Annotated in this window: 42 protein-coding genes, 1 tRNA gene and 1 pseudogene (1 of these 44 cut by a window edge); 19 read left to right on the top strand and 25 right to left on the bottom strand. The window is 57.1% G+C overall.

Annotated features, from left to right (window positions below):
- Positions 1 to 378 precede the first annotated feature (378 nt).
- The 3 genes from rpsT to mutM form a co-directional block, all read right to left on the bottom strand.
- Complete coding sequence (gene rpsT, locus AC2ISB_RS13700; protein WP_339108793.1) at positions 379 to 645, bottom strand: 30S ribosomal protein S20; 267 nt, start codon at positions 643 to 645, stop codon at positions 379 to 381.
- Between the two features lie 196 nt (positions 646 to 841).
- Positions 842 to 1,618: an enoyl-CoA hydratase gene (locus tag AC2ISB_RS13695; RefSeq protein ID WP_339108792.1), complete on the bottom strand. Its 777-nt coding sequence runs from the start codon at positions 1,616 to 1,618 to the stop codon at positions 842 to 844.
- 85 nt (positions 1,619 to 1,703) lie between these two features.
- Complete coding sequence (gene mutM, locus AC2ISB_RS13690) at positions 1,704 to 2,549, bottom strand: bifunctional DNA-formamidopyrimidine glycosylase/DNA-(apurinic or apyrimidinic site) lyase (RefSeq protein WP_339108791.1); 846 nt, start codon at positions 2,547 to 2,549, stop codon at positions 1,704 to 1,706.
- Between the two features lie 86 nt (positions 2,550 to 2,635).
- On the opposite strand from mutM, the gene ubiE reads away from it, so the two are divergent.
- Both ubiE and ubiB read left to right on the top strand, forming a co-directional pair.
- The gene (ubiE, locus tag AC2ISB_RS13685; RefSeq protein ID WP_339108790.1) at positions 2,636 to 3,388 is read left to right on the top strand and encodes a bifunctional demethylmenaquinone methyltransferase/2-methoxy-6-polyprenyl-1,4-benzoquinol methylase UbiE; all 753 of its coding nucleotides are present in this window, start codon (positions 2,636 to 2,638) and stop codon (positions 3,386 to 3,388) included.
- 1 nt (position 3,389) lies between these two features.
- On the top strand, positions 3,390 to 4,919 hold the full coding sequence (gene ubiB / locus AC2ISB_RS13680) for a 2-polyprenylphenol 6-hydroxylase (RefSeq protein WP_406735734.1): 1,530 nt from the start codon (positions 3,390 to 3,392) through the stop codon (positions 4,917 to 4,919).
- On the opposite strand, the gene AC2ISB_RS13675 is transcribed toward ubiB, so the two are convergent.
- Together AC2ISB_RS13675 and AC2ISB_RS13670 are read right to left on the bottom strand one after the other, a co-directional pair.
- On the bottom strand, positions 4,920 to 5,588 hold the full coding sequence (locus AC2ISB_RS13675; RefSeq protein ID WP_339108788.1) for a flagellar hook capping FlgD N-terminal domain-containing protein: 669 nt from the start codon (positions 5,586 to 5,588) through the stop codon (positions 4,920 to 4,922).
- Between the two features lie 13 nt (positions 5,589 to 5,601).
- The gene (locus AC2ISB_RS13670) at positions 5,602 to 7,629 is read right to left on the bottom strand and encodes a flagellar hook-length control protein FliK (protein ID WP_486575471.1); all 2,028 of its coding nucleotides are present in this window, start codon (positions 7,627 to 7,629) and stop codon (positions 5,602 to 5,604) included.
- A 110-nt stretch (positions 7,630 to 7,739) separates the two neighbouring features.
- On the opposite strand from AC2ISB_RS13670, the gene AC2ISB_RS13665 reads away from it, so the two are divergent.
- The 9 genes and pseudogenes from AC2ISB_RS13665 to AC2ISB_RS13625 all read left to right on the top strand — a co-directional run bounded on the left by AC2ISB_RS13665 (position 7,740) and on the right by AC2ISB_RS13625 (position 14,692).
- Positions 7,740 to 8,045, top strand: a complete 306-nt coding sequence (locus AC2ISB_RS13665; RefSeq protein WP_406720154.1) for a rod-binding protein — start codon at positions 7,740 to 7,742, stop codon at positions 8,043 to 8,045.
- Entirely contained in the window at positions 8,038 to 8,382 is a 345-nt protein-coding gene (locus AC2ISB_RS13660) for a hypothetical protein (protein WP_339108785.1), read from the top strand. Before AC2ISB_RS13665 ends, AC2ISB_RS13660 begins: the two co-directional genes overlap by 8 nt.
- Before the next feature lie 225 nt (positions 8,383 to 8,607).
- Entirely contained in the window at positions 8,608 to 9,468 is an 861-nt protein-coding gene (locus AC2ISB_RS13655) for a flagellin (RefSeq protein WP_486575470.1), read from the top strand.
- Positions 9,469 to 9,491: 23 nt separating this feature from the next.
- The gene (gene flaF, locus AC2ISB_RS13650; RefSeq protein ID WP_339108783.1) at positions 9,492 to 9,935 is read left to right on the top strand and encodes a flagellar biosynthesis regulator FlaF; all 444 of its coding nucleotides are present in this window, start codon (positions 9,492 to 9,494) and stop codon (positions 9,933 to 9,935) included.
- A complete protein-coding gene (gene flbT, locus AC2ISB_RS13645) occupies positions 9,932 to 10,336 on the top strand; it encodes a flagellar biosynthesis repressor FlbT (RefSeq protein WP_339108782.1) in 405 nt (134 codons plus the stop codon). The genes flaF and flbT overlap by 4 nt, the downstream gene beginning before the upstream one ends.
- Positions 10,333 to 11,145: a DUF1217 domain-containing protein gene (locus AC2ISB_RS13640; RefSeq protein ID WP_339108781.1), complete on the top strand. Its 813-nt coding sequence runs from the start codon at positions 10,333 to 10,335 to the stop codon at positions 11,143 to 11,145. The genes flbT and AC2ISB_RS13640 overlap by 4 nt, the downstream gene beginning before the upstream one ends.
- Before the next feature lie 422 nt (positions 11,146 to 11,567).
- Positions 11,568 to 11,643: transfer RNA gene (locus AC2ISB_RS13635), tRNA-Ala, on the top strand.
- Positions 11,644 to 11,813: 170 nt separating this feature from the next.
- Positions 11,814 to 12,341, top strand: a pseudogene (locus AC2ISB_RS13630) (AAA family ATPase).
- A 335-nt stretch (positions 12,342 to 12,676) separates the two neighbouring features.
- Positions 12,677 to 14,692: an ATP-binding protein gene (locus AC2ISB_RS13625; protein ID WP_486575468.1), complete on the top strand. Its 2,016-nt coding sequence runs from the start codon at positions 12,677 to 12,679 to the stop codon at positions 14,690 to 14,692.
- 254 nt (positions 14,693 to 14,946) lie between these two features.
- On the opposite strand, the gene AC2ISB_RS13620 is transcribed toward AC2ISB_RS13625, so the two are convergent.
- The 3 genes from AC2ISB_RS13620 to AC2ISB_RS13610 form a co-directional block, all read right to left on the bottom strand.
- Positions 14,947 to 15,639, bottom strand: a complete 693-nt coding sequence (locus tag AC2ISB_RS13620) for a nucleotidyltransferase domain-containing protein (protein ID WP_486575466.1) — start codon at positions 15,637 to 15,639, stop codon at positions 14,947 to 14,949.
- 1 nt (position 15,640) lies between these two features.
- Complete coding sequence (halA, locus tag AC2ISB_RS13615) at positions 15,641 to 16,720, bottom strand: anti-phage Hailong system effector protein HalA (protein ID WP_486575464.1); 1,080 nt, start codon at positions 16,718 to 16,720, stop codon at positions 15,641 to 15,643.
- Positions 16,721 to 17,191: 471 nt separating this feature from the next.
- A complete protein-coding gene (locus tag AC2ISB_RS13610) occupies positions 17,192 to 17,773 on the bottom strand; it encodes a recombinase family protein (protein ID WP_486575462.1) in 582 nt (193 codons plus the stop codon).
- Between the two features lie 340 nt (positions 17,774 to 18,113).
- Between AC2ISB_RS13610 and AC2ISB_RS13605 the strand changes: the two genes are divergently transcribed.
- Both AC2ISB_RS13605 and AC2ISB_RS13600 read left to right on the top strand, forming a co-directional pair.
- Positions 18,114 to 18,449: a hypothetical protein gene (locus AC2ISB_RS13605; protein ID WP_486575460.1), complete on the top strand. Its 336-nt coding sequence runs from the start codon at positions 18,114 to 18,116 to the stop codon at positions 18,447 to 18,449.
- Between the two features lie 489 nt (positions 18,450 to 18,938).
- Positions 18,939 to 19,244, top strand: a complete 306-nt coding sequence (locus AC2ISB_RS13600) for a LysR family transcriptional regulator (protein WP_486575458.1) — start codon at positions 18,939 to 18,941, stop codon at positions 19,242 to 19,244.
- A gap of 648 nt (positions 19,245 to 19,892) precedes the next feature.
- Here the strand turns inward: AC2ISB_RS13600 and AC2ISB_RS13595 are convergent.
- The 5 genes from AC2ISB_RS13595 to AC2ISB_RS13575 form a co-directional block, all read right to left on the bottom strand.
- Positions 19,893 to 20,990 carry a flagellar basal body P-ring protein FlgI gene (locus AC2ISB_RS13595; protein WP_339108760.1) on the bottom strand — a complete coding sequence of 366 codons (1,098 nt, stop codon included), beginning with the start codon at positions 20,988 to 20,990 and terminating at the stop codon, positions 19,893 to 19,895.
- Positions 20,990 to 22,003, bottom strand: a complete 1,014-nt coding sequence (locus AC2ISB_RS13590) for a flagellin (RefSeq protein ID WP_486575456.1) — start codon at positions 22,001 to 22,003, stop codon at positions 20,990 to 20,992. Before AC2ISB_RS13590 ends, AC2ISB_RS13595 begins: the two co-directional genes overlap by 1 nt.
- Before the next feature lies 1 nt (position 22,004).
- Positions 22,005 to 23,459: a flagellar hook-associated protein FlgK gene (gene flgK / locus AC2ISB_RS13585; RefSeq protein ID WP_486575454.1), complete on the bottom strand. Its 1,455-nt coding sequence runs from the start codon at positions 23,457 to 23,459 to the stop codon at positions 22,005 to 22,007.
- Between the two features lie 33 nt (positions 23,460 to 23,492).
- Positions 23,493 to 24,824 (bottom strand): flagellar hook protein FlgE, encoded by a 1,332-nt coding sequence (locus tag AC2ISB_RS13580; protein ID WP_406720145.1) that lies wholly within the window; start codon positions 24,822 to 24,824, stop codon positions 23,493 to 23,495.
- 127 nt (positions 24,825 to 24,951) lie between these two features.
- Complete coding sequence (locus AC2ISB_RS13575; protein WP_339108756.1) at positions 24,952 to 25,794, bottom strand: flagellar motor protein MotB; 843 nt, start codon at positions 25,792 to 25,794, stop codon at positions 24,952 to 24,954.
- Between the two features lie 144 nt (positions 25,795 to 25,938).
- Between AC2ISB_RS13575 and AC2ISB_RS13570 the strand changes: the two genes are divergently transcribed.
- Genes AC2ISB_RS13570 through AC2ISB_RS13555 form a run of 4 tightly spaced genes read left to right on the top strand, consistent with a single transcriptional unit; the run spans position 25,939 to position 29,787 of the window.
- Positions 25,939 to 26,553, top strand: coding sequence for a paraquat-inducible protein A (locus AC2ISB_RS13570; protein ID WP_486575452.1), 615 nt, complete (start codon positions 25,939 to 25,941; stop codon positions 26,551 to 26,553).
- Entirely contained in the window at positions 26,550 to 27,167 is a 618-nt protein-coding gene (locus tag AC2ISB_RS13565) for a paraquat-inducible protein A (RefSeq protein ID WP_339108753.1), read from the top strand. The genes AC2ISB_RS13570 and AC2ISB_RS13565 overlap by 4 nt, the downstream gene beginning before the upstream one ends.
- On the top strand, positions 27,164 to 29,185 hold the full coding sequence (locus tag AC2ISB_RS13560) for a PqiB family protein (RefSeq protein WP_339108752.1): 2,022 nt from the start codon (positions 27,164 to 27,166) through the stop codon (positions 29,183 to 29,185). The genes AC2ISB_RS13565 and AC2ISB_RS13560 overlap by 4 nt, the downstream gene beginning before the upstream one ends.
- 8 nt (positions 29,186 to 29,193) lie before the next feature.
- A complete protein-coding gene (locus tag AC2ISB_RS13555; RefSeq protein ID WP_339108751.1) occupies positions 29,194 to 29,787 on the top strand; it encodes a PqiC family protein in 594 nt (197 codons plus the stop codon).
- A gap of 57 nt (positions 29,788 to 29,844) precedes the next feature.
- Here the strand turns inward: AC2ISB_RS13555 and AC2ISB_RS13550 are convergent, their stop codons facing one another.
- The 11 genes from AC2ISB_RS13550 to AC2ISB_RS13500 form a co-directional block, all read right to left on the bottom strand.
- Complete coding sequence (locus AC2ISB_RS13550; protein WP_339108750.1) at positions 29,845 to 30,396, bottom strand: flavin reductase family protein; 552 nt, start codon at positions 30,394 to 30,396, stop codon at positions 29,845 to 29,847.
- Positions 30,397 to 30,787: 391 nt separating this feature from the next.
- Positions 30,788 to 31,165 (bottom strand): hypothetical protein, encoded by a 378-nt coding sequence (locus AC2ISB_RS13545; RefSeq protein WP_406720142.1) that lies wholly within the window; start codon positions 31,163 to 31,165, stop codon positions 30,788 to 30,790.
- Positions 31,162 to 32,250 carry a flagellar type III secretion system protein FlhB gene (gene flhB / locus AC2ISB_RS13540; protein ID WP_486575448.1) on the bottom strand — a complete coding sequence of 363 codons (1,089 nt, stop codon included), beginning with the start codon at positions 32,248 to 32,250 and terminating at the stop codon, positions 31,162 to 31,164. The genes AC2ISB_RS13545 and flhB overlap by 4 nt, the downstream gene beginning before the upstream one ends.
- Positions 32,247 to 33,017, bottom strand: a complete 771-nt coding sequence (locus AC2ISB_RS13535; RefSeq protein WP_339108747.1) for a flagellar biosynthetic protein FliR — start codon at positions 33,015 to 33,017, stop codon at positions 32,247 to 32,249. Before AC2ISB_RS13535 ends, flhB begins: the two co-directional genes overlap by 4 nt.
- Entirely contained in the window at positions 33,014 to 35,038 is a 2,025-nt protein-coding gene (flhA, locus tag AC2ISB_RS13530) for a flagellar biosynthesis protein FlhA (protein ID WP_406721628.1), read from the bottom strand. The genes AC2ISB_RS13535 and flhA overlap by 4 nt, the downstream gene beginning before the upstream one ends.
- 53 nt (positions 35,039 to 35,091) lie before the next feature.
- Positions 35,092 to 35,484 carry a hypothetical protein gene (locus AC2ISB_RS13525; protein ID WP_339108745.1) on the bottom strand — a complete coding sequence of 131 codons (393 nt, stop codon included), beginning with the start codon at positions 35,482 to 35,484 and terminating at the stop codon, positions 35,092 to 35,094.
- Between the two features lie 99 nt (positions 35,485 to 35,583).
- Entirely contained in the window at positions 35,584 to 36,366 is a 783-nt protein-coding gene (locus AC2ISB_RS13520; RefSeq protein WP_406721627.1) for a 3'(2'),5'-bisphosphate nucleotidase CysQ, read from the bottom strand.
- On the bottom strand, positions 36,359 to 37,702 hold the full coding sequence (locus AC2ISB_RS13515) for a TldD/PmbA family protein (protein ID WP_486575446.1): 1,344 nt from the start codon (positions 37,700 to 37,702) through the stop codon (positions 36,359 to 36,361). Before AC2ISB_RS13515 ends, AC2ISB_RS13520 begins: the two co-directional genes overlap by 8 nt.
- A gap of 70 nt (positions 37,703 to 37,772) precedes the next feature.
- Positions 37,773 to 39,272: a DUF2125 domain-containing protein gene (locus AC2ISB_RS13510; protein WP_486575444.1), complete on the bottom strand. Its 1,500-nt coding sequence runs from the start codon at positions 39,270 to 39,272 to the stop codon at positions 37,773 to 37,775.
- 170 nt (positions 39,273 to 39,442) lie between these two features.
- Positions 39,443 to 40,828, bottom strand: a complete 1,386-nt coding sequence (ahcY, locus tag AC2ISB_RS13505; RefSeq protein ID WP_486575443.1) for an adenosylhomocysteinase — start codon at positions 40,826 to 40,828, stop codon at positions 39,443 to 39,445.
- Positions 40,829 to 40,915: 87 nt separating this feature from the next.
- On the bottom strand, positions 40,916 to 41,467 hold the full coding sequence (locus AC2ISB_RS13500; protein ID WP_486575442.1) for a hypothetical protein: 552 nt from the start codon (positions 41,465 to 41,467) through the stop codon (positions 40,916 to 40,918).
- A 285-nt stretch (positions 41,468 to 41,752) separates the two neighbouring features.
- Here AC2ISB_RS13500 and AC2ISB_RS13495 point away from each other — a divergent pair, with 285 nt between their 5' ends.
- Both AC2ISB_RS13495 and AC2ISB_RS13490 read left to right on the top strand, forming a co-directional pair.
- Positions 41,753 to 42,718, top strand: a complete 966-nt coding sequence (locus AC2ISB_RS13495) for a glycosyltransferase family 8 protein (RefSeq protein WP_406735748.1) — start codon at positions 41,753 to 41,755, stop codon at positions 42,716 to 42,718.
- Positions 42,715 to 43,299 (top strand): HD domain-containing protein, encoded by a 585-nt coding sequence (locus AC2ISB_RS13490; RefSeq protein ID WP_339108739.1) that lies wholly within the window; start codon positions 42,715 to 42,717, stop codon positions 43,297 to 43,299. Before AC2ISB_RS13495 ends, AC2ISB_RS13490 begins: the two co-directional genes overlap by 4 nt.
- Here the strand turns inward: AC2ISB_RS13490 and AC2ISB_RS13485 are convergent, their stop codons facing one another.
- A protein-coding gene (locus tag AC2ISB_RS13485) for a LacI family DNA-binding transcriptional regulator (protein WP_339108738.1) crosses the window boundary here: on the bottom strand, positions 43,300 to 43,601 show its 3' end. It continues 730 nt past the right edge of the window; only the last 302 of its 1,032 coding nucleotides appear in the window; the start codon falls outside the window, past its right edge — the gene reads right to left on this strand; the stop codon is at positions 43,300 to 43,302.

The raw sequence follows: 43,601 nt of genomic DNA, 5'->3' as shown, positions 1-43,601 counted from the left end.
GACAAAGCTACCCGGCCCGCTAAAGCAGACTTCGACAGAGTCGAAATGTGGGAGGTGGCAGTCCTCCAGCATCGGAATCGCATCTTTCCAGCCTGTATCGTCCGGTTGTTATCCTTGTCGTGGCAGACGTTATTGTCCGGTCCGGCTAGGTTAAGATGCGTCAGTCCCCCGAGGCGACGTTGATCGCTCAGTGAAACTACCCCGCCCCGCTAACGAGTCGCAACAGAACTTCACGCTTGACTCCTGATTGCGTGAATCGAATCTGCCACAAAGAAGTCATGTTGCATTTCGGACATATCATGACCTTGAAAACATTATGAAAAACAAAAAAGGCGCCAGAAATGGCGCCTTTTTATCTTGTCTTGAAAAGGGAATCGCTTAGGCGTTCAGGGCCTTCACGCGTGCCGCCAGACGGGACACTTTACGCGAGGCGGTGTTCTTGTGAACCACGCCTTTGACAACGCCACGCATCAGTTCCGGTTGCGCCACTTTCAGAGCTTCCTGAGCCGCTGCGTAGTCGCCCGAAGCAATAGCTTCCTCGACTTTACGGATGAAGGTACGGATGCGCGAACGACGGGCTTTGTTGATGTCGTTGCGACGCTCGTTCTGACGTGCGCGCTTTTTGGACTGGAGCGTATTTGCCATGTGTGTTTCCACTTTCGGGTTTGTTACAATATCTGTTGCACGACAAAACCCGGGCACACCAGTGAACCGGTCGATTCTAGCCTAAGCGGGCTCCACGCGCATGTGAAGGCTGCCTATAAGGCAATTCTGTCCGCTTGGGAAGCCCCAAATGCAAAGCCGGACCCAGAGGCCCGGCTTCAGGAACGAATGGCCGCTCTTATTTGTCGCGGAATTGCGGCTCGCGCTTTTCAAGGAAGGCCGCCATGCCCTCTTTCTGGTCTTCCGTTGCAAAGAGCGCGTGGAACATGCGTTTTTCGAACAAAAGCCCTTCACGCAGCGTGGTTTCGTAAGAGCGGTTGACCGCCTCTTTGACAACCATTGCGGAAATCTGGGATTTTTCGGCGATCTTGGCTGCGGCGGCCATCGCTTCGGAAACCAGTTTGGCGGCAGGCACCACGCGGCTGACCAGCCCTGAACGCTCGGCTTCTTCGGCATCCATGAAGCGCCCCGTCAGATGCATGTCCATCGCTTTGGATTTGCCGACGAAACGGGTCAGACGCTGGGTGCCGCCGATACCGGCGCAAATACCGAGATTGATCTCGGGCTGACCGAATTTCGCGTTATCGGCGCAGATAATGAAGTCGCACATCATGGCCAATTCGCAGCCGCCGCCCAAGGCATAGCCGGACACGGCCGCAATCACCGGCTTGCGGGTGCGCAGGAAATCCTCGGTCGTATCGCCGAAGAAATCGGCCTTGAACATGCCGACGAAGCCCTTCTCGGACATTTCTTTGATATCGGCACCGGCGGCAAAGGCCTTCTCGGAGCCGGTGATGACAATGGCGCGGACCTTGTCATTCGCGTCAAGGCTCGACAGCGCGTCGCCCAGCTCCCCCAGCAGAACGGAGTTCAGCGCATTCAGCGCCTCCGGTCGGTTCAGCCGGACGAGGGCAACATTATCTTCGATCTCGACGATCAGCGTCTGGTAGGCCATGTGGCAGCGCCTTTCCTTTTCATCAGATCGAAGTCCTAACAAAACCGGCCCATATATCAAGTCAACTCTCACGCCCGTGATGGGTTCAGCGCTGGCAATGCGCACAATAAAAGCTGGATCGCCCCGATTGCACGATACGGAGCACAGGCTGCCCGCAACTGCGGCAGGGCTGCCCCTCGCGGCCATAAACCTTGAACCGGTGTTGGAAATATCCAAGCTCCCCATCCGCCTGCCGGTGGTCGCGCAGCGATGAGCCGCCCGCGTCGATCGCCTCTGCCAGAACCTCGCGGATGATTGCGACAAGAGGCCGCAGCCGCTTCTCGGCAATCTGGCGCCCCTGACGGCGCGGATCTATGCCTGCGCGGAACAGAACCTCGCAGACATAGATATTGCCCAGCCCCGCAACAATCGCCTGATCCAGCAAGAGCGTCTTGATCGGGCTGGCCCGTCCGCGCAGCTTGGTCGTCAGGTAATCTTCACTCAGCTGGTTGCTGAAGGGCTCCGGCCCCAGTTTTTCCAGCAACCAATAGCTGTCCTCGGCCTCGGTCGGAAACAGATCCATCGCCCCGAAGCGCCGTGCATCGTTGAAGGTGACGCGCCCGCCGCCCTCCATATGGAAGACGATATGGTCGTGTTTCTGGGGCGTCGGGTGGTCGATGACAAAGTCACCCAAAGCCACGCCCGAGACCAGCATCCGCCCCGACATGCCGAGATGGATCAGCAGCGTCTCGCCACGGTCCAGATCGGCAAGGATATATTTCGACCGCCGACGCAACCGCAGCACCCGTGCGCCGGTCAGCCGCGCGGCCATATTCTCGGGCAGCGGCCAGCGCAGATCCGGACGATTCACCTCGGCCTTTTCAATTATGCGGCCTTCCATTGCAGGCAGAAGTCCGCGTCGGACAGTCTCTACTTCGGGAAGTTCGGGCATTGTGATCCCCCTCGCGCATTGTCACTTCTGAAACCGCCCCTATAAGAAGGGATAGATCAGACGAACCTCAAGGGGCCACGGGACAGATGACCGCAGAGCAAAGCAAAACGACCCATTTCGGCTTTCAGACCGTGGATGAAAGCCAGAAGGCCGGAATGGTGCATGGCGTATTTTCGCGCGTGGCGTCGAAATACGATATCATGAACGACCTGATGAGCATGGGCATCCACCGTATCTGGAAGGATGCGATGATGGACTGGCTTGCGCCGCGCCCGGGTCAGAAGCTGTTGGATGTGGCGGGCGGCACCGGCGATGTGGCCTTCCGTTTCCTTGGCCGCGCGCCGGGGGCCACGGCAACCGTCTGCGATATGACCGAATCGATGCTGATCGAGGGCCAGAAACGCGCCGAGGCCGAGGATATGGCCGAGCGTCTGGACTGGATCGTGGGTGATGCGATGGCCCTGCCCTTCGAGGATAACGCCTTTGATGTCTACACGATTTCCTTTGGCATCCGCAATGTGACCCGCGTTCAGGAGGCACTGAACGAAGCCTATCGCGTCCTCAAACCCGGCGGTCGCCTGATGGTGCTGGAATTCAGCCAGATCCCCAATGACCTGATGCAGAAGGTCTATGATCTCTATTCCTTCAACATCATTCCGGTCATGGGGCAGATCGTGGCCAATGACCGCGACAGCTATCAATATCTGGTCGAATCGATCCGCAAATTCCCCGATCAGGACACCTTCCTGTCGATGATCCGCAAGGCGGGCTTCGAACAGGCCAGCTATCGCAACCTGACTATGGGCATTGCGGCGCTGCATTCGGGCTGGAAGATCTGAGATGCGGGGGCCGATCAATATCTGGCGCCTGATCCGTACGGGTGCGACCTTTATCCGCTCGCGCGCCATGCATACCGTGCTGGAGGCGATGGATGCGCCGCCACGTCTGCGGGCAGCGGCCTATGCGATTTCGGCTCCTTTTGCGTGGCTTGGTTATAAAGGGGATCCAAACCTCCCCCCGGTCACGCGGGCGATCACGGCGCTTGGACCCGCATATATCAAGTTCGGCCAGATCCTTTCGACACGCGCCGACGTTGTCGGGCCGGAAATGGCCGCCCAACTGCGTGTGTTGCAAGACCGTCTGCCGCCGTTTTCGACCGCGCTGGCAAAGCGGACAATCGAGGAAGAGTTCGAGCGCCCGATTTCCGAGATGTTTGCAGAATTTTCCGAGCCGGTAGCGGCCGCGTCGATTGCGCAGGTCCATCAGGCAACGTTGCTGCGTAATGGCGAGAAAGTGGCGGTCAAAGTCCTGCGTCCCGGAATCGAAAAGGCTTTCCGCCGTGATCTGGATGCGTTTCATTTTGTGGCAAAGTTCATCGAACGTTTTTCGCGCGCGTCGCGCCGTTTGCGTCCGACGGATGTGGTGAAGCATTTCGAACGCACCGTGATGGGCGAGCTGGATCTACGTATGGAAGCCGCGCGTGCGTCGCAATTTGCCGCCAATACGGCAGGTGATGCAGGCTTTTCGGTGCCCAAACCCATTTGGGATATGTCGAGCCGTCGTGTGATGGTGCTGGATTGGGCCGAAGGCGTGCCGATGGGCGACCCCGAAGCGATCAAGGCGGCAGGGCATGATCTGGTGGGTCTGTCGGAACGGATCTTGCAGCTTTTCCTAAGCCACGCGTTGCGCGACGGGTATTTCCACGGCGATATGCATCAGGGCAACCTGAAAGTTGCGCCAAACGGTGATATCGTCGCCTATGATTTCGGGATCATGGGGCAGATCGATGAATATACCCGCCGTGTCTATGCCGAGATCCTGATCGGGTTTATCCAGCGCGACTACCGTCGTGTGGCAGAGGTACATTTTGAAGCGGGATACGTGCCCGCAGATCGCGATGTGAACGAATTCGCACTGGCACTCCGTGCGGTGGGTGAGCCGATTTTCGGGATGGATGCGAGCCATATTTCTATGGCGCGACTTCTGGCCTATCTATTTGAAGTAACAGAACGTTTCGGGATGCCGACGCGGACGGAACTGATCTTGCTCCAGAGGTCTATGGTGGTTGCGGAAGGGGTGGCACGCTCGCTCAACCCGTCGCTGAATATGTGGCAGGCGGCCAAGCCTGCAGTCGAGACCTATATCCGCGAAAACCTAGGCCCCAAGGCTGCGTTGCAGGATGTACAACGGGCCGCAAAAGTCATTACGCGCTACAGCTCGCGCTTCCCCGACATGTTGAAAGCCTCGATCGAACGGCATTCCGAACCTCAGGATGCCGCCCCCGCCGATAAACCGCTGCACCCCGCCATTTGGGCAGGGATAGTTGCGGCGGTCTTTGTCGGGGGGGTGGCAATAGGCTTGATTGCCTGATCAGCTGGATGGCGTCCGGAGGCCGGTGATATCGGAACTGGAAACCGTTGCGCCAGAGGCCATGACCAGTTCCGTGCCGCTATCGGTGACGCGGGCCTCGACAATCCGCCCGTAAGCCGGAGCCGTTTCGGTCGCGATCAGATCGCTGCCGGAATAGCTTTTCAGTTGGAAGCTATAATTGCCATATGCGGCCGTTGTGCCATCCGATTGCGTGCCGTCCCATTCTACAAAGTCATTGGTGATATCGACGGCACCGCTATAGACGGTGTTTCCATAGCTGTCTTTCACCGTCAGCACCGCAGAATCCGCACCACTTGCCGGATCGGTTTCGACAACCACCGAGTTGCCGTAATAATAGACAGGCTCTTCCGTCTTGCCGTCCATACCCACCCAATTGGCCAGTTCGGAAATGCCCATCTGTCCGATCGAACCGGCAATCGTTTCCAGCAACTGATTGGTCTGAACCTGCTGCTCTACCCCCGAGAAGGTGGCGAGTTGCACAGCATAATCGGTACTGTCCATCGGGTTAAGCGGATCTTGGTTCTGCATCTGGACCGTGAGCATTTCAAGAAATGTCTGATAGTCCGTGCTTGCAAATGTATCCGCGCTCGCCGTGGTCGAACTGCTTGTCGACGTTGTCGAGGACGTCGCGCTTGTTACGGTTGTCATGAAAAATCCTCTGTCACATTCTGAGATCCAGCCCCCCCAGCAACGAGCCGGAGGTGCGTGAGGGATTAAGATCGTTTGAAACAGGTCCCATCGTGAACGCTGTCTGTGTCCCGCGTTCAGCACGGATACGGTCGACTTGCTCGGCAAGTTCTTGGGAGTTTTTCCCACCCTGCCCCTGATCGGTAAAATTCAGATTTACATCGGTATAGCCAAGCTCCCGCAGGTCGCGGCTGAGCATATCGGCATTGCGTCGCATCAGATCGAGGGTCTCGGGCCGGTCTGCATAGATCATGACGGACATGCCCTGATCGCTATGATGCAGGACCATGCGTACTTTCCCCAGCTCTTCAGGCGCAAGAGTGAGCTCGACCGAATCGTCCGAGCTATTGCTCAATGCGCGGGTGAGTTGCTGCGAAATGTTGTGCGCCGTAGCTTGCTGTAATGCAGGTTGTGCGGTTGCGGGACCCGACGTCAGATGGGTCGTACTGGTGGCGGACAGGGTGAAGCGCAGTTGCTCGTCTTCCGTCGCCTCAGCCCCCTCTGCCGAGATCACCTGCATCTCTGCCGCTGCATTTTGCAGACTTGCCGGTGGCGCGGCCGTGACGGCCGAGGCGCTGGTGACCGCGAAGGCGGTTTCAGGTTTGACGGTTGCCGGCGCGCCGGTCGTCATTGATGTCTGCACACTGTCGGCATGGATTTGCTCGCGGATCTCCTTACGGGCCGTAACATATTTTTCGGCCCCCATCTGCACGTGAGCCGCGGTTTGCATGGCAAGCGACGGCTGCGTAACGGCGGCTGTGCTGGCCTGTGCCTGCGGCGTCATATCTGCCGTGCGAGCATCGGTATCACTTACCGCCTGCGAATCGCCCGTCGCTTGCGCAGCCTCTAACGAGACCTGCGGCGCGGTAGCGGGGCCGGCGGTCCGCATCGGAGCACCGGATTTGATCTTCACCTCCCCCTCGGGTGCTGCCTGGTCTGTTCCTGTCGAGGGCACCTGCGCAAGCTCGATACGTTCCGGTACCTCCAAAAAGGTCATCTCATCGGGAAGGGCGACGCTGCCGTCCTGCGGATTTTGAGCCGTAGCGAGTTGCGGCGTAGCCTGGGCCGGGCTCGACATAACAGACAAAGGGGCTGCAGATTGCGAGATATGCGAAGCCTCGGTCGCGTGTCGTGGGAACGCGGCTGCGGTTCGAGATGCTTCCTGCATATCCTCTCCTTGCATAGCAGCGAAGGGCACGGTCTCGGACGCGGCTTTAACGTCCGAAAGTCGCGCGCGCCCCACAGAGGCTGGATCATTCGCACTCTGCGCAGGAGCTTGGCGCACATCAGTGCTATCTGACGCGGCAATCGTCGCTTGCTTTTCGTGATGGGAAACGGACATATTCTGGAGCGGAGCGCTCTCTGGCTGTGTCAGAGCGACTGCCCTATCGTCGTCCCCAAACGCATTGGCAGGTTGTTGGTCTGCCCCTGAAACTGAGCCCAGCATGGACATCGTTTGCTCGGACGCGACCAGATCACTCTGCGTGGTCAGAGATGCGGCTTTCTGCGGCTCTGACCCCTTTGGATCAGGGTTATTTTCCGCATTAAATGTCTTGGAAGATGCCGCCTGTTTGACTTGCAGAACGGGCGCGGGGGCAATCACATCACCGGACAGCGCGGCTTCCAAAGCGTCCGTATCTGCCGCATCTTCCGCCTGAGCGGGAAGAGCAGAAGAGGCCGGTTCTGCAATCTCTGTCTTTGGTTCGGGCAGCACTTGCGCAGAAGGCTCGGAGGCATCGCGCAACATTGGCTGGACATCGATTCTGACCGCAGTCACGGTGCCATCCGCACTTCGACTTTTGCCTTGCGCTAGCGTGGGCATATCTTTTGCACGCGCCCCTGCGGCCTCTGCCGGAGCAGCGCCACCTTGAGCATATGCTGAAAATTCTGCGAAAAACTCGGAGCCGCCTTCTGTCTTTGCGGCCTGGGCCGAATCGGTGCCAGCTGCCTGTCCCTTTGCTGCAAAGGGGAACTGCGCTGCTAATGAGTCAAAACTGGTCATGATCCTCAAGACTTCTGCCTATGATGATCTGCATATTGCCTCAATGAGGTTACCGCTTCTTTACCGCAAGCTGGCAAAAAGGGGTGAATGCGAATGATGCGGAGAATCCCATGCAAGTCACACAGACAGGATTGCCCCTCTCTATAGGGAGTTCCCAGACGCCCCGTGTGGTCAGTGCTGAAACACAAGAGAAGATGCACAAAACGGCGCAGGCGCTGGAAGCGAGCTTTTTGTCCGAAATGCTGAAATACACCGGCCTGGGCGAAAATAAGTCTGAATTTTCAGGGGGAGTCGGTGAAGAACAATTCTCGTCTTTCCTGCGGGAAGAACAAGCCAAGGAGATGGCGAAGGCTGGTGGAATCGGCCTTGCCGAAACAATTTTCAACGCAATGCTGAAGAGGGCCCAGAATGGCTGAGAAAGATGATGCCGTGATTGAAGAGCTGATTGATCTTCTGCGAATCGAGCGTGACGTAATCCGGAAGGCAGAATTTGATGCGATGGCGGATATCGCCGCGCGCAAAGAATCGCTCCTGCTACAGGTGAAAGATATTCCAGCGCAAAAACTGCGGCGTGCACATGAGATGTCGCGGCAGAATCAGCGCCTGCTGTCGGCGGCACTGAAAGGGATACGGGCCGCGCAGATTCGTCTCTCGGCGATCCAGAAAGCGGCGCATAGTTTCGGAAGCTACGATAAATCTGGTCGTCCGCAGAGGATTGTTGGCACGCAGGGATCTATAGAGAAGCGCGCGTAAACCATTTTAATCAAATGCAATCTATCTAGGGCCGGCCACAGTGCCGGCCTTAGCATTTCGTTAGGGGAGATAGTGCAAATATGCCCCTGCATCCAGTGAATGGGTGGCGCGCTCCGGGAACCGGGACGCATGTGTCAGAAGGACCTGTGCACTCGCTCCGACAAGATGTCGGGCGGTTTATAGACACCTTCGCGCAAAAGCGCACATATCTGAGGACCCAAAACTATGTCCAGCATTCTGACCAACAATGGCGCAATGGTTGCACTTCAAACCCTGAAGTCGATCAACTCCTCGCTGAATGATACCCAGTCGGCCATCTCGACCGGTAAGGATATCAACTCGGCAAAAGATAACGCGTCCGTTTGGGCAATTTCGAAAGTGATGGAGTCGGATGTTGCCGGCTACAACGCAATCGAAGACTCCCTGTCTCTTGGCGAATCGACCGTTGCTGTTGCCTCCACCGGGGCAGAGCAGATTGTCGAAAAGCTCAAAGAGATCAAAGAGAAGGTTGTTTCGGCAACCGGCGAGAATGTCGATAATGAAAAGATCGAGAGCGAAGTCGAAGAACTGAAGAGTCAGATCACCTCGATCATTGGTGCTTCGCAGTTCAACGGTGCGAACCTGCTTGATGGCTCGACTACCGATATCACCGTTCTGTCGTCGCTCGATCGTGACAGTACCGGTGCAGTTACTGCGTCCAATATCACTGTGGCCTCGGCAGATTTCACCGACAAGTTCACGACCACGGGTGTAACGGTTGGTACGAGCACCTACAAACTCGCGGATATCAAAGTTGATACTTCTGGTAATGCAGAAGGTTCTCTGGACGCGATCGAAGCTCTGATCGACACCGCAACGGCCGAAGCCGCTAAGTTGGGTGCATCGTCTGCCCGTATTACCGACCAGAAAGACTTCATCTCGAAGCTGTCTGACTCGGTGACCTCGGGGATCGGTTCGCTCGTCGACGCCGATATGGAAGAGACCTCGGCGCGTCTGCAGGCTCTGCAGGTTCAGCAGCAGCTGGGCACGCAAGCTCTGTCGATTGCCAATCAGGCGCCCCAACAGCTCCTGTCGCTGTTCCGTTAATGAGCATCTGAGGGGCGCAGCATATGCGCCCCTCAACCACCTGGCAAAATGCCGGGGTTTTAAACTTGCAGCCACAGGAAGGGCTTCTCGTGAACGCTTATGCTCAGGCCAAAACGGCCTATTCCACTCCCAATCAGGCTATTCGTACCGACCGAGATATCGAATACGAAGCCATCGCGCGCATAACAAGCCGTCTTCGCGGCGTGTTGGGCAAAGAGCTCGAAAAATTCCCGGATCTCGCTGACGCTGTTAATCGCAACCGCAAGCTCTGGAAAATTCTTGCGGAAGATGTTGCAACTTCAGGAAATGGCTTGCCTGACCTGTTGCGTGCACGGATTCTTTTTCTCCAAAAATTCACCGATGCGCATAGCTCGAAGGTTCTGGCGCGCAAGGCGTCGGTTGCCCCTCTCATCGAAATAAACACTGCCATCATGCGTGGCCTTCGACCGACTGGAGGCGCTAAGTGAGTGGTTTGGTTCTAAAACTCGCTCCCAAAGAGCGTGTCCTCATCAACGGTGCCGTGATCGAAAATGGTGACCGACGGTCTCGTCTGGCCATTATGACGCCCAATGCAAATATTTTGCGCCTACGCGATGCCATCCATCCCGAAGAGGCAAATACGCCTGTGCGGCGTGTGTGCTATGTTGCCCAGCTCGTGCTCTCCGGAGATAACAATCCGGAAGAAACAAGAATGCAACTTCTGCGGGGTATTGAGCAACTGAGTCAGGTCCTCACGGATCACGACAGTCGTACGCAACTTGCAATCGCTACGAAATCTGTTCTTGAAGAGCAGCATTATCAAGCGCTTAAAGCGCTGCGTAGCTTGCTTCCAAGGGAGGAGCGGCTTCTGGCCGCCGCGCGCCAATGACCTATCAACCCATTGTCCCATTAAGCGGTTATGCAGGCTGGAAAGTCTTGACGCGGACAATGGAGACGCAGAAGGCAGCTTTTACTGCCTCTGCGACGGTTCAAAGTGATGAAGAATATTTCCGAGAAAACATCGGAAATATTTCTTCCGCAGAAGAATTGGTGTCTGACTACAAGCTATTGAAGGTTGCTCTTGGCGCTTTCGGTCTTGATGATGATATTCAGAACAAGTTCTTTATCAAGAAAGTTCTCGAAGAAGGCACAATTAGCGAGGATGCTTTTGCCAACAAGCTAACGGATAGTCGCTATTCCGACCTTGCAAGCGCATTCGGATTTGATTTTACGCCTCCGAATACAGCCCTGAGTAGCTTCTCGGATGAAATCCTAACGCAATACGAGGACCGCCAGTTTGAGTTGGCGGTTGGCGATAGTGATGAGACTTATCGATTTGCTCTCAATGTACAGCGCGAACTCCCAGAGTTAGCCGCAGAAGACGGCTCTGAGAATACGAAATGGTACACAATTATTGGCAATGAAGCTCTCGCAACTGTCGTCCGGACTGGTTTGGGTTTACCGGAAAGCGTCGCTTCGCTCGATGTTGATCAACAGTTGACCGTTTATAAACAAAAAGCGCAGCAGGTTTTTGGTTCTGACGATGTATCTCAGTTCACAGACAGTGAAAATGTCGAAAAACTCATAAAATACTACCTGTTACGAGAGCAAGTAATGAATGGTAGTACCGCTACAAGCTCAAGTTCTATAGCCTTAACACTGCTTCAAAATGCATCGAGTTTTTCCGCGCGATTCTAAAATATATGATCTAATTCGGAATTATGTGAAGATCGGCTACACTGTGTGAGGAAGTTCCTTGAACTTAGTGGGAATTGTTTTCCACCACAAGCTTTAGGATGCTCATCAGAGAAGAACGGACAGCGCCGTATCTCATATGCGTGGGCGACTTCCACGTCAGTCACATGGAAAAGTGCCAAGGCGCGCCGCGCAAATGCGCTACGGTTCGCGACAGACATCCTCCGCACCTAGGTGATGCGGATTTTTTGCATACATTTGCTCCTTCAGAACTGACGCAGACTCTCAGTTACAGGGAGCAGTTTTGCGAGAGGCAGAATCAGTGGTACATTGTGTACAATTTAAAAAGCAGATCGACGATCTTTTTCTCTTGCTCCTACCGGAATTCCCCCCTAAGAGATGCTCAAGCAAAGCAATTTGCTGACGGGGCCTTAGCTCAGCTGGGAGAGCGCTTGCATGGCATGCAAGAGGTCAGGGGTTCGATCCCCCTAGGCTCCACCAAATATCATTTTGAAAAGTGACGGATAGTTCTGCCTTTCTTGTCAGAGGATTTGCCTCTGCCGCGCAGGCGGGTACTGTTTTCCCTACGAAAATTCATGCTGCCTTGATCCGCGCCTTTCGGCGCGTCGATCGCTGCGCAGCGCTTCCCCTGTCAAACCCGAGGATGGCCCATGAGCGACCATTTCTTCGTCGTGACGGGCGGCCCCGGCGCGGGCAAGACCAGCCTGATCACCGAGCTCGCCCGCCGCGGCCTCCACACAATCCCCGAATCCGGCCGCGCGATCATTCGCGAGGAGATGCAGAGCGGCGGAGACGCCCTCCCGTGGGTGGATGCATGGCCTATGCCGAACGCGGATGCTGAAACGCGACCTGCGCGCCTATAGCGCCGCACAGGCGCTATCAGACCTCGTGACCTTCGACCGCGGCATTGGTATCTAACCCTCTACGGCCTCCCCGTGCCGCCCCGCGTCGCTGCAGCGGCCAAAGCAGCCCGCCACAATGCCCGCGTCTTCCTGGCGCCGTATTGGGATGAGATCTTTACTCAGGACACCGAAGGCAAGCAGACCTGCGCCGAGGCCGAAGCGACCTGTTCCGTCATGCGGGAGACCTACACCGCGCTCGGATACCAAATCACGGAGTTGCCGCGCGTCGACTTTGAAACACGCGCCGACTTTGTCATTCAGCAACTGGCCAATTGACCGTCATCTCTAGGGGCCGCGCCAAAACTGCTGAAACGGACAAGCCGCGCGGTGCCTCGGCGCTCTATGCCGCCTTGGGCGCGCGGCCCAGAGCTTCTGTCCGTCGGGATTTTCATCTCTGCAGCGTAACTTCCTCAAACAGGACATCGATGGCATCGTGCTGCATTATCTGTAGCGCCTATGTCGGAAGAAGGGAGGCGGCGTTCGCTAAGCTGTGCATGAACATCCTTTCCGATTGACCAGTATGCGCTTGCGAGGCGGATAGCCAAATATCACTCGCAGGCTGGCAGGGGTGAGGATAAGGTTGGAAGGAATATTCGTCGATGGGAGGCTCGATGCCTGACGCACGCTACAGGGTTCAGGTCGAGCGCGACCACCTTAAAAAACTGGCTAGCGCCAAGCCGATCCAAGCGTTGTCGGAACTCGTGTGGAATGCTGTAGACGCAGACGCCACTCGAGTGGATGTTGAGATCGATGCCGATGATATGGCGATGCGGGCCGTAACCATCCGCGACAATGGCCACGGCATCCCCCACAGCGACGTTGAAGCGCTTTTTGGGAAACTTGGTGGATCGTGGAAACGCCACGGCAGCCGCTCCAAGTCAAGGGGCCGCCTACTTCATGGTAAAGAGGGGAAGGGGCGGTTGAAAGCTTTAGCCCTCGGTCGCTCTGCTGTATGGTCTGTGCGTTACCGCGAAAACGATAAGCTGATGAGCTACTCCGTTTCGCTCCTGCGAGACGACTTGGTCGATGTGCGGGTAACAGAACCCGTGGAGGTCGAGCCAGTTCTCGGAACCGGCGTCGACGTGATGATCACCGAGCTCGACCGCACTTATCGTTCGCTAGAGCCAGGTCGATCCGTTCAGGCTCTCTCGGAGGTCTTTGCGCTCTACCTGACGAATTACAACGACGTGAACATTTACGTTGAGAATGAACGGCTGGATCCCTCTGCGCTCATTGCCGCACGCAAGACCATCAATCTTGACCCTATTGACGTTGACGACCGAAAGCACCCCGTCGTGGTCGATCTGATTGAGTGGAGGGCCGCCTCTGAGCGGTGGTTTTTCCTCTGCGGGCCGGAGGGTTTTCCATTCCAGCGAACGACGCCGCGCATTCATACGCCTGGCTATCAATTCTCGGCATATCTACGGTCGTCCTATGTGGATGTCCTCCAACAAAGCGGGACGCTTGACCTTGCCGACATGGATCCGCCTCTCCGGGACGCCTGCGACGCCGCGGCCGAACTCATAAAGGCCCACTTCAGGGAAAAAGAAGTGGAAGCCGCTAAGTCCGAGATCGAGCAGTGGAAGGAGGAAGAGATCTATCCTTATCGCTCAGAGCCTCGGACCTCCGTAGCTAAAGCTGAGCGGCAAGTCTTTGACATCGTAGCGTTGAACGTCAACAAGCATCTGCCCGACTTCCGACGGCAAAGCGCTAAAAGCCGCGCTTTCCAAATGAGAATGTTACGACAGGCGATCGAGAGGGGGCCCGACGAGCTTCAGCACATTCTCACCGAAGTCCTTGACCTTCCCGAGCGCACGCAGCGCGAGATGTCGAAGCTTCTCGAAGAGGCTGACTTGGCGAACGTAATCAGCGCCTCGCGATTGGTGGCGGATCGGCTAAAATTCGTACATGGCCTTGAGGCACTGCTTTTTGATCCGGACACCAAGAAGCATCTGAAAGAGCGCAGCCAGCTCCATCGGATGATCGCCGAAAACAACACGTGGCTCTTCGGTGAGGAGTTTAGCCTTACCGTGGACGACAAATCGCTCACCGAAGTATTGCGGAAGCACCAAAAGGAGATCGGCTCCGATACGGTTATCGACAAACCGGTCCGAAGGATCGATGAAAAGGTCGGCATCATCGATCTGATGCTCTCGCGAGCCGTACCGCAAAGTCGAGCGAATGAGCGCGAGCACTTGGTTGTCGAGCTGAAGCGGCCATCCGTGAAAGTTGGCGCCGACGAGATTACGCAGGCGAAGAAGTATGCCTTTTCGATCGCTGAGGATGAGCGGTTTCGACATGTAAAGACAAGATGGAGCTTCTGGGTTATTTCGAACGATCTCGATGGGTTCGCGCGCCACGAGACTCGTCAGAAGGATGCGCCGCCAGGTAGGGTCTTCCTATCAGAAGATGCGAGTGTCGAAGTCTGGGTTAAGAGTTGGGCTGAGGTACTTACCGGCTGCAAATCACGCCTACAGTTCGTGCAGGATCATCTGCAGGCCAACGTTGATCAGGAGTCAGCGCTTCAGTACCTCAAGAAAACGTACGACAAGTATTTGGTCGGAGTTTTGAGCGAAAATGAATCCAGTGAAGCGGAGACAGTCGAAGAGACGTCATCTACCAACTAGCCGTTGAAAAATGGCAAGATTATCCGAAATAGGATATGGCGGCGCGGCTTGGCGTGCTTCGTCAAAGCGACCGATATAGTACCCAACGTCTGAACGCTTGGCCCCGAAGGCGTCCCAAGTAGATCGTTCACGCGGCTGAGTTTTTGGTTGAAACTTGGCGCAAGTCAAAGAGCGAGCTTGCAGCTTCGCAATCACTTCGACGAAGCTTTCTTAGCGGGGCTGTGGCACGAAAGCGCTCACCGCCCCTGTCACTTTTACGCAAGGCCGGAGTGATATGAGTCGATTGAGGTCGCGCGCGAAAGTGATAGCAATGTGGACTTTGCGACATTGTTACCCTGTACCTCAAAGTCTCTTCGAAGGTCTTTCAATCCTTTTCGCTCAAAATCACCTTCGCCGTATTCTTCAAGGAACCATCTCAGCGCCATCTTGTTGCCGGGCTGATCATTTCCTGTTCGCCTAGCGTTGAGGAGAGTCTCAATCCTCTTGTCAGGATATATCTCCTGTAATTTGCTGGGGGAAAATACAATTTCTCCCTTTTCCACGAGTAGCGAAATCAGTATAGTCCGAACACACCAAGCAATCCTTTTGTTTTTTATGGAAACCTGAGGCCCTGATAGCTTTCGCTTCACAAGGTAGGCTGCTAAGGCGGATGCAGCTTCGCGCTCCTTGATGTAGGATGATTTCATCCTCAAAGACTCTTTGAAAGAATTAAAGAAACCTTCAGGATCTGCAATGACCTTTGCTTCGTACGCAAGGTGAATAGCAAAAAGATCACCGCGCTTAGACATATCTAGGAGATGGTTCTGTGGTGTGTATTGAACTTCAACCCGCCCTGATCGCTCACTTTTTATATGTCCCGATTTTTCTGAAATCAACAAGTCGACGTCAGAGGCGTCGCTGCTGTCGCCACGAGCCATGCTACCAAACAAAAGGACACACGCGCTCATTTCACCCGCGCACCTTTGTAACTCGATTTACGATAGTTGCAGCGGCGATCGCAAACCAACACAGCCCTAAGACAGCCGTGCAAAGGTTCAGCAAGTCTGTAGTTAGATTGTCTTGAGGCACACTATGTTTAGTGTAGCCAAACAATAAAAACACCTCGGCCGAATTGACCAGGCCATTCAACAGCTTTTCCGAGATAAGATGACTGCGCAGCCACCCTGCGGCAAAAACCAGGGATATGCCAATTGAAATTACTCGAAATATGCTTCTTCCCCAAGCGTTGGCAAGGCCGGCTGTTTGGAGTATCCAGAATTCACATGTGGTGCTGATCTGAGTTATCCACGAGCTAATCCGCGCCAACAGCTTCTCCCTTTTTCCACGCCGCTCTCGTCCCTCTTGGGCATCAAATCGAGGCAACTTCAATTTTGCGGTTACTCCGCGGGAACGAGCTCCATAAAGCGTGGAAGCTTTCACAGCATCGTAGTAAGAGGAATCAGATCCTTCCGTTGACTGATTGCTTAAGATCACTCGAGCCAGTGTAGCTTTGGTTTTCTCTAGTCGAAGTAATTGGTATTCAGCTGTTATACCATCAGGAAGGTTGTCCAAGTTTGTCGAAGCAGCCTTCAGAAAAGCGCTTGGGTTTGTTATGTCCGAAAATACAAGCTGAGTTTCATTTCCTGAAACCCCGATATTGATGAACGTGCAGTCTCTGAATTGGCAGTTGTGGAATTTAACTAGAGACAAGGACGAGTTATCGAACGTGCAGTCTGAAAACTTCACATTCACAAAATCTCCTCTGAAATCACATTTATTGAATTTGCACCCCTTGAAGGTTATAGCTTTCCCTTGGACCCCAAATAGATCGCACTCCAGAAATGTAACTGTGTCTATTTTGTAATAATCTCTCCCTAGGTCATCTCCGTTGAAGATGAACCTACAGGGACCTTTATTTTGCGAGAAATCCCAGTCGCCCTTACCAAAGTCGTTGGGCTGAAGGCCCTCTGAAAGATCTGGATCGTAAATCGGCTCAAAAAAAACCTTCGGATTGGTTCGTCGCCCATTGTAGCTATTCGCCTTGGTCATTCCGACACCTCAACTTCCGCAACTCAAAGGGGGGCGGGCCTCATCTCTTCAAGTGGTGTGGTACAATCAGATGGATGGAAATGGAATAGTCTTCAGCTAGTTGTAGCGTCCAGACAAGCTATGCGAGTTGGTGCAGCATGAAGCGAGGCAGAAGCCGATCGCCTTCTTTCCGCTCCTGTCACTCAGTTGCCCAACCGCTGAGGACGCTGTCGCTGCGGGTTGGTCGCCACAGTAAGTATCTAGTGCGGCGAACCGGACGGCAGCAACACATTGGCCAGTGCAAGGGGCCACAATGGGCGGGTTCGACTTCTTGGACAACTACGGACACAATTTCAAACTCTCGGCTCACAGCGGATCCCTACCGCTCGTTTGCGGCGCCGCGAACGTCGGTTCTCCGCCATACTATGCTGAAGGAAGCCTCCAGCATTGTCGTTGGTAGTGTCGAGTGAAAAGGGTCGATGAGGTCGACAATCAGCATTTCGCCCCCTGCCGCGCCAGCGTGCGATAGACGGTTGGCCGCGAGACCGAAAAGAGCTCGGCCAAGTCCGACACCGAATACTCCCCAGTTGCATGCATCCGTGTTAGCTCCCCTGCTTGCCGGTCGGAAAGCTTTGGCTTCTTGCCCCTCAGCTTCCCTTTGGCGCGGGCCACCGCCATGCCCTCGCGGGTACGAAGCCGGATTAGGTCAGCTTCGAACTCGGCGAAGGTCGCCAGCACGTTGAAGAACATCCGCCCCATCGGATCGGCTGGGTCGTAGACCGTGCTTCCTAGCGCGAGCCGTACCCCGCGTTCAGCTAGCCCGTCGGCGATGTCGCGCGCGTCCGGCACTGAACGGGCCAGCCGGTCGAGTTTGGGCACCACCAGCGTATCTCCCGAGCGCACAGCGGCCAGCGCCTGGGCGAGCCCAGGCCGGTCGCGGTTGCGTCCGGTCAGCCCATGGTCGGTGTAGATGCGCTCGGAGGCGACGCCAAGAATTTCCAGCGCCGCGCGCTGCGCGGCGAGGTCCTGAGCGTCGGTGGAGCAGCGGGCATAGCCAATACGGAGGTTTGTCATGTGGCAAGTGTAAAGCAAGGGCCCCCTTCAGCGATAAACAATACGTACTACCCTATCGAGACATAGTTTTCGCAACAGCAGAAGGAGCGCGAGGCGAAATCAAAAACGTCCGTTGAACGATCCCCTTGCGGACAGGTTCAAGACCCACAACGGGCGAAGCGATACGCCGGATCGCTGCTTCGGTGCCTCATCTCGGAGAGGCACATTTTTTTGTTGCCGCCACCAGCGCGACCAAGATGCCAAGGGTATTCCGCAAATTACTTGCGACAGTCAGTATATGAATTGGACAGAATATAAATGGGGAGCTTAAGAGGTCTGGTCCTGCGCGAAGGAAAAGACGATGAAAAGGGCCGTTCCTGTCGCTCTCCAAGCGATTCTCTTGACACTGCCTGCACCTCTAACGGCAAAAAGTAACAATCCAGGAGGGCTGACAAACGCTGAATTTAAATGCGCTCTTTATCAATCTGCCACCAGGGACGCTCTGAAAATTCTAGGGCGAAACGGCATAAGTGATGAATTCCTAACGGAAAATGATGCCTTCATTGAAAGTGGATGCCTTGATCGCGGCAAGGTTTGCCCGAAATCTCCTATGGAGATGGAACTTGCCAACCTACTTACGATCATGACGTTAAACGAAGGTATCGCAAGCACATTTCCGCCCTTTGGTTGCTTATAGTAAACTTTCCGTCGGCGATGCTAGTTGGTGGGGCGACCTTGCTTGATCCACCCGATATCAGCTGTACCGCGCTTTTGCACGAGTTTCGGAGATTGCGCTCGTAGAGACGAGAGAGTGCTACCCATGAAATTTTCGAACCGAGACGAGCCCTGAGAAACCAGACAGCAAAAACTGGACTAGGCAAGTGTCTAGGAAACTAGCCCCCCAGACCACGGCGACAAGAAATGCCTGGAGGAGAGACATCCCTTAGCTTCTGCATTATGGATTGTTTGATCGACCGCTCGTCAAGTGGTGTCGGACAAAGCGAAACGGAAGAGAGTGTCGTCTTGCGGAATGTGACGGGAGGTACCAAAATTTGGGGGCGGAAATCCAATGGGGGCGTCGTGAAGCTAGCCTTGCAGGAAAACACAGCCGTGGCCAGCATCACGAAAAATTCATCCAACACATCACCATGTGGATTGGCAGTCGCGTAACGACGAAGGAGACTAAGTGAATATTGAGTACCTGAAAGACTTTCTCTGCCTCTCGGAGACAATGAACCTCACGTCCGCGGCGGAGATTAGGGGAACCACTCAGTCAAATTTCAGCAAAAGATTGAAAAGCTTGGAAGAGTGGCTTGGCTACAAGCTGATTGATCGGAATAGTCGACCGATATCCCTTACGAGCTATGGGGAGGCATTCACTATTCGGGCCAAATCTATCCTCGAAGATCTGCATGATTTCAAAGAGAACAGAATTCCTTGGGACTCGGCCGCAGGTGGAATAACGGCCAGCCATGAAGAAAAACGAGCGTAGGCCTGTTGGCTTCTCCCGTTTCGATGAAATGAAGCTTGGCTTGAGAGAGAGCAACTGTGTCTTCGTGCAGATGAAGGCTGGCCCGAGGCCTCGCCACTATGGATCTTTTTTGACATGGCTTGCTCAACGACATGAAGATCTGGCCGTCACAGGCGTGCGTCGGCTAGTCTTCGAGTACATCGTGAAAACATATCCTGTTCCCTTTGGCAGCAATCTACTGCGCATACGCGTGGATACACAGTTTGTGTACCCCCTCCAGAAAGGCGCGAGGGCGTTCGGGATCGACGAACGAATGCTTCACCGATGCGCTGATGGCTGCAATGATGCTTCGCCGTGGCGGTGGCAGAGGTCCGTCAATGGATCCAGTGAAAAGCCTGATGGATCGGGCAGCGTGGCGATGGTAGTCTCTGACATGTGGCATATCCCTTTCTCGGCTGAGAATTGACGCGTCTGAACACCGCCGTCACATGCCGCCCCTCAGGGCATCACCAACTTTCACGCGTTACTCCAATCACCAAGCCCTAAGCACATCCAGAAAATGCTGTGCTGTACCGCAACAGGGCTGCGCGATTAACCAGCCACTACACATCAAACAATCATACGGCAACTCATCGCCAATCTTTAGGACACCCCCAATAGGGATTTCTATCAATTTACCACGAATTCTGCGTGTAAGGCACCTGCTGCATTGATACTTTTCAGGATATCAATCATGTCACGCGGAGAAACTCCCAGAGCGTTCAGGCCTGCAACCACTTCCGAAAGGGAATTTCCGCTGGGGACTTCTGCCATTTGAATACCAGGTTCCTCGGTAATTGAGGCCTCTGTACGCGGGACAACAACCGTTTGCCCCTCTGCAAACGGGTTGGGCTGCACCGCAACAGGCGCTTCTTGAACGCGCAACGTCAGATTGCCTTGGCTCACAGCGACCCGCGAAATGCGGACATTTTCTCCCATAACAATCGTACCAGAACGCTGATCGACGACTACACGCGCGCGCTGCTCGGGCTCTACTTCCAAGTTTTCGATACGACTCATGACATGCGCCGTAGAACGCTGTCCTGTTTGCGCAATATTAAGGGTAACAGTTCCTGAATCTTGCATTGCGGCGACATTTCGCCCGAACTCAGTATTGATTACAGCCTCGATTCTATTCGCAGTCGTAAAGTCAGGCGTCCTGAGAGCAAGGCGAAGACGATCCAGACTGTTAAATTCAAATGCGATTTCACGCTCGACATGAGCGCCAGAAGGAATCGAACCGGATGTCGGCACTCCCTGAGTTACAGTAGCCGCGTCCCCCTGAGCCGTCGCACCACCCGCGATGATCTCCCCTTGCGCCACAGCATAGATTTCGCCATCCGCAGCTTTGAGAGGGGTCATAATCAAGGTACCACCAAGAAGGCTGGTTGCATCGCCAATAGCCGAAACCGTAACATCAATGGAACTACCTGCGCGCGCGAAAGGGGGCAATTCAGCAGTTACCAGAACGGCCGCAACATTTTTAGGCCGAGATGTTTCCCCGGTAACGTTAACGCCCAAGCGCTCAAGTACGTTTGTCATAATTTCTTCGGTAAAAGGTGCATTCCGTAAACCATCGCCAGTGCCGTTGAGGCCGACCACCAAGCCATAACCAACGATGTCATTGCCACGGACACCGTCAAATTCGACCAAATCCTTAATCCGAATTGGGGAAGCCCAAGACAACGACGGGATCAAGCATACGATTAGAAACAGAAAAATACGCATCAGATATAGTCCGCCAAGGTCAGCTGAGAAAGACGCGAAGTAATCTCATACAGTGTTTCAAGTTGGTTCTGCGCCGCGATTAAGGCTGTCGACGTCTCGTAAGGCTCTGCGGTAATCAGATTATTCCTTGCAATTTCCAAACTGCTGCTCTCGGCATCATTTCGGGTTGCCGCACTTTCGATTTGCTCTTCAGCCGCACCGATGCTGCTGCGAGACGCCGACATTTCAAGCGAGGCAGCACTAAGCACCGATCCGGCTTCAACCATCAGCGCCGAACGTGTCTCGTCACTTAGCGTACCGTCATCATTGGCCGCGATACGGGCGAGCATGGCGCCCTTCAAGGATTCCCGAATCTCGGATGATTGAGCAGTCACTTCGAGCTGAATCGATTCGTTTTCAGACACTTTCACCGCACCAAGTGGATCTCGTGACCCTTGATAGGATTGATCCAGATAGCCGCCCCCACCTGCTGGCGCATCGAAAAATGCCTCTACTGCAGCGATAATTCCGGCGCTTGTTGTGTCACTTCCAACCGCCGTCATAACCTGGCTATACATCTCGTCAGCATCAACAACCGGTGGTGTATTGGTTGCGGCACCACTAAAGACAAAGCGTCCAGCAACCGAACTATTTAACGCGGAAACAATCGTTGAGAGGCTAGTTTTTGCTTTTGTAGACAATGTCTCAAGCGAGGTCGGGTCTCCAGAGGAGCCGATCGAGATCATGTCAGGCCCGAAATTAATCGCGTAATCTTGGATCGTGCCAAGCGCGTTTTGCATCATTTCTGCGGTCAACGAGACCTCGGTCGTTGCAAGCGAATATGACTCGAGATTATCCAAGCTACGCGTAATTGCCGAAAGCTGCGTAAAATCGCCGCCGACGGCTTTACCAACATCGGATTTCAGGCCGGTCGTAGCCTCCTGGCTAAGCGTCGTTACCAGATTTTTGAGACCGGTATTATGCTTACGCAGCGAATAGACCTGCGCCATATCACCAACAGAATAGTAGCTCATATCAGATCTCCAGAAGCTGCTGCATCAGAGTGTCCAACGTTTGCATTACTTTTGCGTTAGCAGCGTAGGATTGCTCGATTTGAAGCAAAGATTGAAGCTCCTGATCCGTATCGACCCCGAGCGAAAGCTCTTCCTCGACCAATGCATCCTGTTTGGCCGTCGTGTAACTTTCTGTCATCTCGGCGCTTTGGCGGGCAGACGAGTAATTAGACAGCAATTCTGACATTAAACCGGATGCAGAATAGCTTGTCCCACCAAATGCCGAGGAAGACGCCGAACGACTCTCGATCAGAGCGTCAGCGATACCGTTCAGCAAAGTACTATTGCCGACATCGCCTGCAGTACTTGCATAAAGGCCATCGCGAACGCGCCAAACCTCCCCGCCCTCAGACGGGTCAATCAGTTCATTCACCTCGATTCGTCCAGCCAGTCCCAGTTCATCTGTGCTATCAAAAGCGGAACCAGCATCCGTGAAAAAGCCCGCACTGCCAGACGTAATCGTCGTATCGGCACCAGATGCGCCAAGACGCTCGATGAGATCGCGCGCCACAGAATCAATCTGCTCTTGCGCGGCAGGGGCCAGTTCATCTCGCACCTCGAACAAGGCAGACAGCGTGCCGCCTCCCAAAGCCCCATTCGACGTGGTGCTGACCGGCTCGCCATTGATCGTCAGCCCAGAAAGCGTACCGCCTTCCAGAGAAAAATTAGGCGCCATGCGTCCACTGGTGGAATAGCCGATTTCATAGGCCTTACCATCCAACAAGGTCGCACCATTGGTCGAATAAAGTGCAACCTGACCGTTATCCCGTTGATAAACCTGTAACGGCACAATCTCTGAAATCTGATCAATCAGTGCCTGACGCTGGTCCATCAAAGCGGCGGCATCGCGGCCATTGGTCGATGCCTTAAGGATCGCATCATTCAGGTCATCTACCTGCGATAGGGTAGAATTCAACAGATCGACCTGCTTACCGATTTGCTGATCCGCACTTAGACGAATATCGTTGATATCGTCTGACATCGAATTCAGTTGTTCCGCAACCGTCTTGGCCGTGTTCACCACTGTCGTCAGACGTCCGGTGCTATCGGGCGAACTCGCCGCTTCGACCAATGCCGATTCGAAATTTGCCATTTTCGCGGACAGGGAGCTATCACTGGTCGGGTCTCCGATCATATCCTCGATCGAGGCATAGAAATCCGCGACAACACCCGCTTCGCCGGCAGCCGCATCGGCAAGACGTCGATCCTGGATAAGGCTCTCATTGACCTGACGCGTTACACCATCAATACGAACGCCATAGCCAACACCCCCGGCAGAGACAGCCGATGTTTCGACTGTCCGCCGCCCATACCCCTCTGTCATCGCGTTCGCGACGTTTGAGGACACAACTTGCGCCATTTTGCTCGAAACGGTCAGCCCCGAAAGCGCATTGGTAAAAGCGGCGGAAAGCGACATCTTCTGTCTCCTTAGAGAGCGATCATCTCAAAATCAGCGTTTAATGTTCGTAGTTTCTTGCAACATCTCATCCACGGTCTGGATGACCTTTGCATTCGATGAATAGGCACGTTGGGTCTGGATCAGATCCGTCAATTCCTTGGCAACGTCGACAGAGGACCCCTCGCGAGCGTACCCTTCGATTGCACCGGTCGGGCCATCACCGGCATCCCACAAGAAGAAGCTGCCGGATTCACCACTAATCTCGAAAGTCTGGTTATCGTTGGCCGTCAGGCCATTGGCGTTGGGCACGTCAACAAGCGGAATTTGGTAGATCGTCCGCGTAAAGCCCGTATCGTAGGTCGCGTTCACATAGCCATTCTCATCGACCTCGACAGTGGTCAGGCTTCCGACAGGAGAGCCGTCCCGCGTCACATTGGTGGGCGAGAAGCTGTCCGAAAGCTGGGTCAGACCATTGGTATCGCCAATTTTGCCGATGGTAAGATCAATGGTCTGCAGCCCTTCCGCGGCAGACAACGTGACCGTGCCATTGGTCGAATCATAGGCCGGCGAGGTGCCGATCGGGGTCACCGACTTCAGCGTACCGCCATTGGTCGTCGTGTTATCGAAGACCAAGGTGTAGGATGCCAGCAGATTTTCGTCAGCCGTCGTCGCAGCGTCATCTTCCGTGGCCGAATCGCGCAGCTCCATCGTCCATGTATTCTCGATCACATTGCCACTGGTATCCAGCGCCGGCGTGAAAGTCACATTGAGCGATTCCGATGTCCCGAGGTTGCCGTAATATTCAACGGATAGCGGCAGCGACGTCGTGTCGTCCACATCAACAGCCGGAAGGTTGACACCCAGATTGACCTTCGTGGTGGGGTCACCCGCCGTCTGGTTCGCGTTGATCACCACGGGCTGCAACCCCGAGACCGAATCGCGTGCATAGGTCGGAATGGTCCCGTCGGCATTTGCCGGCCAGCCCAGCAAGACAAGGCCGGTATTGGTTTTCAGAACACCATCCTCATCGGTCCGGAATGCACCGGTCGTGGTCAGTTGGAGCGTCTGGTTGCTTTGCGCGTTCTCAAGAGCCACCTCCGAGATCACCGGCAGGAAGCCGCGCCCCGATACCGCCAGATCAAGCGCATTCGAGGTCGATACCAATGCGCCCTGCTCGTCCACGATACGGGACGTGCTCGCACGGACCCCCCCTGCGGAATAGGAGTTCGCAGTCTGCGACAGCACCATGCTGGAAAATTCTGTTTCAGCACGTTTATAGCCATAGGTTCCGGAATTCGCGATGTTGTCCGAAATGGTGGACAACTTCGTAGAGTTCGCCGCCAGGCCGGCAACGCCTGCGTTAAGCGAGGAGGAAATCGACATTTATGCGCCTTTCTGCTGCTACGTGTCGTTCGATCTCCCGCAGATTTGCCCTAGCCCTCTTAAGATCACCCTAACGAATAAAATTCTCACAGAAATTGTCCCGCAAATTGTATGCGGGACAGCCTGATCACTTTCGTAAAAGGACGATTTCCAGCCGGTTATTGCGGATAGACATCGGAATTTCACTGGCAGGCTTGCGATCTGCAAACCCTGTCACACGCTGGATTCGCCGCTTGTCGAACCCGTCGCCCTGCATCAGCATCCGGACCTGCTGCACTCGCTCTGTCGACAGATCCCAAACGGGATTCTGGCGCAGCATTTCAGGATAGGCACGGGTGAAACCGTTAATCGCCACCTCATTGGGCACCAGATCGAACACCCGTGTGACCATCGCCACCAACTCTTCGAGAATCGGTTCCGGCGTACTGGTATCGGGCGCAAAAAGCGGCTCGTCGGCCAGATCGAAAAACTCCACGATCAGCCCCTCATCTGTCACCTTGGTCACGATATGGCGCGACATCTTGTCGGTCACCATGGATTCGCCGCCGATCCCCATCAGCGCCTCTTCTATTTTCGCCGCCACCTGGTCGAATTCGGCCGCTTCGCTCTCGTCCTTGGCTTCCACACCACTTTGGCCGCGCGCCTGCCGCGCCTCGGTTGGCATATTCATCGACGCACCGGTGCCCATCTGCGCGATCGTCTCTTCGGAAAAGATGGAATCCCCCCCGAAAGAGCCATCGCCGCCACCCGAGATCCGGTTCACCGCAATCGTGGGATTGAAGTAATCCGCAATGCCTTTGCGCTGCTTCTCGGTCGTCGCGTTCAACAGCCACATCAGAAGGAAAAACGCCATCATAGCGGTCACGAAGTCGGCATAGGCCACCTTCCATGCACCGCCGTGGTGCCCGTCCCCACCGGACACCTTCTTGCGTTTGATAATAATAGGGGCCTGATTATCACCAGAGCTCATGCCACCACCTCTTTTCACCCAAGCCGGTTGTAGCAAAGTGATCTTAAACACTGTTTAACACTTAAAATGCGTGACATTTACGCCGCGATCACGTGCACTGCGCTTGTATGCCCACCGCAGCAAGCTAAATTAGCCGACATGAATATGACAGAAGATCACAGCAAGCTTATTGCTTGTCCCCATTGTGATACGCTGCACCATCTCTCGCAGATCGGCGAGGACGAACGCGCGACCTGTGCCTGCTGCGGCACCTTGCTGATTGCTCCGCGCAATCGGTCCTTCCTGCATGTCGTGGCCTTGTCCTTTACGGCGATGATCCTGATGGTTGCGGCGTTCTGCTTCCCCTTCCTGCAGATTTCGGCCCGCGGGCTCACCCATGAAAGCTCGGTCCTCGGGGCGGCCTCCGCCTTCTCGGGCGGCTGGCTGGCCCTGCTTTCGGTGGCCACCGTCGCGCTGATCATCGGGGTTCCGGTTTTCCGCTTCGGTGCGCTGATCTATGTCCTTCTGCCACTCAGCTTCGACAAGAAGCCCTGGCCCAAAGCACGCGGCGTGTTCCGGCTGGCCGAACGGTTGCAGCCCTGGTCGATGGCCGAGATCTTCATTATCGGGACCGCCGTCGCCCTGGTGAAAATCGGCGGCCTTGCCACGATCTCCTTCGGACCGGCCTTCTGGGCCTTCTGCGCCCTGATTGTCATAATGGCGCTGAAAAACAGTTTCATGAGCAAATGGGTAATATGGGACGCCATCGGGAAGAAATGAGATATCTCTCCGCCACCGATGCAGGGCTGATCGGATGTCAGCAATGCGGGCGCGTCTGGCCGAAGGATCAACAGCGCTGCGGGCGCTGCGGGGCAAAGCTGAAGCCTGTCAATGAGGCATCGCTTGAACGGGTCTGGGCCTTCTGGTGGGCCGGTCTGATTGCCTATATCCCGGCCAATCTCTACCCGATCATGCATACGAAATTTCTGGCCACCGATAGCCCCTCGACCATTATCGGCGGGGTCATCACCCTGATGGGCCACCACAATTACGGAATTGCCGCCATCGTCTTTCTGGCGTCGGTCTGCATCCCCATCGCGAAATTCTTCGCTGTCGCCTATCTGGCCTTCACCGTAAGATCGGGCAAGAAAGACGGCGGGCACAAACGTCTTATGATCTACGAGATCGTCGAATTTATCGGTCGCTGGTCGATGATCGACGTTTTCGTGGTCGCTATTCTTTCCGCTCTTGTCCAACTTGGCTTTGTCGCCTCGATCCATCCGGGTCCGGCGGCGGCGGCCTTTGCCCTCTCCGTAGCACTCACCATGCTCTCGGCCCAAAGTTTCGATCCACGCCTGATCTGGCGTAGCGTAGAAAGACCTGCCTCCGAATGACCGAAGATCCCAAACCCGCCGACCTGCAAAAGACACAGGCCAAGAAACCCATTTGGGCACGACTGTCGCTAATCTGGTTTGTGCCGCTTTTCGCGCTTCTGATCACGCTCTATGTCGCTTGGCACACCTATTCCGACCGCGGCACCCTGATCTATGTCGATTTCAAGGATGCCACCGGTATCACCGCAGGCGAGACCGTGCTGAAATATCGCGAAGTCTCTGTCGGCACGGTCGAGACAGTGGGCTTCACCAAAGATCTTGGCGGGGTGCGCGTCGGCATCAGGGTTCATAATGACGTGGCGAAATATATCGACAAGGATGCCCGTTTCTGGATCGTGAAACCCGAGCTGTCGGCACAGGGGATCTCGCGGCTGGATACCGTCCTGTCGGGCGGCTTCATTCAGGGCTGGTGGGACAACAAGATCAGCGATCCGCAGACCGAGTTCGAAGGGCTCGACAAACAGCCGGTCACCGAAGATCCGAATTCCGGCACGCAGATTATCCTGCGCGCCCGTGACGCAGGTGGACTGGCCGAAGGCGCGCCGGTGATCTATCGCGGCCTCACTGTTGGCAAGATCCAGAACCTGCGTCTGGACGAGGGGGGCAGCGGCGTGTTGATCGATGCGTTCATCAACAAGCCCTATAACGCCCGCCTGACCACCACGACCCGCTTCTGGGATGCCTCGGGGATTTCGGTCAATCTCGGGGCCAACGGGGTGTCGGTCAATATGCGTTCTCTGGCCTCCATCGTGCAGGGCGGGGTCGAGTTCGACACTCTGGCCACGGGCGGCAGCTTCATCCAGAACGGCTTCCCCTACCGCCTCTTCAAAGACGAGAACGAGGCCCGCAACTCCATTTTCGGCGGCGAGTTCTTCGAGCCGGCACGCTATACCCTGCTGTTCGACGAGCCGGTGCAGGGCATCGAGATCGGCACCAAGGTCGAGTTCCGTGGCGTCGAGGCCGGCGAGGTCACCGACCTGTCGATCAAGGTTTCCGAAGACAGCCTCGGCACGAAATTCGCGCGCCAGCAGGTGGTTATCTCGCTGTCGCCCGAACGTCTGGGGCTGGAGCGCAATACCGACAATGACATCGTGACCCAATTCTTGGAGAACGAGGTGGCAAACGGTCTGCGCGCCCGCATCACCGGCACCGGCCTTCTGGGCCAGACGCTGGTGATCGAACTGACCGATGTGCCCGACAGACCGAAGGCCGAGATGGACACCAAGGCCGCGCCCTATCCGACCATCCCGACCGCGCCGCAGACAGCCAATTCACTGGCAACCTCGGCCGAGGGCGTGTTCAAGCGCGTCGAGAGCCTGCCCATCGAAGAGCTGATGACATCGGCCACGCAGATGTTCCAGTCGATCACCGCAATCGCGGGGCAGGATCGCACCAAGCAGATTCCCGACGAGCTGGCAGGAACGCTGGGCGAGATCCGCAGTCTGGTCAACGAGCTGAACAAGAATGATGCGGGCAAGAAAGCCAGCGATGCCATTGATAATGTCTCGCAGGCCGCAGATAGCGTGATGACCGAGATCGAGGGCCTGAACGACACGCTGGCCTCGGCCGACAAAGCGGCACAGCGGATCGCGGATATGCCGCTGGGCGATATCGGGGATAAGGTTGACGGGATCCTGGGTGACCTGCGCAAGATGCTGAACACCGATGATGCCGAAGCCCTGCCGCAGAACCTGTCGGATACGCTGCAACAGCTTGCGGGCCTTCTGCGCGAGCTGCGAGAAGGCGGTGTGGCCGAGAAGCTGAACGGCACCCTCACCGCCGCGCAGGATGCGGCGGGGTCGATCCAGTCGGCCAGCGACCGTCTGCCCGCACTGACCAAGCAGTTGCAAGACCTGACAACGCAGGCACAGGGGCTTGTCGGTGCTTATGGCGACCGCTCTAACTTCAATTCGCAAGTCATGGACACGATGCGTGATCTGCGCCGCACAATTGATGCGGTCGGCTCGCTCGCACGCATGATCGAACGTAACCCGCAAGCCTTCATTACCGGGCGCTGAGGATGGACATGATGATACGTTTTACGACCTTCTCCCTGATTGGTGCCGCGCTGGTAACACTGGCCGCCTGCTCGGATCCGCTGGACACGGCACAATATGCCATTGATCCGGCTCCGGCCAAAGACACGCTGCCCAACCGTCTTGGCCGCGCCGAACTGCGTGAGATCTCGCTGCCCGATTATGCATCGGGACAGGAAATCGCATTCCAGACGCCGGATGGGGCACTGCGCTCCAGCCCCGACAATATCTGGGCCGATGACCCCAAACGCGCGATGACGCTGGCGCTGGCACGGCAGATTTCCGAGATGTCGGGCGCGACCGTTATTGCCGAACCCTGGCCGCTTGCCTCGGACCCGCAACGCAAGATCGAGGTTCGGGTGGATCGTTTCCTTGCCGCCGCCGACGGAGCCGTACATCTGGACGGGGTCTACTATGTCTCGCCCGCAAGCTATGCGGCTTCCGGCGGCGATACGGTGCGCCGCTTTGATATCACGGTGCCGATGGGAGGGGTCGCGGGCAAAGCCGCAGATCCGGGTCTGATCGCCCGCACCCAAAGCGCAGCGCTCGGCCAGCTTGCCGCGCAGATTGCCCAGATGAAATAAACAAAGGCCCCGATTGCGGGGCCTTTTTCCATCAACAAGCGCGAAACCCGCCGCTGTTCAGACCTTCTGGAAGGTGCCGAAAGCCCCATGTGCAAAAAGCATGGGCGTCCCGCTGCCCGTGGCAAAACGCATTACGCGCCCGATGATGATCGTATGATCACCGCCTTCATGCATGGCCTCTGTCACGCAATCGAAACGCGCATGGAAATCGGGCAGCACGGGCACATCTTCCGCATTCAGGTCATAGCTCAGCCCGTCGAACCCTGCTCCGTTCCGCCCGAAACGTGGAATCAGATCCGCTTGCGCATCATGCAGGACGTGGATCGAAAAGGCCTTGGCAGCCGTGAAATGGGCATGCCGCACCGAAGCCCGCGCCGGAGACCACAAAACCAGCGGCGGGTCGAGCGAGACCGAGGCAAAGCTGTTGGCCACAATCCCCAGCGGACCGGCTTCAGGCTCGTCACGGCGCGCCGTCACGACCGTGACCCCCGTCGCAAAACGCCCCAAGGCCGCGCGGAATGCCCGCATATCCGCCGGATCGGGCGACTGGAGCGCGGCTTTGTTCTGCGCCGCCTCTATGGCCGCATCAATTTTATCGCTTTCCTGCATCTCGCCCCTGTTCGCTTGCGTTCCTGAACAGATAACCCGTCCGCTGCTTGACGCAACCCTTTGAATCAGGCGCGGGCCCCTTCGATCCGGCCTTCGCTGCGGCAAACCACCCTCATTCAGCCTGTTTTTTACCACCCTAGCGCGTATATGGAATATTTTTTAGGCATGTGACTAATTTCACGCCAGCCATCCCCTTGGTTCGCAGCTTTGCTTTGATCTGGGGGGCGGTTTTCGGGAGGATGGTTATACGGAATACACGTTTCCTTCCTTCAAGGCCCCTGCAAAGGGCGCCACAAAGAGCTGCCTGACCGGCGACGGTCCTCCTCCCCCGAAAACGGATCAGGCAGCTCGCCTCCCCTCCCGCACAAAACTCCTGCCCAGAACTCCTGCCTTAGAACTCCTGCTTGCGCAGCTTCTCGATCTTGTCCTGATCGCGGATCTGTTCGTCGATCCTCGTCAGCGCCATATGCTGCCCGAAACGCCGTGCCGAACGCTGCCGTGCCTGTTCGACCTGCGCATCCATGGCACGCTTTTCCTGCTCGAGCGCCTCGACCTTGCGCCCCGCCCATGCGCGATAGGATTCGATCATCTTCAGATCGGTCATATCCTGCACTGGCTGGCGCAGGGCCGTGCTGGCCGACTGGGTGATCTCGCCCTGTTTCATGGCCAACAGCGCCTGCGTCTGCTTCAACCGTGCAAGTTTGGATAGCTCGACATCTTTCATCATCGCCGCAATCGCAATCATGCGGCCATATCCCTGCTGACTCATGCGCCCCTCCTTTGACGTGCGCGCTGACGCATCTTATCGGCAAAACGGATTGCGGCCGCGACAGACTTGTAATGCTCGCTCTTGATCTCGTCGCCGATATCCAGCGTGGCATAAAGCGCGCGCGTGCTGGGCGGGTCGCGATGGATCGGAATGTTGTGCTCTGCCGCGATCTCGCGGATCTTCAGAGCAACATCATCCACCCCTTTGGCCACACAGATCGGTGCCCGACGCGAGGCACGGTCCCATTTGAGCGCCACAGCATAATGGGTCGGGTTGACCATCACGACATCGGCCTTGGGCACCTCGGCCATCATCTGGTTCATCGTGATCTCGATCCCGCGCTGGCGACGCTGCTGTTTCATATGGGGATCGCCCTCGGCCGACTTCATTTCATCCATCAGCTCCTTGCGCGTCATTTTCTGCCGCTTCAGAAATTCGTAGCGCTGCCAGATATAATCCACCGCCCCGACAATCACGGCCAGCATGGTGATAAGAAACAGAAATTCCAGGATGATATGCATCAGATCCGCAGTGGCCAGATCCACCCCCACCCGCTGCGAGATCAGGATACGGTCCAGATGGCGCTGAATGAACCATCCCAGCAAAATCGCCACAATCACCAGCTTCACGAAGCTCTTGAGAAACTCGAACAGACCGTTCGGACCGTATTTCTGCTTGGCATTCGAAAGCGGATTGATGCGGCTGCCTTTGGGCATCAGCTTTTCAGGCGCGAAAACGATCGCCTTCTGCGCCAGAAGCGCCGCCAGAACCAGCACCATCGGCACGATAAACCACAAGACAAGCGGTGCGACGACTTCGCCGATGATTCCGCCCGCAATGGTGGAGCCACCGGACTCCATCTGCTCTTGCAGCATATCGACATGGCCGAGAAACTCCATCAGCCGTGACCCCAGCTTCAGCAGCGTCTCGCCTCCGAAGGCATAGGATGCGATCAGCACACCGGCATAAGAGGCGGCCACCGTAATCTCGGCGGATTTGACAAGATCACCCTTTTCCCGCGCCCGATCCAGCTTTTGCTGTGTGGCCTCGTATTCCTTTTCGCTTTCATCGGTATCGCCACTCATCGCATCACCGAAAACGGGTTGAAGAGGAAGCTCCCGAAGGCCTCGCGCCAGACAATAAGCCCTGTGGGCAAAGCGATTGCCATCAGCACGATCCCTGCCAGAGTGATGGCCGGTGCGCCGATCATGGCCACCATAAGCTGCGGCATCGCGCGGTTGATCACCCCCAGCGCGGCATTATAGACCAGCCCGAGAATGACAAACGGGGCCGCGATGGAAAAGCCCAGCCGAAACGATTTCGCGACACCGGCAACCCCCCATTCACGGATCAGGTCGGGGGCGGGAAACTGTCCAAAGGGGAAGGCTTTATAAGAGCCGATCATCAGTTCGGCCGCCTGCACATGCAGCCCCATCGCAAAGGCCAGCGCCAGCCCCGCCGTGGTCAGCATGAAGCCGACGGCAGGCTGGGATTCGCCGCCCGCCCCGAAAATCTGGGCCAAAGAGGTCGCCTGCGCGATGATCATCCCCGCCATTTGCAGCCCGTAGATGAACATCCGCATGATCACACCGATCGAAAGGCCGATCGCGGTTTCGGGCAGGATCAGGCCAAGGCTGACATCATGGGGCAAGTGCGCAAGCTGCGGGCTGACCGCGGGGGCCACCACTGCCGTGAAGGCCAAAGCCGCGCCCAGCTTGACGCGGCTCGACAGGTTCTGTTCGCCGAAGCCGGGCATGACCGATACCATCGCCCCGACCCGCAGGAATACCGCGAAAGCGATCATGAACCCCTGATGGGTAAGATTGAGCACTTGCGCCGCCAGATCGATCATGCGGGCACCACCCCCAGCATCGCAGGTTTCGCATCCAGCCCGATCTCTTCGAAAGACAGCACCGGTGCCGAAATCCCCTTGGCCCCCAGAACGGTCTTGATGAACCGCCGCCGACGCGCCGAGGTCACGATGGCCGGAAACACGCCCTGCTCCCCCACCCGAGCGATACGTTCCGCGATGTTATTGACCAGACGCGAGAATTTCTCGGGCGGAAGCGCAATATCCCCATTCCCGTTATCACCGGGCAGTTGATAGGCCGTAAAGGTCTCTTCCCATTCCGGTGCCAGTTGCAGCAGGGGCAAGGTGCCATCCTCGCGGCGGTATTCCGCGACAAGCTGGAAGCCCAGCCGCTGGCGGACATGCTCGGTGATCAATTCGGGCGAACTCATCCCGCGCGCCTCGGAGATCGCCTCGACGATCAGCAGCAGATTACGGATGGAAACACGCTCTTCCAGCAGCAGACGCAACACCGCCAGCAGCATATCGATCGACACTTTATCCGGCACCAGCTCGTCGAGGATACGGCGGTTGGCCTCGCCACGGGCCGGATCTGAGAGGTTGCCGGTTTCCTCCAGCAGGCGGCGCAATGTCTTCAGCGTCATCAGGCGCCCGAAATTGTTCTTGATGACTTCCAGAAGATGGGTCGCCAGAACCTCGGTCGGTGTCACCACGGTCGACCCCGTCAGCGCCGCCTCTTCCTGCGCATCCAGCGGCACCCAGCGGGCGGGCGCGCCATAGACCGGCTCGCGGACATTTTCCCCTTTGGGAAGCAATTCGGCATTATCCGCCAGCAGGGCCAGCACCTTTTCGGGGTATAGCCTGTCACGCGCCTGTTCGACCCCCTGAATGCGGATGCGGTATTCCCCCGGGGCCAGCGTGGAATCGTCGGTCAGACGGATCTCGGGCAGGATCAGACCGAAGCTTGCCGCCACATGATTGCGCATATTGTTGATCCGCACATCCAGTCCCGTCGCGGGGTCCAGCGCCATTGCCACCAGATCGGCGGAAAATTCCACATGGATATCATCGACATCCAGCACATCCCCCATAGATTTCTTCTTCTTGGGTTCGGGGGGCGGCATGCGCATGGCCGCCTTGGCCTCTTCTTTCTTGGTCTTCTTGTGCAGATGATAGGCAGCACCGCCCAAAGCCGCAGCCCCCAGCATGAAGGGCACAAAAGGCAGGCCCGGCACCAATGCGAAAAGCGCCATCAGCACGCCCACGGTAATCAGCGCCGGCGGATATTTCGAAAGCTGTCCGAAAAGGTCGCTATCGGCCGAGCCATTGGCTCCACCGCGCGACAGCAGGATCGCGGTCGCTATCGAGATGATCACGGCGGGGATCTGGCTGACCAGACCATCGCCAACCGTGAGGATCGCATAGGTCTTGAGCGCATCCGATAGCGCCATACCATGCACCGCCATGCCGATCGACAGCCCCACAATCATGTTGAGCATCGTGATCATCAGGCCCGCAACCGCATCCCCCTTCACAAATTTCGACGCCCCGTCGAGCGAGCCGAAGAAGGTGGTTTCCTTCTGTTCACGCTCGCGGCGGGTACGCGCTTCGGCATGGTCGATGGCCCCCGCGCTCATATCGGCATCAATAGCGAGCTGCTTGCCCGGCATCGCGTCCAGAGCAAAGCGCGCCCCCACTTCGGCCATCCGGCCTGCGCCCTTGGTGATCACGATGAAGTTCACGATCAGGATCACACAGAACACCACCAGACCGATCAGGACAGAGCCGCTCATGATGAAATTCGCGAAGCCCTCGATCACGCCCCCCGCCGCACCGGTGCCGGTATGGCCCTGCCCGATGATCAGCTTGGTCGAGGAAACATTGAGCGAAAGCCGCAGCATCATCGAGGTTAGCAGAACCGTCGGGAAAGACGAGAAATCCAGCGGTCGTTCGATGAAAAGCGTGATGGTGAAGATCAGGATCGCGATGGCAAAAGACACCGCCAGCCCCAGATCCAGCACCCATGACGGAACCGGCAGAATCATCATCACGATGACCGCCATCAGGGCCAGTGCCAGCAGGATCGTCGGCTGGAAGATTTGGGCAATGGTGATTTTCACTGTGCGTCCTCCTGCGCGAAGGCCGCGTCATTTTCGGCAGCGACATCCGTCATGGGGGCCAGTGTCGGCGGGGCAACGGCAAACAGGCTGCCCGCACCGGTCGACGACGTTGCGGTGCCCTTCTGGAAGAACGGGTAGGTATTGACCCGCGGCTCGGGCGGGGTCTCGGCCACAAGCGCATCGGCACGCAGCACGCGCCCATCAGGAAGCTGGGCAAGCTCCGGCAGCTCGGGGATCTCCGGCAGGCCGTCCGAAGGGGCAGGATCGTTCCAGACCGCCATCACATCCGCACGCAAGGCAGAAAGCGGCGCCTCATCCGCCAACACCACGGACGCAAGCCCGAGGATACCGATTAAAAAGACAGCCAGTAGCCGCCGGTAATTGATCATGGGATTCGCCCCGCAAACGCAATTCTTGCTTTGTGGGACGCTAGGGCGAAATCGTTAGCAATTCGTAACTAGCGACTTTGATTAAAGTTTTATCGAGCCCTAGTTCCGAAGCTGTGCCATGAAATCCGCATGCAATTCCGGCGGCGCCACAACCAGCCCGTCCTCCTGACATTCCGGACGGTTAAAGCCGAAAGGTTCGCCAAGGCGGTTGGTCACCCGCACCCCCGCGCGCTCCGCGATCAGACTGGCGGCCGCCACATCCCATTCCCAGGACTTGCGCATGGAGATCGTTGCGTCAAAACGCCCCTCGGCCACCAGACATAGCCGCCACGCCATAGAGGGACGGAAGGCGCGCTCGTAGCCCGGAAAGCCGTTCAGCCAGATCCCCGGATCATCGCTCAGCTTCGAGGTCAGCACCGTAGCGCCGCGTATCTGCGTGGTCTTGCTGGGCTGGATCGGTGCGCCATTCAGCAGCGCAGGCCCGTCCAGCGTGGCGGTATAGGTCAGGTCCAGCGCGGGCATGTGCACGACACCGGCGATCACGCGCCCGTTTTCGGCCACCGCGACAGACTGCCCGAACCCCGGATCCTCGCCCAGAAACGCGCGGGTTCCATCAATCGGGTCGATGATGAAGACACGTTCGTTTTCAAGGCGTTCAGCCCCATCCACACTTTCTTCCGAAAGCCAGCCATAGGCAGGGCGCGCCCCGCGCAGATGGCTTTCCAGAAAGTCGTTCACCGCCAGATCGGCCTCGGAGACGGGGCCCTGATCGGCGGGCTTGTTCCACGCCTCGGGGGATTGTTTCCAATATTGCAGTGACAGCTCGCCCGCCTCGCGCGCGACCTTCTCAAGAAGCTGCAGATCGTCGATGTAATCATTCACCGGCAAGTGTTAACCCCTCAACCAGAAGCGACGGAACAACATGGCTGAGATGCGCACGCGCATCATTGGCCGCGATCATGCTGCGCAGCATATCACGCAGGTTGCCCGCAATCGTGCACTCATTAACAGCATAGGCAATCTGCCCGTTCTCGATCCAGAACCCGTTGACCCCACGCGAATAATCGCCGGTGTTAGGGTTGATCGTGGCACCGATGAACGAGGTCACCAGAAGGCCTGTGCCCATCTGCGCCATCAGCGCCTCGCGGCTGAGATCCCCTTGGGTCAAGGCGATATTCCCCGCCGCAGGGGCCGGCGCGGAAGACAGACCGCGCGAGGCATTGCCGGTGCTCTCAAGCCCGAGCTTGCGCGCGGTTGCCAGATCCAGCGTCCAGCTTTTCAGAACCCCGTTTTCCACGATCACCCTCCGACGGGTCGGCAGACCCTCGGCATCGAACGGGCGGGAGCGCGAAATCCGCACGCGATGCGGGTCTTCGATGATCGACATCGTCTCCGGCAGAACCTGCTCGCCCATTGCATCGCGCAGCCACGAGGACCCGCGCGAGATCGAGCTGCCATTCACCGCCGACAACAGATGCGAGATCAGGCTCGAGGACACGCGCTCGTCGATCAGAACCGGATAGGCACCGGTTTTCGGGCGGCGCGGGTTCTGCCGTGCAACGGTCCGCTCTGCCGCCAGACGCCCCACCTCTTCGGGGCTGGGCAGATCGGCCTGAAAGATGCGGCTTTCTCCGGCATAATCGCGTTCCATCGTCAGGCCCTCGCCCGAGATCGCCACACCGGACAGCCCCCGCGATGAACGCGCATACCCGCCGCTAAATCCGTTGCTGGCGGCCATTTCAACACGTTGGCGCGTGAAGGACGCAGACGCGGCCGACACTTGGGTGATCCCCTCCACCGCCAGAGCCGCGGCCTCAAGACGCAGGGCGTCCTCTTCCAGAGCCTGCGCGGTGGGATCGTCAGAGGGGTCCTCCAGCTCGAGCGCCGCAATATCCCAATCACGGGCAAGCTGCGACGGATCGGCAAGGCCCGCATAGGGGTCTTCAGGCGCAATCCGCGCCATCGTTACCGCACGCTCGGCCATGTCACTGATCGTGCGGTCGGAAATATCCGATGCCGACACGCAGGCCTGACGCCCGCCAATCAGCACCCGCAAACCGATCTCGACCCCTTCGGCGCGTTCGGCCTGTTCCAGAGCCCCCTGCCGCACGTCAATCGACACCGCCGTACCATCGACGGCCATCGCATCCGCGCTCTGCGCCCCTGCCTTCTTGGCAGCGTCCAGCAGTCGGGCGGTCAGATCACTGAGATCAGACATGGGGGTCTCCTTGGTCTAGATGGCAAGACGCCCGGCACGGACCGGGCGACTCACACGATTTCTCATGCTCTTACTGGATACGCTGGCCATTTGCCAGAATTTGCCCGTCTTCGGCAAATTCCAGATCGGTTTCCATCGCATCGTCACCGGTTGGTTTTGCATATAGCCCGAGGATCATCTGGGCAAACATCGCCTGATCCTGCGGCAAAAGCCCCATATCGGTCAGTTTCGACATCAGCCCCTTGGCCCCGCTCAGCGCCAGATGCACTTTGCCCACCGGCCACGGAATCCCCGCCGCACTGTCAAACGTTACCGCGCCTTTCCCTTGCAGATCCACCCCGACCGCATTCAGATGCAGGGTATCGAGGTTCATATCCCGCAACTCGCCCGGCGCGCCGGGAAGCGTTGCGAAATCTTCCGAGAAGATGTCCTGATTGACCAGAGCATGGCCCGACAGCTTGAGGTCGAGATGGGCGGGATCATGCGGCAGCTTGCCTTGCGGGTCGAGCATGGTCCAGACCTGATCGCTCAGCGTCAGACCGGAAAGGCCCAGATCCAGCCCGAAGGGTTTGGGATCCTTGCCCGCCGCGATCGGGAAATCCGCACCGCTTTGCGCATGATCAAGCGCGAAAGAAGCCTCGATCGGCATATTCGGTGCCTTGACGTTCATTTTGATGGCATTGCCGTTGGCATGGTAGAAAACCATGCCGTCTTTCATGTCGATTTTCTGATCGCCATGCTCCGCCTTGAACTGGATGCTGGCGTCGCCATCTTCCGATTGCGCGTCGAAATTCAGCGACATCGGGCCGACCTTGCTGAACAGGCGGCTTTCCACGCCCGGGGTGCTATAGGCGGCCATCTTGCCGTCAAGCGTGACGCCCTCCGGCAGGGTCGTGGACATGTCGGTAGAAATATCGCTGAGCGCCCCAGCCACGACAAAGCTGCCGCCAGCCGGATCGCTGCCCTTCCCGTTCAGAGTGCCCTGATCGATGTGATAGGTGCCGCTTTGCTTGGTGCCCGCGCGCAGGTCGTTATTGAAATCGCCCTTCATACCGGTCAGGCCAAGGGTCACAACGGTCGGGAAATCGGCCTCGTCCTGATGCACGGTCTGCTTGAGATCCATCTGTAGATCATCAATCCGCAGATCGTAATGCACATTCTGCGGCACGCCCGAGGCCACCACATCGGCCCCCTTCACGCGGAAATCGGAGGCCGCCGTCACAACCGGCTTACCCTCGAGCACCGTCTTGCTATCGCCTTTGATATCCTTGCCGATATCCACACGCACACGCCCGTCGCCCATCTCGATAAAGTCGAGCTTTGAGACCGTGAAACTGTTGGCGGATGTCACCTTGTCGCTGCCCGGTGCCTCGCGCGTCAGTGTCACGCCCTGAACGGTCAGGCCCTTGCCATTCGGCGTGACGGATTGAGCCGAAACCTCGAACCCCATCCCGCGATACAGATCCTGCACATTGGTCCAGACATCCTGCGCCGTGACATCTGCAAACCCTGCCGTCCCGATCATTGCCAGACAGGTCGCCGTGACGGCCACCCCAGTAATACGAGCCATACAAAAGCCCCCTTTAACGAAATTTGGCACACAATCCTTTTTGCCGCCCGCCGCGTCAACCCCGCGCCGCGCCCCCGAAGATCATCTTTCCATGCTTTTGACGAAAACCCTGTGCAAAAAACAAAGCCCCGGCGCGGGCCGGGGCTTTATCAGAACGGATAACCGTCAAATCAGTAGCGGTAATGTTCCGGCTTATAGGGGCCTTCGACCGTGACGCCGATATATTCGGCCTGATCGGGGCGCAGTTCGGTCAGTTTCACACCGATACGGCCCAGATGCAGGCGGGCCACTTTCTCGTCCAGTGCCTTGGGCAGGATGTAGACGCCCGGCTGGTAATCTTCGCCCTTGGTCCAGAGTTCGATCTGCGCCAGCACCTGATTGGTGAAGGAGGCCGACATCACGAAGGACGGGTGACCGGTGGCATTGCCGAGGTTCAGCAGACGACCTTCGGACAGCAGAATGATGCGCGCGCCCGAGGGCATCTCGATCATATCCACCTGATCCTTGATGTTGGTCCACTTGTGGTTCTTCAGCGCCGCGACCTGAATCTCATTATCGAAGTGACCGATGTTGCCAAGAATCGCCATATCCTTCATCTCGCGCATATGCTCGATACGGACGATGTCCTTATTGCCGGTGGTGGTGATGACGATATCCACATCCGAGATGACATCTTCCAGACGCACGACCTCGAAGCCATCCATTGCCGCCTGAAGCGCGCAGATCGGGTCGACTTCGGTGACCTTCACACGGGCACCTGCGCCGCGAAGCGAGGCCGCCGAGCCTTTACCCACATCGCCATAACCGCAGACAACCGCAACCTTACCGGCCATCATCACGTCGGTCGCGCGGCGGATACCGTCGACCAGCGATTCCTTACAGCCGTATTTGTTGTCGAATTTCGACTTGGTGACGGAGTCGTTGACATTGATCGCGGGGAACGGCAGCTGGCCCTTCTTATGCAGATCATAGAGGCGGTGCACGCCGGTGGTGGTCTCTTCCGAAACGCCCTTGATCGCGTCGCGGGTCTTGGTGAACCAACCGGGGCTTTGCTCCATACGCTTCTTGATCTGCGCTTTGATCACGGCCTCTTCTTCGGATTGCGGCACGGGGATGATATCCTCACCCGCTTCGGCACGTGCGCCCAGCAGAACGTAAAGGGTGGCATCGCCGCCATCGTCGAGGATCATATTCGCGCCCTCGGGGAACTGGAACGAACGATCGAGATAATCCCAATGCTCTTCCAGCGACTGGCCCTTCACGGCAAAGACCGGAACACCTGCTTCGGCAATCGCCGCGGCAGCGTGATCTTGGGTCGAGAAAATGTTGCACGACGCCCAACGCACATCCGCCCCAAGCGCCACCAGCGTCTCGATGAGAACAGCGGTCTGGATCGTCATATGCAGCGAACCAACGATGCGCGCACCGGCCAGAGGCTTGGATGCGCCGAACTCGGTGCGACAGGCCATCAGCCCCGGCATCTCGGTTTCGGCGATGTCCAGTTCCTTGCGACCGTAAGCCGCAAGCGCGATGTCTTTGATTACGTAATCAGCCATGCTCGGCTCCCAGTTACCCTTGCTGGGGGATTACCTAGCATCCCCCTGCGTTCTGGGCAATTCTGACGAGCCATTTAACGTAGTGTCTTATCCCTTAACGGGAAGGATTTCTGCGTTTTCCAGCATTGCGACAGGGCTATCACCACGCTCCCAGCCCATACCGGAGGACAGGACACAGGCAACGCCATCCGCACGGTTATAGACCGCCGTCCACGTGCCCATGATATCCGAGGCCCAGAACTCGATCGAACGGTGCTCCCCGATCTCGCGCTGCATCCGTTTCTTTTCGGCGAAATCATGGTCAAGCGTCCGGGTCAGGGCCGCCGGTTTGTCACAATAAGGGACATTGGTGGCCTGATCATCGCCGATCTGCTGGATTTCATCAAACATCGACAGATCGCCGTTGCCATAGATCGGCCCCATCGGCTCGTCCATCGGGCGCCCCATATCTCCGTCATAAGAAACCGTTTGCGGAGCGGCGACAGGGTCTGCCTGCGCCGCCGCAAGGCCGATTTCAGGAACATCCATCTCAAACCCGTCAAGGTTATCCACCTTTGACATGGCAACTGTAACCGGCAGCGCAACCGCAAGGGCCGTAACAGCAGTGATCGTCGCAACTTTCTTTGGGCCGAGGCGCATGATGTTCCTCCTTATGTCCTGTTCGATCCCTCAACGCGCCCCGACCGCCCTTTGTTCCCGTTTCACCGATTTCGCGCTTATCTGACGGGGCTGCAGGCATAACAGCGCCCTGCCAAGGACCGTAAACGGTATTGGATCAAGCCTTTTCATAGGCCGCCTAAATCTGATAAATCCGCGTCGATCTTGTGGTGCAAAGCCGGGTCGTAGCACTCGCCCCAGAATTGCGCCTGACAGATTTCGAATCGGTTAAGAGACGCTTGCGTCACCTTTCATGCGGGAGAAATTATGACCATCAAGGTAAATGCCAGCCGCCCCGCTGCCCATCGAAAGGCGATCATTTTCTGCTGCGACACGGGCTACCTTCCCTATGCAAGCCTCGCCGCGGAGCAGATCCTGCAATCGACACCGCGCCATGATTTCGACATCTGCATCGCCTTCAACGAACGCCCTGTGCGCCTTCCCGAAAGCCTGTCACATCTGAACATCCGCCTTCTGAAGGTGGATATAGGCACGATGTTCGAAGGGCTGCGACTGGATGCGGGCAAAAGCCATGACGTGTATCTCCGGCTCGCCCTGCCGCAAGCACTCCGCGAGGAGTACGACCGCATTCTCTACATGGATGCCGATATCTACGTGCAAAGCGGGGATTTCTCGGCCCTGATGGACTGCGATCTGGGCCCCCGCCCGCTCGCCGCCGTGCGGGACAACATCCAGTGGCGCACCCCCACGCGGCGGGCGATGCAGTTCAAACGGCTCGGGCTGCCAAGTGCCCCCTATTTCAATGCAGGCATCCTGCTGATGGATGTCCATAACTATATGGCCAGCAACCTGCTGGAAAAATGCGTGGACCTCGGGCGCAAAGAAGCGTCGCGCATGATCCGCCATGACCAGAACCTGTATAATTCGGTGCTGCAAGGAAACTGGGCCGAGCTAAGCCCGTTCTGGAATTGGCAATATAGCTGGGCCGCGCGGTTCTTTTGCGACGTACAGGGCCCGCATGTGATCCATTTCATCGGCAATTCGAAACCTTGGAAAGACACGGACGGACAATTCCCTCCCCGCTTCCGTCTGCATTACAGCCGTTTCATCCGCGCGCATTTCCCCGACCATCCGGACTGCCATATCCCGCACTCCCAACTGCCCCCCGATGGTATCAGGATGCGGAAGATGCTGATCAAGCACCTCCTCTCGTCAAAGGCCATCGGGCGCTATCTGGGCCGCTTCCCGACCGATCTGACGGTGATCAAATGAAACGCGCATGGCAACGCATGCTGTCTGGCCGCAGGCTGGATCTGCTGGACCCGACGCCTATGGATATCGAAATCGAGGATATCGCCCACGGGCTATCTTTCGTGGCGCGCTGGAACGGGCAGACCATCGGCGACTGGGCCTATTCCGTCGCCGAGCATTCCATTCTGGTCGAGGAAATCTTCGGCCTTCTCTATCCCAAAGCGACAGCCAGATCGCGCCTGGCAGCGCTGCTGCATGATGCCCCCGAATATGTGCTGGGCGACATGATTTCCCCCGTCAAGGCGGCCATCGGGCAGGATTATGGCGTTCTGGATGCGCGCCTGACGGCCGCGATCCATCTACGCTTCGGATTACCGGCACAGATCAGCCAGCAGCTCAAACGCCAGATCAAGCGCGCCGATATCGTCTCGGCGCGCCTTGAGGCCGAACGGATCGCAGGTTTCTCCGCCACAGAGGCCGACAAGATCTTCGGCAGGGTCGATGCCGATCTCGCGGCGCGGCTGGAAATCCAGCTACGCCCCCCGCGCGAGACACGCACAGCCTTTGTCGCGCGCCACGCCAGATTGCTGGAGGCGCTCTGATCAGACCTTACGAATGGTGTCGCCCATCTGCAGCACCGGCTCCAACACCAGCTTCTCGCCCCCGATCATCCCGCTATGCGGCACACCGGCGATAATCTCTGCCGCCTTGAGCCCGATCTCGCGGCGGCAGGAATCCATCGTGGCCAAGCGCCGCGAGAATCCGTCCAGCAACCGCAATCCGTTAAACCCCGCCATCCCGATCTGGTTGGGCACATCATAGCCATTATCCAGACACCACAGCATCCCCCCTGCCCCGATCATATCGTTCGAGTAATAGAGAAAATCGAGATCGGGAGAACGGG

The sequence above is a fragment of the Thioclava sp. NS-SX20 genome (genome assembly GCF_057380695.1).
Note: the sequence above shows the minus strand (reverse complement) of the source record. Positions and strands in the feature narration are given on the sequence as shown.

Coding starts and splice junctions, on each gene's coding strand:
- rpsT (WP_339108793.1), bottom strand. CDS start 645: ATGGCAAATACGCTCCAGTCCAAAAAGCGCGCACGTCAGAACGAGCGT.
- AC2ISB_RS13695 (WP_339108792.1), bottom strand. CDS start 1,618: ATGGCCTACCAGACGCTGATCGTCGAGATCGAAGATAATGTTGCCCTC.
- mutM (WP_339108791.1), bottom strand. CDS start 2,549: ATGCCCGAACTTCCCGAAGTAGAGACTGTCCGACGCGGACTTCTGCCT.
- ubiE (WP_339108790.1), top strand. CDS start 2,636: ATGACCGCAGAGCAAAGCAAAACGACCCATTTCGGCTTTCAGACCGTG.
- ubiB (WP_406735734.1), top strand. CDS start 3,390: ATGCGGGGGCCGATCAATATCTGGCGCCTGATCCGTACGGGTGCGACC.
- AC2ISB_RS13675 (WP_339108788.1), bottom strand. CDS start 5,588: ATGACAACCGTAACAAGCGCGACGTCCTCGACAACGTCGACAAGCAGT.
- AC2ISB_RS13670 (WP_486575471.1), bottom strand. CDS start 7,629: ATGACCAGTTTTGACTCATTAGCAGCGCAGTTCCCCTTTGCAGCAAAG.
- AC2ISB_RS13665 (WP_406720154.1), top strand. CDS start 7,740: ATGCAAGTCACACAGACAGGATTGCCCCTCTCTATAGGGAGTTCCCAG.
- AC2ISB_RS13660 (WP_339108785.1), top strand. CDS start 8,038: ATGGCTGAGAAAGATGATGCCGTGATTGAAGAGCTGATTGATCTTCTG.
- AC2ISB_RS13655 (WP_486575470.1), top strand. CDS start 8,608: ATGTCCAGCATTCTGACCAACAATGGCGCAATGGTTGCACTTCAAACC.
- flaF (WP_339108783.1), top strand. CDS start 9,492: ATGCGCCCCTCAACCACCTGGCAAAATGCCGGGGTTTTAAACTTGCAG.
- AC2ISB_RS13640 (WP_339108781.1), top strand. CDS start 10,333: ATGACCTATCAACCCATTGTCCCATTAAGCGGTTATGCAGGCTGGAAA.
- AC2ISB_RS13625 (WP_486575468.1), top strand. CDS start 12,677: ATGCCTGACGCACGCTACAGGGTTCAGGTCGAGCGCGACCACCTTAAA.
- AC2ISB_RS13620 (WP_486575466.1), bottom strand. CDS start 15,639: ATGAGCGCGTGTGTCCTTTTGTTTGGTAGCATGGCTCGTGGCGACAGC.
- halA (WP_486575464.1), bottom strand. CDS start 16,720: ATGACCAAGGCGAATAGCTACAATGGGCGACGAACCAATCCGAAGGTT.
- AC2ISB_RS13610 (WP_486575462.1), bottom strand. CDS start 17,773: ATGACAAACCTCCGTATTGGCTATGCCCGCTGCTCCACCGACGCTCAG.
- AC2ISB_RS13605 (WP_486575460.1), top strand. CDS start 18,114: ATGAAAAGGGCCGTTCCTGTCGCTCTCCAAGCGATTCTCTTGACACTG.
- AC2ISB_RS13595 (WP_339108760.1), bottom strand. CDS start 20,990: ATGCGTATTTTTCTGTTTCTAATCGTATGCTTGATCCCGTCGTTGTCT.
- AC2ISB_RS13590 (WP_486575456.1), bottom strand. CDS start 22,003: ATGAGCTACTATTCTGTTGGTGATATGGCGCAGGTCTATTCGCTGCGT.
- flgK (WP_486575454.1), bottom strand. CDS start 23,459: ATGTCGCTTTCCGCCGCTTTTACCAATGCGCTTTCGGGGCTGACCGTT.
- AC2ISB_RS13580 (WP_406720145.1), bottom strand. CDS start 24,824: ATGTCGATTTCCTCCTCGCTTAACGCAGGCGTTGCCGGCCTGGCGGCG.
- AC2ISB_RS13575 (WP_339108756.1), bottom strand. CDS start 25,794: ATGAGCTCTGGTGATAATCAGGCCCCTATTATTATCAAACGCAAGAAG.
- AC2ISB_RS13570 (WP_486575452.1), top strand. CDS start 25,939: ATGACAGAAGATCACAGCAAGCTTATTGCTTGTCCCCATTGTGATACG.
- AC2ISB_RS13565 (WP_339108753.1), top strand. CDS start 26,550: ATGAGATATCTCTCCGCCACCGATGCAGGGCTGATCGGATGTCAGCAA.
- AC2ISB_RS13560 (WP_339108752.1), top strand. CDS start 27,164: ATGACCGAAGATCCCAAACCCGCCGACCTGCAAAAGACACAGGCCAAG.
- AC2ISB_RS13555 (WP_339108751.1), top strand. CDS start 29,194: ATGATGATACGTTTTACGACCTTCTCCCTGATTGGTGCCGCGCTGGTA.
- AC2ISB_RS13550 (WP_339108750.1), bottom strand. CDS start 30,396: ATGCAGGAAAGCGATAAAATTGATGCGGCCATAGAGGCGGCGCAGAAC.
- AC2ISB_RS13545 (WP_406720142.1), bottom strand. CDS start 31,165: ATGAGTCAGCAGGGATATGGCCGCATGATTGCGATTGCGGCGATGATG.
- flhB (WP_486575448.1), bottom strand. CDS start 32,250: ATGAGTGGCGATACCGATGAAAGCGAAAAGGAATACGAGGCCACACAG.
- AC2ISB_RS13535 (WP_339108747.1), bottom strand. CDS start 33,017: ATGATCGATCTGGCGGCGCAAGTGCTCAATCTTACCCATCAGGGGTTC.
- flhA (WP_406721628.1), bottom strand. CDS start 35,038: ATGGCGGTCATCGTGATGATGATTCTGCCGGTTCCGTCATGGGTGCTG.
- AC2ISB_RS13525 (WP_339108745.1), bottom strand. CDS start 35,484: ATGATCAATTACCGGCGGCTACTGGCTGTCTTTTTAATCGGTATCCTC.
- AC2ISB_RS13515 (WP_486575446.1), bottom strand. CDS start 37,702: ATGTCTGATCTCAGTGATCTGACCGCCCGACTGCTGGACGCTGCCAAG.
- AC2ISB_RS13510 (WP_486575444.1), bottom strand. CDS start 39,272: ATGGCTCGTATTACTGGGGTGGCCGTCACGGCGACCTGTCTGGCAATG.
- ahcY (WP_486575443.1), bottom strand. CDS start 40,828: ATGGCTGATTACGTAATCAAAGACATCGCGCTTGCGGCTTACGGTCGC.
- AC2ISB_RS13500 (WP_486575442.1), bottom strand. CDS start 41,467: ATGCGCCTCGGCCCAAAGAAAGTTGCGACGATCACTGCTGTTACGGCC.
- AC2ISB_RS13495 (WP_406735748.1), top strand. CDS start 41,753: ATGACCATCAAGGTAAATGCCAGCCGCCCCGCTGCCCATCGAAAGGCG.
- AC2ISB_RS13490 (WP_339108739.1), top strand. CDS start 42,715: ATGAAACGCGCATGGCAACGCATGCTGTCTGGCCGCAGGCTGGATCTG.